Genomic DNA, 56,775 nt, shown 5'->3' with positions numbered 1-56,775 from the left:
GCGCGCGCGCCTGCTGCGCGAGCAGGTCGGCGCGCAGGCCGTCGAGCGCGCGCCGGTCGTCGCGACCGGCAACGCGGCCCTGCAGCGCATCGAGCAGCGGGCCGACCTGGTCCGCACGGCCGGTGTTCTCGTAGAGCATCATCGTGCCGCGCACCGCGGACAAGCTCGGCGTACGGGCGGCCAGCAGTCCGCGCAACAGCGGCTCCGCGTGCGGCCAGTCGCGTTGCGCGAGCAGCGCGTCGGCGAGCAGCAGCTTTGCGTCCGGACTGTCCGGCTGCATCGCAAGCGCGGCGCGCGCCGCGCGTTCGGCGTCCTTCGGCAGCCCCGCGGCGGCCGCCGCGCGGCCCTGCGCGAGCGTGCCCCAGAACTGCGCGGTGCGCGCGAGGCTGTCCCACTTGTCGCGATTGTCGGGCGCGAGCGCCGCCGCGCGGACGAACAGCGCGCGCGCGTCGTCGTGCCGGCCTTCGCGCAGCCGCAGCAGGCCGAGCCCGCCGACCGCGTCGGCGTCGCTAGCTCGCGCGCGGGCGGCCTGCGTCAGCAGCGGGTCGGCCGCCGCGAGATCGCCGCGCGCGAGCGCCTGCAGGCCGCGCTGCTGCGCGAGGTAGTTCGGGTCGTGTTCGAGCCTGCGCTGCGCGTCGCGCTTGCGGACCATCACGGCGATCTTGTCCTGGAACTCGGTGTCGTCCGGCACGAGCTCGAGGTACGCATGCATCGCGTCGAAGTAGGCCGGATCCGTGCCGGCCGCCTGCAGCACGCGCCGCCACGCGTCCATCGCCGCCGCGCGGTCGACGTCCGTGCGCCGCGCGAGCGCCCACGCGAGCCGGTTCGCTTCCGGGCGCGACTCGCTGCGCTGGTTCAGGAGCCGCGCGAGCGCCAGCGCCGCGTCGGCATCGTCCGGATCGGCCGCGACCGCGCGGCGCAGCGCCAGCATCGCCGGCTCGCGCCCGCCGGGCGCATTCGCGACGATCTGGTAGTACTCGGCGCCGAGCGCGCCCGACGGCGCGCCGTTCGGAAACAGCGCGACAATTCGCCGGGCCGCCTCGTCCGGCTGGCCGCTGCGCGCGAGCAGGCGAATCTGCGCCATCTCTTCGCGCCCGCTCGTCGCGACCCGGTATTCATCGTCCGCGCGCCGCGTGTCGGGCGCGCCGGGCGCCTGCGCCTTCAGGCGCGCGAGCGCGGCCTGCGCGCCCTTCGCATCGCCGAGACGCAGCAGCACGCGCACCTGTTCGGCCAGCAGCGCGGGATCGCCGGGCGCGATCAACAGCCCCTTGCGGAGCGCGTCGCGCGCGAGGTCGTCGCGATGCTTGAGCCCCCACATGCGCGCGGTGGCGAGCAGACGCTGCGCGTCGGTCAGATCGCGCGTGGCTGGCATGGGTGCGGCCAGCGGCGACGCTGCCGGTGAAGGTGCTGTCGATGAAAGCACGGCGGGCACGCCTGTGGCCGGCACCGGCGCGGCCGTTTTCTGCGCGGACGGTTTCTGCGGGGGCCCGGACGCCGGCGCCGCCGCGCAGACCGACGACGCGAGCCATGCGAGCCCGGCCACGTGCGGCGCGGTGCGCATCAGCGGGCGGCGCATGGCTGCTCCTGCCAGTGCACGTCGAGCGTGCCGTCCGCGGCAAACCGGTAGCGCCCGTCGCGCCAGCCGAAGCCGAACAGCGTCAGCACGCTCGTGTAGTAGCCGGGCGGCGACTGGCGCGCGAGCGTATCGACGCGCGCTGCCTGCGCATCCGCGAGCGCATGCTGGCCGCGCGCGTCGAGGAACGGCACGGCTGCCGCCGAAAAGCCGCCGTTGCCGTCGTTCGGCCCGGCGACGCCCGTCGTCGTGTCGACCTTCTCCGGCGGCGCGCCGTGCGCGGCGATGTGATCGGCAAACGGCGCGAAGCGCGCGAGCAGCGGCGCGGCGAGCGGATCCGCCGGATCGAGCATGCCGGCCCACAGGTACACGCGGATCGCGTTGTACGCGCTCTCCGCGTGCGTCGACGGATCGGGCGCGAAGCCCGCGCCCGCGCGGTACAGCGCCCAGTCGGGCGAGAAGCCCTTCGGCGCGGTGTCGAGCAGCACACGTCCGGTGCTCGCCGCGAGCGCCGCCCAGCGGCGGTCGTCCGGCAACCGCGCGCCGAGCCCGCGGATCACCTGCGGCGGCGAATAGCTCGGATTGACGCGCCACAGTTCGTTCCCGAGCCGGAAGCCGACCGGCCCCGGCAGCAGCGTGACGCCGAGCCCCGGCACCATGGCCGTCTCGTCGTCGAGCACGCGCTTCGCGAGCAGCGCGCCGCGCGCCGTATAGCTGCGCTCGCGCCACAGGCGGCCCGCTTCGACGAGCGCATACGCGATCCACAGATCGGCGTCCGATGCGGCGTTCGCATCGAGCACCCGCCACGCGCCGTCCGCCGCGCGGCCCCACAGCCACGCGGGCAGGTGCGCGCTCAGGTCGCCCTGCGCGAGATGGCTCTCGGTCCACGCGAGCATCCTGTCGAACGCGGGCCGGTCGTTCGCGACGAGCGCGAAGAAGAGTCCGTATGCCTGCCCCTCCGACACCGTGCGCGCATCGGCCGAGCCGACGTCGATCACGCGGCCGTCGGCCGACACGAAGTCGCGCTTGAATGCGTCCCAGCGCGGCCAGGCGGCCGCTCTGGCCGCGCAGGCTGCGCCCGCGTCACGTGTGGCCGGGGCAGCGGCCGGCGCGCCGCCGGCCGCGAGCGCCGCCGACGCCGACAGCGTCAGCGCGAGCGCCATGGCGGCGCGGCGCGCCGGCCCGCCTGCCCGTCGCGTAGCCCTTGCATGCGCCATCCGTCACATCCCCCGTCGCCGCGCGGCAATCCTTTGCAGCACGCTGAACGCGCCGAGCGCGAGCAGCAGCCCGGCGACGACGCCGATCACGCCGAGCGCGACCGGATGCCGCGCCGCGTGCGTCCAGACCCGCGCGTACCACGGCACGAAACCGACCACATAGGGTTCGCCGACACGCATGCTGTCGACCGTGCCCGGCCGCACCAGCGCGAGGTCGCCCTGCAGCTGCGACACGAGCCCGGCGTTCTCGAACACGTCGAGGAGATCGTTCAGGTGCGGCGCATCGGTCGCCGTCATCGCGACCACGCTGCGGCCGCGGCTGCCCGGCAGCTCGAAGCCGAGCAGCGCCGCGAGCGAGCCGGCCTGCTCGATGTGCGCGCCGCCTTCGGCCATCCCGACGCCATTGCGCCAGCGCTCCTTCACCGTGAACGCGACACGCGTGCCGCGCCCGCCGCCTGCCTCGCCGAGCGACAGCGGCAGCGCCGCGCGCCAACGCTCGATCAGCGGGAACGACGGCGCGCCGTCGATCACGAGCAGATCCTTGTCGGTGAGCGCGGCGACGCCGCCGGAGCGCGCGACCTGCACGCGCAACGCCGGGAAGCCGGTCCATCCGCCCATGTGGCCGAGCATCGTCAGGTACGCCTCGAGCTCCTGCGGCGACGGCTTGTCCGCGATCACGACCGCCGTCTGCGACAGGTCCGCGAAGCGCGTGAACGGGAAGCCGCTGTTCGCGAAATACGCGAGGTTCGGCAACTGCGCGTAGTGGACGAAGTGCGAGAAGTCGATCGTCGAATCGGGGTCGATCGCCGCGCGCTGCGGCTCCGTCGCGGTGCTCGAGCAGAGCCCCGTCTTCTGCGAATCGAGCGTGAAGCGGAACTGCAGCTGGTTGCCGCTGCCGACGCGGAACGCGGGGATGTCGACGTCGCTCGTCACGCGGCCTTCGGGCACCGACAGCAGCGGCAGCTGCATGCGGCCGCGCGCGTCCTCGGCGTGGGCCGGGCCGAGCCGGTACGACTTCACGAGCTGCTCGTTGATCTCGACCGCGAGCGTCGAATTGTCCTGCACGGTCGGTGCCGTGTAGCGGTAGCGCAGCGTGATCGGCACGCCCGCGCCGTTCCACGAATGCAGGTCGGCCGGCACGCGCAGGTTCAGACGGATCGCGTCCGGCGACGTGCCGCGCACTTCGAGTTCGCGCGGATCCGCCACCAGTTCGCGGAACGCGATCGGGCGATCGACCGGCAGCCAGCGCGGCGCGTCGTACGGCTTGCGCGGCGCGCCGAGGTCGACGTGCGCGACCGTCGCCGACGGCCCGGACAGCGCCACGCGGCCGAGCACCAGCGTCGCGACCGCATCGTCGACTTCCGCCGCGGTACGGCCGGTGACGACGAGCAGCTTCCGGTCGGGTGCGGCCGGGTTGTCCGCGACCGCGAGCAGCGGGCCGTTGACGGACGGCAGCGCAAGGCCCGGCGGCAACGTTGCGGCCGGGCCGACCAGCACCGCGTTGTCGTTCGCCGGCAGCGTCGACGACACCGGGAAGCGCGCGTGACGATAATCGGCGAGCGCGCCGAACCACGACGCGAGCACGCCCGCGCTGCGCAGCGTCGCCGTGTCGGGCACCGCCGGCAGCACGAACGGCAGGCGCACGCGCCCGTTGTCGCGACGATCGAAGAACGGCGCGGGCAGCAGCGCGAGATCGTTCGGCAGGCGCACCGGCGTCTCGTCGAGGATCAGCTCGCTCGTCGGGCTCACGTCGGCCCACAGCGCCGAATTCGTCGGATCCTCGCAATGGTCGAGCGTGTAGTGCGCAATCAGGCGCAGCCCGATCAGGTTGAAGTCGGAGAAGTAACGCGGATCGATCGGGATATCCTGCGTGACCATCCGGCCCGCGCGCGGCGGGTCGAACGGCACGGTCGCGACCACTTCGCCGTTGACCGAGACCTTCAGGTGCGACATCGGGAACACGAGCGACGGCGAATACGCGTAGGTCAGCCGCAGCCGCGCGCCGGTGACCACGCGGTCGAGCCGCACGCCGGCGTTGATCGTGCGCGCGTCGTCGGCGCCGCGCAGGCGCAGCGGCTCGAACGCGCCGAGCGTCGCGAACGGCATGCGCACGGTGGCCGCGGGTCCGGTCGCGGACAGCCCGCCGGGCGCCGCCACGGGCGACACGGCAACCGCAGTCGCGGCGATGGCGGCAGCGTCCGGCGCCGAGACCGGCACCGGCGCAGCGGCGGATGCCGCCGGCGTGGCAGCCGGCGTGGCAGCCGGCAGGCAAGCGGCGTAGAACGCGCCGGCCGCCGCCGTGATCGAGACGAACAACGAAACGGCCGGCTTCATGCACGGCTCCGTTTCGTCGGCTTGCCGACGATGTCGACGGCGACGCGCGCAGCGCAGCCGGTCAGGCGAATGCACATCCCCAATGCTTCCCCTTGGTACGAATTTTGATGGTCTTGATCGAAACGGCGTGACCGGTCACGACGGCGCCCCCGCGCCGTTTCGCGGCCTGCCTGACACCAGCACGCGCGCGAATCCGATGATTCGTCACACTATCTCAAAAATAGATGAAAACGTACCCCAATTCGAAACAACGAGGCAAAAAAGCCTCAACCTCGGTCAGAAATGCTGCGTCACGCGCGCAGGAGGTACGAATTGCGCCACTGCCACTGAAATCGCCGAACGGCACAATGCCGGACGGCATTCTGCCGGTGCGGAAAATCCCGGGCACCGGCCCGACAGACAGTCCGTCGGCGGCGGCCCGTTGCAGGCCGCCAGGCGCGCGTCCGCTTGGGCGGCGCGTATGCTAGCGCATTCCGGCGCCGTTCTTCGCACTTTCGATGCGGAAGCATTGACTTGAATCAATCCATCGCCATCGCCCCCTACCCCGGATACGCAGCTGAGCATCATTGCCGCGCAATCCGAGATCGCCAAGTTCGGGCTCGACCTCGGCAGCGTGATGGCCTACGTCGCCGAGCAGGTGCCGCGCCTGACGGGTGCAGCCGGCGCGGCGGCGACGAATTCGGCGTAATCCTGCCGAACCGGCTCGACCGGGCCGACACGCAGACGCAAAGCGAGCGCCTCGCCCGCCTTTGCACCGATAAACCCCTAGAACCCCGACATCGCGATCGCGGCCCCGACGACGAGCCACTGCGCAACCGCGATCAACATCGCCGTCCGGCACAGCCCGACCGCGCCGCGCACGCGCGCATCGAGCGAGCGCCCCGCCTTCGTATCGTCGATCCAGCCGAGGTCGGCAAGCGCGCGGTCGAGCGCGGCCAGCGCATCGCCGGCGCTGTCCGGCGCCGCCGTGCGCGCGAGCGCCGCGAACAGCCGCCGGTCGATCGCGATCCGCACCGCGTACCACAACGCGCCGATGCCCGACGCCGTGCTGACGGTCGCGAGCAGCACGCGCGCAAGCGGCGCCGCAGCCCACCCGGCGGCAACCCACCCGCCGGCGAGCGCCGCGGCAAAGGCCGCTGCGATCGCCCAGACGCCGGCATCGAGCGCGCCGCGGGCCGCGGCAATCCGGAACGGAGCGGACGGGTCGCACATCACGCGTGCCCCGCCGCCGCACGGCGGTCGATCCAGTCCTGCAGCACCGCGACGCCCTGTTCCGACCACACCGCGCGCGGCCGGGCCGCCCGCACCGCCGCGAGCGCGTCGCGCGCATCGTGCAGTCCGCGCCGCATCGCAAGCCACGCGGCCGCGCACAGCACGCTGCGGCCGTAGCCGAGCGCGCAGCAGACGAGCACGTCGCGGCCCTCGCCGTGCAGCCGCTCGAGCGCTGTGACCGCGTGCTGCAACTGCCGCGCGGTCGGCACGACGAGATCGAGCTGCGGCACGGCCGCATACGCGAGCGACGCATCGGCGGCGGCCCAGCGCGGCATTTCGGCGGTCAGGTCGACGAGGCCGGTGAAGCCGTGCCGGCGCAGTTCGCGCGTCGTCGGCGCGCGGCCGATCGACACGCGCTCGTCGATCCGCGCGGGCGCCGGATGGCGGAACGTCCATGCGCGCGAGTTGACGAATGCGCCGGCGATCGTCGGCGCAAGCAGCCACTGCACGAACGGCGGGAACCGGCCGTCGGCGCCCTTCAGGAACGCGCCCGGCGCGCCGCGCCGGTAGATCCACGCGACGCACGCGAGCGCCAGCGCGGCCCACCCCGCCGCGAGCGCCCAGCCGGCCGCGCGCGGCACGCAAGCGAGCGCGACCAGCGCGACGACGCCCGCGCCGAGCGCATAGCGGCGCGCCAGCGCGCGGCTTGCCGCGGACGGCGCCGCCTCCGCGCCCGGCAGCCGGCCGGCGGCATCGCGCAACGGGAACAGGAACAACGCGAGACAGCCGACCGCCGCGCCGGTCGGCACGTCGATCACGTGATGCTGGTAGGTGGTCAGCACGGACACACCGATCGCCGCGAACCACAGATGCAGCACGGCGCGCGCAAACGGGCTGCGCAGATGCCTCGCATAGACGGCCCATAGCACGACGAGCAGCCCGATATGCAGCGACGGCGCCTGGTTGAACGGCTTGTCGAAGCCCATCAGCAGCGTGAACAGTGCGCCGGCCATGCCGCCCGCGTCGGGCCGCTCGAAGCCGAAGCGCAGCGGCCACGCGATGAAGCACGCGACGGATATCAGCTGCACGGTCAGCAGGCGCTTCACGTGATCGAGCAGGTCGGCGCGGCGCGTCCAGAAGAGGAACGACAGCGCGTACAGCAGGTCGATCGACCAGTACGGCATGATCGTCCACGGCACGAACGGAATCGCGTGCTCCCAGCCGAACGCGAAGGTCGGCACCGACGGCCGCCGCGCGGCGAGCCAGTTCGCGAAGCCGTAAGTCGAGAAGAACACCGCGCCCATCACGGCGAGCCAGCCGACGCGCAGCGCGAACGACGCGTCGCGCGTGCCGGCTGCCGCCTGCGCGGCCAGGCCGCGCGCATCGCCGCCGAGCTCGCTCATCACGCGTCGGCCCGCTGATCGACCTGCGGATCGACCCGCTGCGCTAGGCTGACCGAAAAGATGCCCATCTCGTCGATCCGCTGGTCGAGCTTGCGGAACCCCGCGCGCGCGACGAGTTCGTCCATCTCGGCCTGCGAGCGGCGCCGCATCACCCAGGTCGCGTCGCCGCGGTGGTTGTTCAGCGCGCGTGCGATGAACTCGAGCTGCGGGTGCCACGGCTGCCCCGTGTAGACGAGATAGCCGCCCGGCGGCACTGCCTGCGCGAGCCCGCGCAGCGAGCGCTCGATCAGCGCATTCTCGCCGAACAGCTCGTAGAGGCCCGACACGATCGCGAGCGTCGGCTGCGGCTCGAGCGTCGCGAGGGATGCCTCATCGAACGCGTCGCCGCGCTCGAAGCGCGCGATCGGCTCGAGGCCGCGCTGCGCGATCAGCACGCGCCCCGCTTCGACGTTCGGCGGGCTGTAGTCGCGCAGCGTGATGTCGTCGGGCGCGGCGCCGTCGCGCTCGGCCGCCGACGCGATCGCGTCGAGCACGTAGCGGCCGTGCCCGGCCGCGATGTCGACGATCCGCACCGGCGCGCTCGCGCCGCGCAGCCTTGCGATCGCCGCACCGATCAGTTCCTGCAGATGCACCTTGCGCTGGCGGATGCCGACCCAGCCCGGCGAGTCGAGATACGTGCGGTCGATCAGCCTGCCGACGCCGAAGCGCCCCTGCGCGTGATTGCGGTACACGTAATCGAGCGTCGACCCCGAATCGAAGCCGAGCTTCAGCCCGAGCGCGATCCCGTCGGACAGCGCGCCGCCCGCCTTCAGCCCCGCCCGCGTGATCGCCCAGTACGCGCGTGCGAGCGGATTCGCCGGGGGCCGCTGGAGTGCCGCGTATTCGTCGTGGAACGCGCCGCGGCGGTCGGCGTCCGCGAGTGACACGCGGGGGCTGCGCGCGTCGAATTCGCGCAGCACGAACGCGCGCAGCGGCGCGAGCGCCTGCGCGCGGTCGCGCTCGCCGAGCGTGTCGTGATAGAAGCCCGGCAGCACGATGCGCTCCTTGCGCGCCGCGCCGAGCCGTTCGTAGAAGCGGTCCTGCGGGCCGCGATGGACGACCCAGTCGGCGCCGGAGATCAGCAGTTGCGTCGGCACGGTGATCGCCGCCGCGTCGGCGACGATCCGCTTCGCGGTGTCGTGCAGGTCGAGCAGCATGTTGACCGCGATCGGCCGCGTGATCAGCGGATCGGCCGCGTAGCTCGCGATGCGCTCGGGGTCGTGCGTGAGGAACTTCGGCTTCACGTAGCTGTTCACGTAGAACAGCCCGCGCAGCTTGTGCATCAGCCGCAGGCCGGGCCGCGCGAACGGCACGTACAGCTTGATGTGGAACGCCGGCGACGCGACAACGAGGCAGCGGATCGGCGGCGCGTAGTCGTGCGCCCAGGCCGCCGCGAGCACCGCGCCGACGCTCTGGCCGACGACGGCCATGTCCTCGATCGCGATGCCGTGCGTGTCGCGGATGTGTTCGACGAAGGTCTGCAGGTCGCGCACCGACGCGGCCGCGCTCGGGCTGTAGCCGCGTGCGCCGGGCGAACGGCCGTGGCCGCGCGCGTCCCACGCGAAGAACGCGAATTCGGGCAGGTCGAGCTCGTCGACGAGGTGCGCGACGCGCGCCGAATGCTCGTGGCCGCGATGCAGCAGCACGATCGCGCCGCGGCAGCGTGCGCCGGTAGCGGGCCAGTGGCGATAGAAGAGCGTCTCGCCGTCGTGGGTGATGAAGTCCGCCTCGCGGACGTTGCGTGCGCTCATGTGATTTCTCTCGGTTCGTTATTGTTTCGTTATTTGAATGCATTCGGGCATGCATTCGGCGCCGCCCTCCGGCGCCGCGGGTGTCAGCCGCCCGCTTCGCGGATGCCGGCCTGCACGCGGCGTGCCACGGTCACCATCGACAGCACGATCAGCAGCCGCCACAGCCATGCGGCGACGCTCCCCGTCGGCATCCCGACGCCGATCCACAGCGCGAACGCGCCGAGCGCGAGCGCCCGGTCGCTCTTGCCGAACGGGCCGTCGTAGCGGCGGCTTGCACCGACGAGCGGCCCGATCAGCCCCGCGCATTCGACGATGACCGCGAACAGCGCGAACAGCCAGACGTCCGCCTGCGTGAACGCCGGCACCGCGAGAAACGGCAGCACGAGCGCGATGTCCGACACGACGTCGCCGAGCTCGTTCAGGTACGCGCCGAGCGTGCTCTTCTGCCCGTGCTCGCGCGCGAGCATCCCGTCGATCGCGTTGAGCGCCATCCGGGCGAACAGCCACAGCGGAATCAAAAGGAACAGCGCCCTTGCAAACACACCGAGCCCGGCGAGCGCGCCGACGACGATCGAGCCGCCGGCCGCGAACAACGTGACCTGGTTCGCGGTGACGCCGCGCTCGGCGAGCAAATTGGCTAACGGGCGCAGGCGGTCCTGGAATTTGGGTTTGAGTGCGTAGAGGCTCATCGTTTTATTCGCACGAATGGCTGGTGCGTTTCCGCGGGCCGTGCCCCGCCGGCGGAATGCGGGTTGTCATTGAACGGCCATCATCGTCGCCGAGCGGCATGGAAGCGTCAAGCGTGCCACTGAATGCCCGCCGGGCGGGCGCCGCGCGGCAATCTGGCGTTTTACCCGGAAACTCGCGATAATCCGCTGGCCCGAATGCAATAAGGAATCTTTTCGAATTGTTATTCGTGCGCTCGTGCAATAGCGGCAATTCACACCGGTCATCGCGAAACCCGCCGATTATTCGGCCGATTATCGCGGACCAGCGACAGGCATTCACGAATTTGAAAAATTCTAACCATTGGCCGTCCGACGCGCAGCATGCCGCGCCGGCATTCCGGGACCCCGTCCGCTGCGCACGCGCGGCACAGCGGGCATGCGAACAGGAGGCGTGCCGCCGATGAACATCCTGCATGTGTGGCAGCGCGATTTCCTGCTGACGATCGTGCGGCTCGTCGCGGGCGCGTATCCGGTCTGGCATCAGGCGCCGCCGTCCCCGACGCAAAAGATCTATTTCTCGAACCATACGAGCCACATCGACACGCTTGCGATCCTCGCCGCGCTGCCGCGCAACGTGCGCGCGGTGGTACGGCCCGTCGCCGCGCGCGACTACTGGGACAGCAGCAACGCGAAGCGCCACATCGCGCAGAAGCTGCTGAACGTCGTGCTGATCGACCGGCACCGCGAAAGCGGCGGCGACCCGCGGGGCGGCCATCCGCGGGGCGGCCACCCGCTTGACCCCGTGCGCGACGCGCTCAAGGAAGGCCACTCGATCATCATCTTCCCTGAAGGCACGCGCGGCGCGGACGCGCTGCCGCAGCCGTTCAAGAGCGGGCTCTTCCATCTCGCGAGCGAATTCCCGAACGTCGCGCTCGCGCCCGTCTATCTCGAGAACCTGCAGCGCATCATGCCGAAAGGTGCGATCTGGCCGGTGCCGCTGATCTGCAAGGTGCACTTCGGCGCGAACGAGGCGCGCGGCGAGCAGGAAGACAAGGCGTCGTTCCTCGCCCGCATGCGCGACGCGATCGTCGCGCTCGCGCCGCACCGCCCGGCAGGCTGAGCGCGGCGCCTCCCTCCTCATCCGGATATCGACATGCGAACTCTTTTCTGGGAACTGGTCGGGGGCGTCACGGCGCTGCTGACCGTCGCGACCGTGATCGGCGCGATCCTCGGCGCACGCAGTGGCGGCACCAGCGCGACGATCGTCAACCTGAACCAGCGCATCCGCGCATGGTGGGCGATGATCGCGGTGATGGTGATCGCGATCGGCCTCGGCAACAACGTCACCTATCTCGTGTTCGCGGTGCTGTCGTACCTGACGCTGCGCGAGTTCATCACGCTCACGCCGACCACCGCGAGCGACCACACGACGCTCTTCATCGCGTTCTTCGTTGCGATTCCGGTGCAATACCTGCTGCTCGGGATCAACTGGTACGGGATGTATTCGATCTTCGTGCCCGTGCACCTGTTCTTCGCGATGTCGCTCGTGTCGGCGCTCACGCAGGACACGCGCGAATTCCTGAGCCGCAACGCGAAGATCAACTGGGCGCTGATGGTGTGCGTGTACGGGCTGAGCCACGCGCCCGCGGTGCTGATCCTCGACATTCCGCACTACGCGGGGCAAAACGCGCTGCTGCTGTTCTTCTTCCTCGTCGTCGTGCAGATCAGCGACGTGCTGCAGTACGTGGTCGGCAAACTGTTCGGACGCCGCAAGATCGCGCCGCGCCTGTCGCCGTCGAAGACGGTCGAAGGCTTCGTCGGCGGCGGCCTGCTTGCGACGCTGTGCGGCGCGTCGCTGTATCGCGTGACGCCGTTCAGCTTCGGCGCGGCGTTCGGGATCTCGCTTGCGATCGTGATCGCGGGCTTCGTCGGCGGGCTCGTGCTGTCGGCCGTCAAGCGCTCGCTCGGCACGAAGGACTGGGGCTCGATGATCGCGGGCCACGGCGGGATGCTCGATCGCGTCGATTCGATCTGTTTCGCGGCGCCGGTGTTCTTTCACCTCGTTCGGTATCTGTACGTGTGATGCGCGCGGCGCTGATTTCGGTCGCAGGATCGGCGCTGCATGACGGATCGAAGCTCGCGGCACGCGACACGCCGATGCCGGAGGCGATGGGCATCGAGGCCGCTCTCAGGGAATGAAATGGTCCGAGGAAATCAGGCGAGTCACGTCGGCGCCGCAAGCCCGCCCGATTGTCATGCTTGGCCAATCGATCTCGGGGGGACAGGGCTGCGTTCCGCGCACCGCTTTGAATTGACAATCGTTTGCATTGCTCCGCCGGTTGCATCGATATGCTCGTTGGACAGGTCGGTTGATGTTGCATCGCGGCGCATCGCTCCCCGTTTGCTACGGGCCGATCTCGCGCCGGTTGAACCGGCATAGCGTGCAACGCATCGACCGGAGCGGTAGCGATGAGGCTCAACAACTGGATTGTGGTGCTGGCCAGCGCCTACATGGAATACACCACGTGGCAGGGACGCGAGGTCTATCGGCGTACGGTTTCCTATGACCACGTCGTCTGGTGCTAGCGTTCCGTCCCCGAACCGATTCCTGCAGCCATTCATGGTTGACTGACGCAACGCCGCAACCGGCGCGTGCCGTCACGCGCCGGACGGGCCGGCGGATATCGCGACGCCGGCGGGATCGGCTCGAAACCCGGCGCTGCGCTTTCGGAGGCCCGTCATGCGCAGCGCCGCTGCGCTCAAGGAAACGCCGGAATCGTCGGATCGTGCCCTTCGACGTCCGCTTCCGGATGGTGCTTCTTGATCAGCGCCTCGATTTCGTCGACGCGATCGGTCTTCACGTCCACCATCATCAGCAGCTCGCCCTTCTCGACCGCCTGTTCGAAGCGCTTGAGCCGCGTGTTCGGCACGTTGACGCCGATCATCGTCGCGGTCCATGCGCCGAATCCGGCACTGACCAGCGTGATCGCCACGACGGCGCCCGCCGCGATCTTGAGCCCCTCGGGATGGAACACGAGCGCGAGCAGCCCGACCACCATCCCCGTGAACCAGCCGACCGCGGTGCCGCGCGCCAGCGCCGGCAGCAGGTCGCTGCGCTGCGTGAGCGTCGCTTGCGGCAGGTCTTCGGTCTGGATGCCCGGCGCCGCCAGCACGTGGACGTGCCGCCATTCGACTCGTCTGAGCAATAATTCGTTGATGATGTGCGTCGCGCTCTTCGCATTGGGCAACAGCACGTAGATTCGCCGCATTTCCCGCCCCTCCTTCCGGCGTTCTCGGGCATCCGCGACGAAGGCGCCGCGGCGCGCCGCACCGCGCCGTACCGTGCGCGGCTGCTCGCCGATGTCTTGAATATTAGTCGCTATCCCGGGGGACAACCGGCCTTCATGCTCCGCCGGTAGCGGCGCGCCTCGCCAGCCCGGCCGGGCGGCGGTACGATCTCGAGCTTCAATTCCGCCCAACCCGCAAACACGCATACCCGACACGGCAATCCGCATGAACCTCACGCTGCAGGACGTCGCATGGCACCGATCGATTGGCCGGCTCGTCGAGTCGCTCGACCAGCCGGGCTTCTGGCTCGCACTGACCCGGCAAATCGACGAGTACGTGCCGGTCGACAGCTGGGTCGTGCTGCTGTTCAGCGACGACCGCCCGCAAGTATTCGCCGAATGCCCGTACGAAGGCGGCGGGCCCGACCCGCTCTTTCGCGACTACGTGCAGGGGCTGTACCTGCTGGACCCGTTCTACATTGCGAACCGCGAAGCGCCGCAAAGCGGGCTGTTCCGGCTCTCCGACGTCGCGCCCGAGTGCTTTCGCGACACCGACTACTACACGCTGTACTTCACGCACAACGTCGTCGAAGACGAAGTCCAGTACAACGTCCGGCTCGACGACACGCGCACGCTGTGCATGTCGCTCGGCAGCAAGCGGCGCTTCAGCCCCGAGCACGTCGCGCTGCTCGACCTGATGCGCCCATGGGTGTCCGCGCTGATGCGCCAGCGCCTCACGTTCGAACGCGCGCCGGCCGAGCACGCGCCGGGGCGCGCGTCCGGCGCCCGGGGCGGCTTCGAACAGGCGATGGAACGGCTCGGCACGCCGCTCACCGCGCGCGAGCTCGACGTCGTGCGGCTGATCCTCAGCGGCCGCTCCAACAAGGAAGTGGCCGGCAAGCTGGCGATCTCCGCGGAAACGGTCAAGGTCCATCGCCGGAACATCTACGGAAAACTGAACATCAACTCGCAGTCGGAGCTGTTTTCGCTGTTCCTGAACGCGCAGATCGACGCGTGACGCGCATGGTGAGCCGCGTGCCGTCACCGTTCGACGTTCGCCGTTCGACGTTCGCCGGCAGGTTCGGCCACCGCCGCGCCCGGGGACACGATTCGCGCCAGCCGCGTATCCGGCTCTTTCCGGGCTGACAGCCACGCGCGGCCGACGGCCGATCAATACCCCCAACGGGTTAACGCATCGGCGGGATGGGAATTCCCGCCGGTCAGCGCATACTAGGGCCTGTTTGCAATCCGTCCCCTGCGCCTGTTCCGGCCGGCTCATCTACCCGTATCCCGCCCATGAAACTGAAAGTCGACATCAACCAGCTCGCAGGTCGCGACGGCGACACGCGCTACAACCTCGAGCGCACGCTCGACGCCATTGCCACCTGCGCGCCCGGCACCGACATCGTGATGTTTCCCGAGGCGCAGCTCACCGGCTTCCTCGATCCCGGCAACCTTGCCGCCGTGGCCGAGCCGCTCGACGGCCCGAGCGTCAGCGCAGTCGTGGCCGCCGCGCGGGCGCGCGACGTCGCGGTGGTCGTCGGCCTGATCGAAAACGACGGCGGCCGCTTCTACAACACGACGGTGTTCGTCACGCCGGATGGCATCGCGCTGCGCTATCGCAAGACTCATCTGTGGGTCAGCGAGCATGGCGTCGTGCTGCCCGGCGACCGCTACGCGACCGTCGCATGGCGCGGCGTGCGTATCGGCCTGCTGATCTGCTACGACAGCGAATTCCCGGAAAGCGGGCGCGCGCTCGCCGAGCTCGGCGCCGAGCTGATCCTCGTGACCGACGGCAACATGGAGCCGTACCGCCACGTACATCGCACGTCCGTCGCCGCGCGCGCGATGGAGAACCAGGTGTTCGCGGTCGTCGCCAACCGCGTCGGCGACAGCGTGCACGACGTCGTGTTCGCCGGCGGCAGCCTCGCCGCCGATCCGTTCGGACACCTGCTGTTCGAAGCCGCCAACAGCGAATCTCGTCATACGGTCGAACTCGATTTCGCGCAGCTCGCCGCGTCGCGCGCGGTCTACGATTACCGCGCGGATCAGCGCCTGCGCATGTCGGGCGAACGCATCGAGCATCCGGACGGACGCCGCGAGCTGTTGATTCCGTGACCCGCGCCGGCGCGCTGCGTCATTGCGCGTCGGTCTTGCCGGCGTCGACCGACAACGGCTCGCCTATCGCATAGAAATTGCCGCCTGCGATGTAGTGCAGGCTGCGCAATGCCGGATCGGCCCCTTCGAAATGCCAGTGGCCGTCGTTGAACACGCGCGTGTCGGACCATGCGCCGACGACCTCGCCGATGAACAGGTCGTAGGTCTGCTGGTTGTGCGGCTCCGGAATCAGCCTGCACGCGAGCCAGCCCGAGCAGCCAGCGACGAACGGCAGGTCGTGGCCGTCGATGCCGAACAGCGTGACACCGGCCTCGCGCAGCTTCTCAGGCCGGTCGGCGAGGCTGTGGCTGCCGACCGCATGCGTGAGCGTCAACTGTGCGGCAGTCGGAACCTGGATCACGAACATGCCGCTGCGCTCGACGAGTTCGCGGGTCTTCGCGCTCTTGTCGAGCACGACCGTCAGCTTCGGCGGCATGAAGTCGAGCGCACAGGCCCACGCGGCGGCCATCACGTTGTCGGTGCCGCCGTGACGCGCCGACACGAGCACGGTCGGGCCGTGATTGAGGAGGCGGTAGGCTTTCTTCAGCTCCACCGCAGCGATGTGACTGTCCATTCAGATTCTCTCGAAGCGATGCGCAGGGGCCGGCGTGCGCCCGCAGACGGTTGCATGACGGGGCAAGCGCCCGCATTCTCGCACCCAATACGCATCGACGGATCGAATCCACCTGCTGGCTTCGCGTGTATTCGCCACGCCATTCATCCCCTTGGCACCAATCGCCCGGCGACTGCAACGGCGGCGCGATGGCCGCACCGGCGTCGATCGGTTCGTACGGCTACGCGGGCACGAGCTCGCAGACGATGGTCAACCTCGGCCTGCGTCACCGCTTCTGATGCACATCGGCCGGCTGCGCGGCGCGCAAATGCAAAGGAAAGTTCGACACGAGCCATTTGCATGCGCGCTATGGCACACTTCGCGTCTGCGTAAATTCCTTGCACCGGGCGGCCGGATTCCGCCCCATCCTGCCATGCCGTGTCAGACCGCCCGTTCGATCAGCCGCTCCACGCTGACCCTCGCCTCGACGATTGCGATGTCGTTCGCGCTCCATGGCATCGCGCGCGCCGACTGCCTCGACGACGCGGCCGCGTTCCAGCATGTGAGCGTCAGCCTGATGCGCGGAATCGCGCAGGTCGAATCGGGGATGAATCCGAACGCCGTCAACACCAACACGAACGGTACGATCGACATCGGGCTCATGCAGATCAACAGCACGTGGCTGCCGACGCTCGCGCGCGAGGGCATCACGCAGCAAAGCCTGTTCGATCCGTGCACGAACGCGTATGTGGGCGCATGGATCCTGTCGCAAAACATCCGCCAGCTCGGCCCCAACTGGAACGCGATCGGCGCGTATAACTCCGCATCGCCCGACAAGCGCCTCGCGTATGCGCGCAAGGTCTATGATGCGATCCGGACCATGCCGGATTCGCCGGATACTCCCATGCCTATCCTTCCGCCCTCTTTCACGCCGCCGCAACAGGCGTACAACCCGTTCGCCGCCCTGAACGTTGCGACGCCGCAAGTCACGCGCCCGCGCACCGTGGCGATGGCCGCGCCGCCGCCCGGCGGGCCTGCCGGTCCTGCCGGCGCATACAACTTCGGGTGGACGGTCACAGGTGCGGACCAGGCGAAGCCGACCCAGGTATTCGACGACGGCTCCCGGATCTACGTGCAGTTCAGCGACATGAAGCACGTGCCGGCGATCTTCACCGAAACGCCCGCCGGCCGCGTGCTGATGTCGTGGGAGCTGCAGTTTCCGTATGCCGTGCTGACGCGTCCCGCGCAAACGTTAATCTTCCAGCTCGGGCCGTTCGAGGCACGCGCGCAGCGCGACCTCGCCGGCGCGAACGCCCAGGCCGGCGCGACGGCGCAGCGGCCAGCGGCGGCGGCCACGACGGCAACGGCCGCCGCGCCCGCATCGCCGACGAAGCCCGCCGACACTCAGGCAAAACGCGCGGCATCGACCGATGCACTGTGGTATCTGAATACGCCGTCGACGTCGGCATCCGCATCGACGGCAAACGCAGCCGCCACGCTGCCGACGGCTGTGACGTCCGCTGCCCCGCCGCCCGCCGCGCCGGCTCAGCCGCCGGCCGCGACGTCGTCACCGTCGCGCGTCAGCACGGACGCGCTCTGGTATATCTCGAAGTAATCCGCTCGCGCACGTTCCGCCCCTTCCGCGTGCATCGATCGCGCGACGCGCTCGCGCATCGTCAAGCCCGCGCAGCGGCGAACCTCGCCGGCGTGCCGGATGCTAGCGGACTGCCGCCGCAGCGCCGGACGTTGCGCTGCCGGACGGAAACAGCGAATGGTACGCATCGGCGACACGATCGAGAAACGTCTTGTCCGGCGCCGTCGCGATTTTCTGCATCGCGCGCGTGTTCATGTAGTTCTTGATCGCGACGAGGTGGCTGTATACGGCTTCGATATCGCTCTCGGCCATGCTGTCGTGCATGTGCTTGACGAATATCGGATACATGGCCTCGACTTGCGGCAAGCGTGCGCCCGGATTGTTCCACAGCCAGAACAGCGCCTGCGCCTGCGGATCGAGGTTGAACATCGACGCCGGCACGTCGCCGCCGAGTTGCTTCAACGCCTGCTTCTGGTCGAAGCCCGGCATCGGCCGCGTGCCGTGCTGCTTCAGATAGTCGATCTCGCGCATCAGCTTGTCGTAGCGACCGTATGCCAGCGGATCCGCCGCGCCGCCGAGCCAGCCCGCTTTGCGCTGGTCTGCGGCCGTCTTGTTCCGCGGCTGGTCGTACCACATGCGCAGCCACTGGATGTACACGACCATGTGTCCCTTCAACTCACCCTGGATGTCCTTCGGCAGGTCGGTGACCACGATCGGACGCGGCGGCGCCGCGTCCTGCGGACGGCATCCGTCCATCGGATCGGACGCAGCCTTGGGATTGAGAAAATCCAGCGGGCCGCCCGACGGCTTCTGCATGCCGGGCATGCCGGGCCGGTTGCCGTAACCGATGCCGTTGCCGATCCCCTTGCCGAGGCCGAGGCCCGACAGGTTGGGAATCTCCCGCGTCGTCGTCACGAGTTTCTTGACGGCCAGGCGATAGTCGAGATGGAAACGCTCGACGTCGGGCGGCGCAACGATCTGCTGATAAAGCGCGCCGTCCTCGTTGGCGAGCGCGTTGAGGCTTGGCATCGGGATGCCGGCGCCGTACGCACGGTAATACATCATCTCGAGCGGCACGCGCGCGAGCTTGTCGGAAATGCCGTCTTCCCCGTCGATCGCGCCGCCGCCCACATCCACCTGCGAACCGGGAAACAGGCGCTCCTGGCGGCGCCCGCGCCCATCGGCCGGATCGGCGCCGAGCATCGTCAGCGGCTTGTAGACGCGCAATTCGTGCGCGGCCGCGTAATGCACGCACTTCTCGATGTCCGGCGACAGGATCAGATCCGACGACACGGCATTGCTCAGCGGGATGTAACCCGTCAGCAGGTTGTCGTCGAAGCGGTTCGTCACGCAGTCGAACAGCCCCATGAACTTGATCTTGATCGGCACGCCGTCGTATTTCCCGCCTTTGCAGGTTTCCTCGAGCAGGCGCTTGGCAAACGCGAGCGCCAGACCACCGCCCATGTCGTAGCCGAAGATCGCGATATGGATCCTGTTCAGCGTGCCCGCTTTCTTCGCGCCCGCGACCGCCGCCTTGAAGTCTTCTTCCGCCGCTTTCAGCCGCGTATCCACGCCCGTGTTGAACAGCGCGGCGCCGAGTCTGGTATCGCGTGTCAAACGGAACGACTCCACGCCGGCGCCGAGCGTTTCCTTGCCGATTTCCTTGACGATGGTCTTCGGTATCCGGTACGGATACCGAACGACATCGCGCCAGAAGCCTCGCCATTCGCGGCGCAGGTATCGCAGCGCGCGGTTCTTTTCCGACGACGGCCGGGCGATCGCGCGCTCGATCCGCTTCTTCGCGTCGCTCACGCCGCCCTTCGCCTGCCCGAGCAACGTGTCGAACGTGTCGCCCACGCGGTTGCCCAGCGTCGGATTCCTGATCTCGCCACTTTTCGTCCACGCGTCGCCCGCCCGCTTCAGCGCTTCCTCCTTGGCTTTGCCGACGGTCATCTCCTTCGCCTTGTCCTTGAACTTCTCGCCCAGCGTGTCGGTCGCCTTGTCCTTCAGGACCGCGCCCAGCACCCCGGATTCGGGATCGAAGTTGGCGCCGAGGCCCGGATAGTAGAAGCGCCGCATGTTCTTGTTCTTCTTGTCATACGCGGCGTTGAACAGTTTCAGGATGTTGGTCCGCGGCCCGTCCTTTTCGCCGAAGCCGAAGCCGTCGAAATAGAAGCTGACCCACAACATATGCTCGCAGGCCGGACACATCTGCTCGGCTTCCGCCTTCACGCGATCCATCTCGGCGGATGCGGCATCCTTCTTCAGGTTGATTTCGGCCATCGCGCTCACTTCTCCTGCGTCGGTTTCAGCTCGGGCGCGTTCATGTCGTCCACCCATTGCAACTCGGCGGTACCGTTCTTGCGGAAATACACGCGCAGGTAGCGCGACGTGGGCGACTCCGGCTGCGGTATCGTCACGTCGATCGTCTTGCGTTCCGGCGGCACGCCGCGCTGGATCTCGGCCAGCGGCTGCGCGAATTCCCAGAACAGTTTCACCTTCTGGCCCGGCGTCACCGTGCAGCCGCAAGCGAATCCGCCGCCGCCGCCGAACGCTTCGCCTGCCTCCCGTGCCGACGGATTGCCGAAGCACCCCGACTTGTGCTCGTTATCGAGCCAGAACTCGTGGAGCTTGCGGTCGTACTCGTTGTATCCCGTGACGCATACGGCATGCGGATCCGCCGCTGCTTCCGCGCCGCCGTGCCTGCCGCACGCCGCCAGCACACCGAGCCCCGCCAGCGCCAATACGCGCACTCCCTGACTGAATTTCATCGATACCCTCACAGACTTGCCCCCTTGTCCTGCTGCCCCGGCGACGGCGAATCGTAGCGATTCCGGCCGGCCTCGCCCGCGACGAACCCATTCGCCGCGATCGCGATGAATGCGCCGACGACGGGAATCGCGTGGACGAGCGTCCACCATCCCGACCTCCCGATGTCATGCCAGCGCCGGGCCGAAACCGCCGCGAGCATCCAGACCATGACGACCGCGAACGCCCAGCCCGCGACGTCGACAGCCGCCGGCGAACGCTGCAGCGCCGGCCAAGCGGCGATCGCATCAACGACCGAGCCGGCGCCCAGCAGCGCTGCCGTCACGCACCACCATTGCATCCGCCCTGCGCGGCCGCGGAACGAAAAAGGCGTCCGCGCGATCATCGTTGCGCCTCCGGTTCCGCCGCAGGCGGCGACGCATCAACGTGACGCCCGAACACGTGGTCGTGCACGGCGTCGCACAATGCGTCGGGGTCGTCGCGATGGGCGGCGATGCAATCGGCGACCGCCGCATCGTCGGGCGAAGTGCCCGGATACATCGCCAGGATCGCGCCGATCCGGTAAGCCAGCCCGTCGTCCTGCAGCCCGTGCGCATCGAGCAGCGCGACCACGCTTCGAATGTTCGCGTAGGTCGCGAACGGATCGGCGTCGACCGGAATCCGTCCGTTGCGCGTCAGCTCGGCGACGATGGCGTCCGGCCGACTTCCGTGCCGCAACGCTTCGAGCTCCTGCGTATCGACGCGCGGATAGAAGATGCGTTCGTGCCGGCGCGGATGCTGCGCGACGCCGACGCTGCCGTCACGGCGCACGTAGGTCCACGACACGCACGGCGACAACAGCGCCTGGTAGCGCGCTTCCGACAATGCGCCCGCCAGCGTCTGAAACACTGCCGCGTCGTAGAACCGCAGCAATCCGTCCCGATCGTCGGGCAGCTTCACCTTCGTCCTCACGTTGAGCTTCTGCGCCAGCACATCCGGCGGATACACGCTGACCAGCGCGAGAAACGCGAACGGCCGTCGCGCGAGATGGCGCGCCAGCAGCGCGGCCACAGGCGGGGCCGTGTATTCGCACAGCAGCGCGCACACTTCCGGATGGCTCGCTTCGGGTTGATCGGCAAGCAGGTTGCGCACGCTTCCGTCCGCGATCAGTTCGCGCCAGGCCAATGCATTGATCGGCAGCTGCGACGCGTCGACCAGCAGGTAGCGGTGCGTGCCGGAAAACGCCGCATGCTCCTGCTGCGCAACCCTGTCCCAATCGTGCATCAACGACGTCATTGCGATCATCCACGGGTAGCGATCGCCTCGTGGCGATGCGCGAGATTCCGCATGCACTCGACGCACGCGGGCTTGTTCATCGACGGAAGCTGGACGTTCGCGGAACGCGGGCCGGTCAGCGTATGCTGCGCGGCATGGAACGTCGCCTTGCCCGGCGCGCCGATCACGATGTCGTTTCCTTCCATTTTCAGGAACGCGCTGGCGGCCGTCAGCAGCAGGCGCTTCGGCGTCTGCACCGCCACGCTGGCCTGCGCGCTCGACACCGTCACCGCGCGCTGCGCGTTCGCATCGAGCGTGCCGGCGTTCTGCGCCTGCACCGTGACGGCACCCGTCGCTGCATGCAGCGCGATACCTTGTCCGGCCACCGGGCGATCGCTGCCCGACACACCGTGCGTATAGAGCGCAATGCCCTCCTTCGCCACGACGCTCGTCTTGCCCTGCGTCGCGATCTGTACATCCCGCCCCGCGCTCAGCACCGTCTCGGCGCCCGACGCCCAGACGTGGCTCTGCGCCGTCAGAGCGGCTATGCCGGCGGCACCGTGCACGACGAGATGCGGTTGCCGCCATGCGACCGCGCTGCCGCTGCCGCCGCCCGCCGCATCGCCCCCACCGCTGCCTTCGCGCGTTGCGCCGATCGACGCCTCGGTCTGCTGCAGGCCTTCGATCGCCGCCAGTTGCGATGGCCCGCCTGCTGCGGCGGCCGGCAGCGCGCCGCCCGCCTCCGCCGTGCCGTACGGCGCGCTGCCGCCGGGCTCCGCGCGCTGGTGGCGGGCCGAATCCGCGAGACTTCGCAGCAGGCCGCGATTCTGCGCGAGCACCTGATTCGCCGCGCTCGCGTCCATCTGGTTCACGCCCGGCGCCGTGCTGACGAGGAGCCCCGCGCCGCCGCGCAGTGCGCCGGCCGCCTGGGTCGACAGCTCGGCGCCGTAGCCGCGGTCGGCGAGACGCCGGTTGTCCTGCACCTGCTTGAGATGCCCGAGCATCAGGCCGCTGTCGCGATCCGTCGTGTACAGCCGCGCGCCCGGTTGGCCCGCCGTGTCGTCGAGCATGAACTGCCGATAGCCGCCCGTGCCGTGCTGGCTGACGCTCAGGTCCTGCGTCTTGAAGCCCGTCAGCACGGCCGCGTGGTCGTTGCCGGCGAACCACGCCGCCGCATTGCCCGTGCTGCTGCTCGGGCCGCCCGCCAGCGCGTTGTGCTGCGCGTTCGCCTTGCCCCGCCCGTTATAGAGTGCCGCCACCGCGACCGGCCGGTCGGGCTGGCCTTCCAGCCACTCCGTCCACACCTCCTGGCCGACGCGGGGCACGCTCACCCCACCCCAGTTGTCGCCGCCGATCGGCGTCAGCATCCGCGTCCACGTGCCCGCGCCGCGATCGGCCGGCGCATTCGCGGCGCGCGGGTGTGCCTCGCGGCTGGCCGCGTTCTGCCCACGCTGCGCGTGATGCTGAATCCGGATCCGGTGATCGCGATCGGTATGGATCGGATCGCCCGCGCCGACGACGATGGCCGTCTGCGCGCCCGGCGTCACCGCGACCGGGTGCACGCGCGCACCGTGTCCGTGCTGCGCGAGCGGACGATAAGTCTGATCGACCGGCAACGCGGCGAAGCGGTTCCGGTAGACGGCATCGCCGTCTGCCAGCGAACCGCCGTGATGCGTGGCCGCGCCGAGTGCAGCATGCAGCGCGCTTGCCGCGCCGTGCGCGTCATGGTCCACAACCCGCATCGCGGGAACGCTGCCGAGACGCTGTTCAAGCGCGCCGCGCACGTCGGCGCCGACGTTCGCTCGTGCCTCGTGCCGCACGTGCAGGCAGACGAATGCATCGGACGCGCGCAGCACCGGATGATGGGCGATCGCGAACCGCAGCCCGGGGCGCAAATCGCGGCGCGTGCCGCGGCCTTCGCTCTGCTGCGCGGCCACGCGTTGCGCATCGAGCTGCTGCTGCGCGCGCCGGTCGCCCAGCGCGGCGGTCTGGAACGCATAGGGGCCTGCGACGTCTCGATCCTCGCCCGGCACGACGGCGCCGGACGCGCGTGCGCCAGTCGGACGCGTCGACAGGCTGCGATGATCCCAGCTCGCGCGCGCGACGCTACCGATACGCCAGCGCCGCGCATTCATCCAGTGCTGGACGCAGCCTTGCGGATCGCCGTCGCTCGTCTGGTGAAAGCCGACGATCTCGGGCTGGTCGGGTGCAAAGCGCTGGTTTGAATCGGCGAGCACGAGCGTGTGCTTGCCGAGGGTCGTCGAATGCGCGTCGCCCTCGTGCTCGAACCAGTAGAAGATCCCTTCTTCCGCCCACAGCCGTTCGAGGAATGCGAAATCGGATTCGCCCGCCTGCGCGGTGAGGCTGCGTTGCGCGTATTTCGCCGGATCGGCGAGCGCCCAGCGCCATGCCGGCGCAATCGCGCCGCACGCGTAGTGCGCGAAGATCTGTTCGCTGATCTCGATGACGCTCGCATTCTGGAAGTTGTAGCTGTCGACGCGCTGGCGCAGCAGCGTCAGCCACGGCTCGACGACGAGCCGCACGCGTGCGAGGCCGCCGTTGAAGCCGATCAGCTCCGCGGCGACGACGTGGCCGTGGAACGGGCGACGGGTGTCGCCGCCCTCCGCCGCCTGCCACTCGACGAGGATCGGCGCGCCGATCAGCCGCGCGAGCGGCAGGTCGGGGTTCCGCGTCAGCGCGGTGAGCTCGAAGCGGAAGCCGCCCTGATCGAGCGCCTCCCACCCCTGCAGGCTCTCGGCGACGAGCTTGTCCGCGCCGAGCGGCGTGGTCAGCCACAGGAACCGGTCGTGCTGCGACCAGCCGCCGAGGAATGCGTGGATGAGGTCAGATTGGATCGACATGGTGTGTTCGTCTGGTTGGCGCGACGCTCGGTGTTGTCAATGTGCGCGCATGCGGCGGCGTAGAGTTCACGTCATGGCTCCGTCAATTCGACCGCAGGAAGCTTATCCATCGGCGTAAATATCCTGCCCTTCATTTCGGATGGCGAACGGATATCGACACTCACGGTCCCCGACATCCGGTACTTGCCCGACTGGATTCGTTGGGCCGATGAGTTTGCACCGAAGGTCAGCGCGGCATAGGGCACGACAAATTCGACTTTGGCGGCCTGGCCGGGCTGGATCCCGATCGTCTGCGCATAGCGACGCGACGCATCATTCAGATACCTGTCGATCAATCTGACCTTGAAGGCGACACCCGATTCACCGAGTGCGCCGATCTGGACATATTGCAATGCCAGACCTCGGAGCTCGGGGGACCACTTCTCCGGACCATCGATCGTCACTTCCTGCGTCCCGTCGTTCCTGAAGACGAGATCGACCATCAGGCCGCCCGCCACAGGACGTACTGCGAAATCCGGATGCAGATTGATTTCCGCTTTGCCGTGCGCAAGCAGATCCTGCGCAAGTTCATAAAAGACGGGAAGCTTGTAATTGAACTCGTCGGCGACCCGATACTGGTGGGATCCCTCGTAGTGTTGCCCGTTCAGATCGAACGCGTATTTGAGCACGGAGCCGACATTGGCCGCTCGCACCGACGGAATTTCATGATTGGCCAGAACACGCTTGATCTCATCGATCGCGGGTCGATATCGTTCGTCCAGTTCCGCCGTGTATTTGCCGATACCCATGTACCGCGATTGCGGCGTGATATCGAGGTCTCGTCCGCGCGAATAATATGCAACGCGCCCGTTCTCGATCACGAAGACCATAGGCGGTGTGGGCCTCAACTGCCCCGCGCTGCTCCTGATCTCGAAGTAGTCCGAGTTATTCTCGCCAAACGCCATTTCCGTCACCCCGAATAGAAGCATCGATACCAGAACGAACGAGGCGCGCCGCGTCATTCCCGCACCTCCCATTCGATCCGGGTTTTCCTTTTAAACCAATCCCGAAATCCGTAAAAATAGAATCGCGGCACCTCCGACACCGTCTTGACGGCCCCCTCTCCCATCAGGTTCGTCGGAGTCGTCCGCTGCCAGTTGTCTACGAGCTGCTTCATCTTCACATCAACGAGCTTGTGCGAGTTGATGTATTTCCCGTACACAGCACCGCTGTTCTCGAAGTACTCGTCCGGCCAGCCGAACAAGTGCCCGGTTTCGTGTGCCATGACGTTCGGCGCATCCAGCGTGACGTATGCGTCTGCGTCTTCGTCCCACTCGACCGATACCTCGCCCCAGTTCTCGGAATCCGCCCTGGCCTCCTTGGGAAACAGATTCACGCTGGCGTGGAATCGTCCGTCATCGACGAACTCCACTTCCGCTTTCAATTTGACCTTGCACGTACACGCATTGCCGAGAGGGCATTGCTTCGGCTGCATGTAGTAATTGTGCTGATTCAGGCAAGCCTCGATCCGTTTCTTGAAACCCGATGCATCGGCCAATCCCCCCGGCCGATCGACGATTCTCCGGACGACTCCCGGCGGAAGCGTTGCCGTACTGTCATATGGAATGGAAATCATCTTGCCCGTTGCCTTGTCCCGTACGTCCGCGCCATATTTGACATCGTGTTGATCCTTGAGGTGAATCTTGACGCGAACCGTCGCCGTCAACGTGGACGTCGCCGGAGAATATTCGATGTCGTACTTTCCGGTACTGCCGGACAACGCATTGAGGTGCATTTCCTTGTGATCGTCGAGGACCGGCTTGCCGTTCGCGTCGGTCTCGTAATAGTCGACGCAACCCATATCGACGACGTAGTCAAGCTCCTTCACGGCCGGCACGTGAAGGCTGCATGGCGCGCCGTGCTCGCCACCGCTCTTCCCGGACGCGTGTTGTTGCTGGCCGGCAGCCGTGCCCGAAGGCAGCGGACCGGCCGGCGAATCGGATGCGGCCGGTGTCGACGCCGATGCCGCGAACTGGCTTGGGGCCTTGACAGGCGCCCTCGCCACATGCGACGACACGCCGACGCCCGGCGCCACGTCGCCGGCTGCCGCTTCAGCACCCGCCGACACGGCCGCCGCGCCTGCCGAGGCAGACGCCCCGCCCCCCGCCGGACTGCTCGCCAGCGCCCGCACCAGAAAATCGCACGGATCCCCCTGCGGCAACACCGGCAACGCCGGCAGCTTCACACTCGCCGCCCGCGGCCCCGGGAACGGATGCCCGCCCGACTTCACCATGAACTGCCCCGGCGTCTCGACAACAATGTCGCCGCCCTTCAGCGTGATCCGGTTCGGCCCCTGCTGCAGCACGATCGCGTCCTGCGCGAGCACGTCGACGCGCTCGTCGGTCGACGTGATGCGCACCGTCTGGTCCGCGAGAATCTCCATCGTCGACGCATGCGCCTCGACGCTCACGGGCCCGTCGCCGGCAATCGCCTTGAGCCCGCCCGCGACGCTGTACAGGCTCACCGCATCGCCCGCCGCGGCGGCCACCGTCGCGCCCGCGCCCACGTGCGCATCGCCGTGCGACGTCACGTGCACATGCTGCGCCGCATACGACACCGCGCTGTCCGGCGTCGTGATCGCAATGTTCTCGGGCGATTCCATCAGCACTGCGGGCGTCGCGAACCGCTCGACCGGATCGCCGCCATCGCGCTGCGTTCCGTTCGGCTTGGTCGCGCTCTGGCCGTTCACGGCCCCCGTGTACTTGCCGTCCTGCGCCGGATCGATCGCCTTCAGGAAATCGGCCTGCGCCGTGTTCGCGGTCAGGCCGACTGCCTGCGCGCCCGTTGCCGCCGCATCGAGTTCGTGCGCGACCTTGATCGCGTCCTTGAGCTGCTCGACGCGCTCGGCGACATCCATCTGCGTCGATGCACCGAGATGTCGCGCGGTGCTCGACACGAGCACGCCTTCGCCGGCCCGCACGACGCCCCATCCCTGCGTCGACAGCTCGAAGCCTTCGCCGCGGTACGCACCGCGCATCGTGCCCTGCTGGTCGATCAGATAGCCTTGCGCGAGACGGCTGCTCGCGGTCGCGTTGCTCAACTCGTGGCGCAGCTGGCCGGCCGCATCGTCCATCACCCAGCGGCTGCCAGGTTGCCCGTCGAGCGTTTGCGTCTGCAGGCCGGTCAGCGTGCCCGGATGGTTCGCGTCGCTGCCTTCGCCCGCCGCGAACGGCGGCCGCACCCGTCCGCCATACACCTGGCCGAGCACGACCGGCATGTCGATGTTCCCCGATTCGAAACCGACCACGACCTCGGCGCCCACGCGCGGCATGAACGCATGCCCGAAGTTCGGGCCGGCCGCCTGCTCGGCGATGCGCACCGGCACACCGGCACGGTGATCGCCGGGCGCGTGGCCCGCCGGGTTGGATCGGCTCGCCGTATCGGTCAGCCCGCCCGGCAGCGGCGCAACGCCGCGCATCCACGGAAACTGGATGCGCACCTGGTGATCGCGCGTGCTGCTGACGCGGCTGCCCGGCTCGCCGACGACGATCGCCGTCTGCACGCCATGGACGATCGGACGGTCACGGAACGGCGGCACGATCGCGGCCCCTTCCGGCACCGCGACGAAGCGGTTGCGGTACAGCCCCTTGTCGAGTTCGCCACATTCCAGCAACTGCCCGATCTGCGCGCCCAGGTTGTTGACCGCCTCGTGCTCGATCGACAGCGGGACGAACATGACGGTGCGGTCGCGGTATCCGGTCAGCGCATGGATCTTGCCGACCTCGAGCGTGCGCGACGAACCCGCGCCATAGTGGATCCGTTTCGGCAGTTGCAGCGCGTCGAGACGCTGCTCCGCGTAATGCTGCGCGTCCCCGCTCGTGTCGAAGCGGCCGGCCCGCTGACCGTCGTAGATTTCCCGCACCGGCAGCACGGGCGCGTCGGCATCGGCCGGCTGCTCCGCCTGCCCCGCGAGTGCATGCAGCTCGCTCGCCTTCCAGCTCGTCGCGACCACCCGGTCCGGCACGAGCTGATGGCGCTCCGAAAACTGCGTGATCACACCATCCGGATCGCCGACGTCCTGCAGGTTGAACGGGATCGTGCTGCCGTTCGGCAGCGCGGCACGGCGGTCGAACACGACCACCGCATGATCGCCGGACGGGTCGTCGTGCCCGTCCTGCGCGTGCTCGATGCGAAACGACAGGCCGGCCTCCGACAATTGCCGCAGCACGAAGTCCAGGTCGGTTTCGCGATACTGGCCGCGCAGCGCGAACGTACGCCCCGCCTCCGTCAGCCCGAAGCGCCAGCGGGCTTCCGGATAGTCGCCGAACACGCGGGCGCAGAGGCCTTCGGTGTCGAGATCGACGAAGTACAGGCAGTTGCGGCGCAACTTCAGCAGCGCGAGCCACGATTCCAGCGTGAGCCGGTAGCGCGTGATCTCGCCGTCGCTATCCGCGTAGGCCGCCTGCGTGACATAGCCGTTCCAGCATCGTTCGCCGGCGCCTGTCGCGACGCGCAGCCGCGCAGCGCTGCCGATCAGCGGCGTCAGATCGAGGAACGGCTCGTTCGACAGCACGTCGATCTCGAACCGGAAAGATTCGTTGATGCCTTCACGACCGTGAAAGCGCTCGACCACGAATGCGCCGGGCATCGCGGTATCGATCTGGATATGGCGGGTCGCTTGTCCGTAACCTGTCAATGCGGCAACAAGATCCATGTCGTTTCTCGGCAATCGTGCGCGAATCCGCTTCGCGTCGGCTGGTTGGTATCAATTCGGTTCACCGGCATCGCGGCAATCGGCGCGCCCGGTCGGCAGGAGAAGGCTCCCTCAGATCGCCTTGCCGGCCGGCGTGCCGCCCGGCTGCATCGCGTGCGGCAGGCATTCGGCGCCGCCGGCTTTCTCGGGAAACTGCGGCAGCGGCATATCGAGCTGATCGGGGCCGACGAATGCGTGCTGCCCCGCGTACACGACGAACTTGCCCGGACATCCGAACGTGACGTTGCCACCTTCGATCGTCACGTGCGCGCCACCACTGACCGCAAGATGCACGGCCTGCTTCGCCGCGATCTCGACATCGGCGCTCGCCGACGCGACTTTCAGGTCGTCCCGCGCGCGCAGGCCGAGCACGTCGCGCTGGGCCTGCAGCGTCAGGCCGTCCTTGCCCGCGATCACGCTCATGCCGACGCCGCTCGCGTGGCTCGCGCCGGCCAGCCAGCCGATCGCCTGCCCGCTGTGAATACGCAGCAGCTGCCCGACCGCGACGCTCGCGTCGTGGCCGCTGCCGACGGTCAGCGTTTCGCCTGCCGCCCATTGCAACGCCTGTCCGGCGATCAGCCCGTGACTGCCCTTTGCGTCGATTCCGAGCACCGCGTCGCCGCTATGCGGCAGCGCGTTGCCGGCCGCACGGCGCGACGCATCGGCCGCCGCCTGCTCGTAGCCGCGCGCGCCGACCGTCGTGCCGAAGCTCTGCGCGAGCGCATCGAGCGGCGCGGCCTGGCCGTTCAGCGCCGACTGCCCGGCCGCGTCCACGCCGCGCTCTGCAGCGAACGGCAGCGTCCGGTGCGTATCGGCGGTCTTGCCGAAGCGCCGTGCGAGGTCCGCCTGTTGCGCGAGCAGCGACTGCAGCGCCGATACGTCGCCTGCCGGCTGGGCCGTGCCCGCCGGCGCATAGCTCGAAATCAGCAGGCCGCGCGCGGCGCGCACCGCGCCGTATGCATCGGTGCGCAACTCGACGCCCTGGCCGCGGAAACTCCCGAGATAGTTGTCGGCCTGGTGGCGCAAATGGCCGATGTTGAGCTGCGTCGCCGCCTGCGTCGTCGCCATCTGCATGCGACCCATGCCGTCACTGTCGTCCGCGACCAGCTGGTTGTGGCCTTGTCCGTCGAATCCCTGGCTCTTGAAGCCCGACAGCGCGCCGGCGTGATGGTGGCGATTCGCGCCGCCGCCCGCGCCGTGCCACGCGGGGCCATGGCCGCCCGCGGCATTGCCTTGCGCGCTCGCCGCGTGGTCCGCCGCCTGCGTGTACACCGACTCGTCGAGCGGCTGTCCGGCCGCGCCGCCCGGCGATGGCGATTCGCCGCCCTCGCCACGGCCGTTGAACAGCCCGCCGAGCACGATCGGCCGGTGAATCAGGCCGTTGTGGAACTGCACGAGCACCTCTTGGCCGATGCGCGGCGTCTGTTGCAGGCCGTGCCCTTCGCTCGCAAGCCGCTGGATCGCGCGCGTCGGATACGTGCCGGTGTCGTCGTCCGCCTGCCAGTGGAAGCGCACGCGCAACCGGCCTTGCGCGTCGGTATGCACCGGCCCCGTCGCGCCCGGTTGCGACTCGCCCCGCGGGCCGACCACGATGGCGGTTTGCGCACCGAGCGCCGTAGGCGACGGATTGAGCCGCTGCCCGGTGCCGTCGTCGAGTGTCGGCCGCCACGCCTGCACGCGCGCCGCTGCGGAGAACCGGTTCGCGTAGCCGCCCGCCTTCGCCAGCCTCAGCACGCGCGGATCGAGCGCCGTCAGCGGCAATGGGCCGAGCGTGCGTTCGACGGCCTCGATCACGGCCGCCGGCAGATTGTTGACTCCGGCATGCTCGACGCCGGTCACGAGAAGCGCGTCCGGCGGCTGCGCGCCGCCGCGCGACACCGGCCACGCGGCGTCGGCAATCCGCAGCGCGCGTCCGGCCCGCGCGGTACGCAACGTGCTGTAGCCCGTCCAGAAACGCGCCTGGGAAACGACTGCATCGGCATGCCGCCGCGCGACAGCCTCCGCGTCGCGCAGGCTGTCGAATGCCTCCGGCCCGACGTCGTCGTACAGCTCGCGCGCGCCGTTCGGTCTGCCGACGGTCGCGCCGGCCGTCGTCGACTGGTTGCTGCGATAGTCGCTGCTGATCAGCGTGATGCGGTCCGCGGTCAGCGACAGCGACTGCCCGATGCCCACGATCATGTCGTCGGCTTCCGTCGCCATGCCGCTCAGCCGCCGCGGCACGCCCCCCAGCCGCGCGGACGTGTCGTCCTCGGGCAGTTGCGTGCTATCGTCGAATATCAGCATCGTATGGCCGGCCGGCGCATCGGCATCCTCGACGAAACAGAAGCCGAGCCCTGCATCGGCGAGCAGGTGACAGACGAAATCGAAGTGGGTGTAGGTACGGTACTGCACGCGATATGCGCAGGCGCCCAGCGCATCGATGCGCCGGCTCGCATCCGCCGTGAAGCGCCAGCGCGCGATCGCGCCGTACGGCGCGAACACCGCGTCGAGCACCTCCGCGATATTCCGGTTCATGAAAGTGCGCTCGTCGCGCGCGTGCGTCAGCGCGGCCAGCCAGGGCACCAGTTGCAGGACGTACCGCGCGAGGCCCCCGTCATAACCCACGCACGCCGCCTCCGCGACGAGCCCGCTGCGCAGCACGGCCGTGCCGTCCGACAGCGTCGTCCGGATCGCCGCGCGCTGCCCGAGCATGGCCTCGAGATCCAGCCCGGGATCCGTCGCGAGCGCGTGAACGTCCCATTGAAAATTCCCGGAAAGCGCTTCACGGCCTGCCCAGCGTTCGATCTGCAACGACGACAGCTGCTCCGCGCCCTCCAGCGAATACAGGCGATTGAAGGCGCCGAAAAACGACGCGAATTCCGCGATGATGCTCATGCGAGTCCCGCTCTCTCAGGATCCAACCGTTTTTAAATTCGTTTCATCGTGACGAAAACGGGACGACACACCAACTGCCGACGGCACGACCGAAACCTGCAGGCGACCGGCGCGCGTGGCCGTCCCGGCTCGCGCGCGCATCACGCCGGCCGATGCGCCCGTATTTTAAGCTTTCTATTGTAATTTACGATGGCATGTGTCGCCACTAGAAACATGCTGCCGATTTCAATCACATAGCGCCAATTAATCGACAACTGGTAATCAAATACGCTCCACGCAAGCCAATAATCAACATTTAATGTAAATCGGCAAATATTCCCTGAAAGGCAATATTTGCCGATATGTGCACTCACACCTTTTCTGATTGCTTTCATCCAGTAGAATCGAGCCCGCATGCTGGCGCCGGCCGCCAGCCCGATTCACGCCAGCAGGGCGTCCGGCAAGGAACCCCACACACATGACAAAACCGTTCATCGTTCTCGGCGACAGGCACACTCACGGCGGCACCGTCACCAGTGCCGCGACCGCGTCGTCGGTTGACGGCCGCGGCATCGCGCGCCGCAACGACAAGGTCACGTGTCCGATTCATGGCCCGAACCGCATCGTCGACGGCGACGACACGATGATCGTGCAAGGCGAAGGCGTGGCCCGCGACGGCTACAAGACCGCCTGCGGCGCGACCCTGATCGCGAGCACGACGACCGGCAGCGACGGCACCTGACGCGGGGATCCGACGGGAATGGTCAAGCTGTTGCGCAAGACGGCGTTCGTGGCCGCGGTGTTCGCACTGGTATGGGGCGCGGTATTCGCGTGGTGGAAGGCGAGCTATCACCCGCCGACCGGCACCGAACTGATGCTGTTCGGCATTGCCCTGCCGGCCGCGCTCGCCGCGGCCATCGCGTGGGGACGCCGGGCGCTCGACCGGGCACGCGCGTCACGCGTTCCGGTACGACCGCAGGCCGCCGGCACGTCGCCTTCGTCCGGGCCCGCGGCGCCGGCACCGGCGCAAGGCGATGCGTCGCGACCGTGGACGATCGCGCTGCTCGACAGCAGCGTGCGGCTGCCGACCGGCACGACGACAGCCGAAGTCGAGGCGGCCGCGCGCGACGAACGTGTCGTCGGCCTGCATCCGGACCTGCAGCGGACCGATGGCACGAGCGTGTTTGCCGCCCGTGTCGATACCGTCTCGCTCGACCGCTTCGACAAGGACCTGTTGCCGCCCGGCATTCGCGACACGCTGAAAGACGAACATTGGCGCGGACTCATGCTCACCGCTGACGCGCTCGACGAACTCCTCGAACGCCATGCGGCGCTGGCGGACACCTCCCCGGGCGCCGAACGGCTCAAGCTGCACCTGCTGCTGCCCGAGCGCTGGCAGCCGGTCGCGGCGACGCTTGCCGCGTGGCTCGACGCGCACATCGCCCGCGAGCGTCTGGCGCCCGGCATCGAGCGCGTGCAGACGCGCACTGTCGCCAATCCCGTGCAGGCGTGGGCCGTCGTCGATGAACTGATTCAATCCGTGCACCTGCAGCCATCGGCCGACAGCCATGTCGTGCTCGCTTGCGACTCGCTGTCGAGCCAGGAGTCGATCGATGCACTGGACCGCGGCGGCCGGCTCTACGGTCAGAACTGCCCGAACGGGCGCACGCCCGGGGAAGGCGCCTGCGCGCTGCTGCTCGGACATCCCGACACCGCGCGCGCGATGCCGGCGCCGCAGATACACCGCCTCGCCGCAGCGCATCGTGCGACCTCCGCGGATCATCCCGGCAATGCGAAACCGGGCACGCTCGAACACCTGCTCGATGCAGCCCGCGCGCGCCTGTCGACAGCCTGCATCGGCGTGCCCGCCGGCGGGCTCGTCAGCGACGCCGATCAGCGAAGCAGCCGGCGCACGGAAATCGTCGGCGCAACCGCGCGGGCTTGGCCCGACGATGCCGCCGCACGCTGCCGGCACCTCGGCCTCGCCAACGGTGAAAGCGGCGCGGCGCTCGCCTTGAGCGTGCTCGCAATCGCCGGCGATCGCGCAAGCGACGAACAGCAGGCCATCCTGGCAGTGTCGACCAGCGACCCGGTCGCGCGTGGCGTGATGCCGGTCGCCCCGGCCGCTACCGCGCCGGCCACGTCGCAGCCGCTTGCCGCGGCAGCGTGACGGGACACCCCGGCCGAGCCTGGCGCCGCGCCGCTCAAAGCAGCATTCCGCTGCCCGCCCGACGCGCGCAGCGGCACAGTTCGCCGCCATCCCGGCTCGACACCAGCACCAGCTGGCTAAACGCAGTCGGCGGCGCATATTGGCCGAGGAGGCCATCCATCAACTGCGCGAACGTATTGATGCCGGTGCCCGCGAACTGATCTTCGTCGACGACGACGCGGATTTCCAGGCCACGCATGACGCTCGCGAACGGCTTGCGGGCCACCCAGGCCGTCACCGTCTTGTGCGACACATCGACGACGCCGTCGATTTGCCGCACGGTCGCCGGCGAGCCCGCCCGATCGTGAAGCCTCAGCACGTCCCGCACGGATTCCGCTCCCCCTGACAGCAGCACCGAATTGACCGACAGCAGCGAGACCAGCCGCCACATCGCGCCGCGCTCGTCGCGGAACGGCAACGGCCGCGTGGGTCGATGCAGCAGGTTGACGCGTCTCGCCAGCGTGCCCCCCTCCATCATCAGGTCGCCGCCCGGCGCCCCGTGCGACAGTTGCTCAGGCAGATCGCGATTGGTACACGTGAGCGACAGGTTCAGGACCGGCGGCGGCGAAGCAGGCTCGAGCGCGCGGTCGATGAAGCCGAGCGACATCTCGTGGCCGGGCGGGCTCTTCGCGGCCAGCGCGTCCCGGTGCGTGCGCCAGTACAGCGCCGCGTGCGTCGGCTCTGCGCCGTGGTACAGCGCATGCAACGGCCGGATCGCGACGGTCCGCTCGCCCTCCGGCGCCGACTCGACCTGCGTCACCGCATCGACCGAATGAATCTCGCACGCAAAGGCGTTCTGCTCGTCGACGACGAGCGGATACATTTGCGCCACCGGCGACGATGCGTCCGGTTGCCGGCCGAGCTTGCCGGTGGCTTCGAACAGGTTGACGACCGGCGTGCAGCCGAGCATCACGTGCGTGGCGTCCAGCCCTTCCAGCGCGCGTGCCGCGGCGGAATCGGCCGCGACGTCCTTCAGCAGCAGATGCAGCGTAAATTGCCGCCCGCCCACACGGCCCGCCTGACGCAGGTCGCAGTCGAAGAAACCGAACTTCTCCGGATACGCGAAGTATTCCATCAGCAACGGATAGGCCGGATGCCCGGTTGCGGGACGCGGGATCAGGCTGTGCTCCGGCGCCGTGCCGACGGCCGAGAACGGCACGTGGTCGAGCGCGACCCAGCGGCCGCCGTCCGCCGGTTCGACGAACGCTTGCAGCGCGCGAATCGACAGCGCATCGCGCAGCGCCCCGCTGACGAGCGGCGCCCCGCAGACGTAAAGCCGCACGCTGTCCTGCTTCAGTTCGGCGATCGACGCATGCGGCGACCGGATCGTGAATGTCAGCGCAATCTGCGCGCTCGCATCGGGCGATAGGCGCAGCGATCGAGGCGCCTGCGCGACGCCATGAAAGCGCACGTCCGTCAGTTGCAGCGGCGACAGTGTCACGTCATACGCGGTCCGGAAGAACATCTTGGCGCCCTTCACCGGCCGGCTGTACAGTTCGGTGCCTCGCGGAACGACGACCGCCGCCGACATCTGCGCGGCGCGGCTCGCGTCGACGTCGAAGCAGGCAATCGAACACGACGGAAACGAACGCAGATAATGCGGATACAGCGCCTCGACCAGCGCCTTCGTGAATTCCGGGTAGTCGTCGTCGATGGCGCACGACGCGCGCGCGCTCAACAATGCGAACGATTCGAACAGCCGCTCGACATGGGGATCGTCGCTGCCGCCGTCCGCCCCGCTCGTGAGCCGCATGCGGGCCGCGGCCTTCGGGTATCGGTCGGCAAACTCGCGCGCCCGATGACGCAGCAAGGCCAGTTCCCGTTCGTAGAATGACAGCAGATCGTCCATCAGCGATTTTCGAAAGTACCGCGCACGACGATCAACCGCGACGCACCCAGATCACCTTGCCTGCCTTGACGCCCAGGTTTCGGCGGTCTTCGCGGTAATCCATCGTTCCCGGCAACGACTGGCCGTCGCGTTCGCCGACACGCCACGCGCATCCGCCGAGCATCGCGGCCGCTTGCGCTTCGGACTTGCCGATCAGTGCGTCGTCAGTGGCCGCATCGGCGTTGCAGGAGGTGGCTGCTTCGGAAGTTCCGGCGCTCGGCATTGCGGTCCCTGTCGTGTTCCGGCCGGGGTTGGCACATCCTGCGATCGATGCGCATGCAACCATCGCGACGATAATCGATGTCAGGTCTTTCAAGGGTGTCTCCGTTTCCGGTGGTCGCGCGAGCGATCACGGCCCGGCTCGCGCGTAAGGAAAATCGAATCTTACAGTAATCCAGGACGCGCCCGATGTGGCGAGCGATATCCTGCTACGCACTGGCCGCCGTGCGCCGAAGGCGCAAGTGAACCGACGCGAAACTGTGCGCAATTGTGTTCGATTGTCGTGACAGCGCGTCGGCCGCCGGCACGCATGTCTGCGATCCGAAGCTCGTCGCGCGCGCTGCCGAACCTGATCCGCAACGGCGCGCGTTATGCGGCGAGCACGGTGACGCTTGTCGCAAAGGGAGGAAACGACGGCGCGCTGGCGCTTGTGCATGGCGGCAACGTGCGGCTCGAGGATTCGCCGCTTGGCGGGGCGCGGTTCGTGATGACGTTGCCGGTGCGCAAGGTGACGGATGGGGTTGCGGCGCCGGGCAATGAAAGGATCAGCGTCGGCGCGGCCTCGACCCGAGGCCGTGACACGCCGGGTGTGGACGCGAATCGGCGATGCCTACAGACCGGTATCGCCTTTCGACGCCCGAAACCTCGCATAGGCTTTCGCGTTCTCCATCGCTTCATGATGGGTCGCAAATTTCTCATCGATCTTGTGAGTCATGCCCGGGATGTGCGCCTTCATCGCCGTGTGGTCGCTCTTGCGTTCGAACCTGACCAGCGCATGCCAGACGCCCAGCGGTTCTTCGTATGCTTCGCAGAAACACAGATAGCCGCTTTCGTCGACAACGATGCGTTCCGACATACCAGCCTCCGTCATGAAACACGCGCCCCCGGCGCCGGGCATGATCGCTCGCGCGGCACAAACTTCACGCGCTTGAAGCGAGGTCAGATCTGAGATGTGCATCGCCCCGCCATTGCCCGATTGCGAGTCCAGGCGTGATCGTTACTGGGGATCGCTCCAGCTTAGGTCACGTGGACCGGCTTGGCCACTCTTCCGAAAAGTCCACCGAAAAATGCGTAGCCGGCGGATGCTTCGGGTCGCCGCGCCGCGGCGCGACGCGTGCACGGCATCACGCGTCGTCCATCGCATGAATCGCTCAGTCGTGGTGCCCCGACTCGACGGTTGCACCGGTGTCGCTACCATAGCCCGGCTTCGCGGCTTGTGCAGCGAGTTTGGCTTCGGCTGCGTGCAAGTTCTCGGGGTAGTGGAACATGTCGTTGGGGTCGTAGCCGGCCTTCTCGAGCGCCGCGAGTTCCGCGCGGAGCTGGCGGGCGCTGGCCGGCGGGCTGGACTGCGCGAACGATTCGACCGGTGCCGCAAGAGCCGCGGCAAGCGCGGCGGCGATGATCAGAGGTTTCATGACAATGGATTCCTGATTATTGATCGAGGTGCGACGGCGAATCCGCCTGCTACCTTGAGGGGGAGTGTACGAATAGAACAATGTACTGGTAAGCCCGTTCTTTCGAATGCATCGTTGCTCGAGGAACAACGATGAAGTGTCCATCACATCGCCCGGCAGCGCGCGCGCCCTGCTCCGGCACGGAAGCTTGTCCGGCACGGTTCGATTTTGGTGTTATCCGTCAGATGATAAAGTGCGACGTCCACGCGGCCGTCGTGGGACAAGAACAACGCTTTGAGAGGGCGACAGATGGCAAACGAAAACATGCGCTTGAGCCAGGCCGGCTGGACCGCGCTGCGCGTCCGCGAGCATGCGGTCATGGCCTACTACAACGATCAGCGGTGTGGTCTCCCACATGAACCAGCGCGTCTACATCCACCCGCGCGACGCTAACGGTCGGCGCTTGGCTCCCGTGCGCTCGAATGGGCTCATGAATCGTCGACGCCTCGAAACTGCGCCGTTCCGCCGCCAACAGGGTGGCCAATGAGAAAGATCGCTTTCGTACTGATCCTGGTAGCGTCAGCCAACGTCTTCGCCGAGCAGTCCCCGGCCGACGAAATCTCCGCACGGAGCGGGTTGCCGGCCAGCGAGGTCAATGCGCTGCTCGCTGACTGTGACTCGAACCAGACGAGCATGAACTTCTGCGCATGGCGCGACCGAATCATTGCTGAGCGTGCGCTGCAGCAGGTTGTCGACAAGCAGGTGAGCGAGCATCCGGAGCAGAAGGCAGCGCTCGAAGCCAGGATTGCAAAATGGAAGAAGGCGCGCGATGCGTCCTGCGAGAAGTCTGCGCGCAAAGAATGGGGCGACGGTTCCATGCGTCCGGCTGCTCAGGCGACCTGCCAGACGGAATCGACGAAGAAGATGACAAAGAAGCTGTTGGCGAGAGCCGCGCACAGGCCGTCTTGAAAGCCGCGCAGTTGACGAGCGTAGTGTTACCGCGTCGCGGTTTATCGGAACAGATTCGTCGGCGGCATCTCTGATGGTCGAGCGAGGAGCATTGAAAGCCCGCGATGCTCCTCGTCAAATTTGAGCAGTTCACCCACGGCAAGCTGTTCGTGCGACTTCAATTCGAGTGGGACACCGAGGGCATCGCCGACCAGCAGGCAAACCAGCCCACCGATCGTTGCCCCCATTCGCAGTCGCACGGCGACCTGTTGACCGAGGTCGCGGCTTTCCGAAGCTAACGTAGGTAGGCGGCATCCCGAACGCGGTCTTGATGCCGGCCATGAACAAGAAAAAGCGTCGTAGCTCTTTGATTTGGCTGGCCCGCCCTACACGATTCGAACGTGTGACCTACGGCTTAGAAGGCCGTTGCTCTATCCAACTGAGCTAAGGGCGGTCGAGGAGAAAAGACACGGTCCTGACGCGGGCCGAAATTGCGAGCAGACACGACACGCAAGCAACACAAACAAAGCGGGCCCGGCGTGAACCGAGCCCGAAATTATACCCGATCACGGCGCCGAATCATCCAGAATCGGCGCGCCGGGCATCACACCGGCTGCGGATGGATCATGAACCAGCCGAGGCAGAACACCCCTGCAACCGCACAATACAGACCGAACGACGCCAGCCGCCCGCGCCCTTCGAAATAGCGCATCAGGAACCGCACGCTCAAATAAGCCGCAATCGCAGTCAGCACGCCGCCGAGCATCGCGTCGACGAGCTGGTCACGCGCATGGAACAGCTTCGGCAGCTCGAGCACGCCCGCCGCGAAGATGATCGGCGTACCGAGCAGGAACGAGAATTCCGCCGCCTTTTCCGCGGTCAGCCCCGCCGCATTGCCGGCGATCATCGTCAGGCCGCTGCGCGAAAAACCGGGAATCAACGCGCCCACCTGCGCAAGCCCCACGAAAAACGCCTGCTTGAACGTCAGCTTCTCGGGCGCCTGGTGCGCGCGGCTGCGCTGGATGCGATCGCCGATCCACAGCAGCAAGCCGTTGACGATCAGCGCGATCGCGACGATGCGCAGATCGTGAAACACGCGCTCGATGCGCTTCTCGAGCAGCAGGCCGACGATCCCCGTCGGGATCGTGCCGATGATGAGCGCCCACATCAGGTGCCCGTCGTCGTTCTTGCGGCCACCGAGCGACGCGAAGAAACCGCCGATCAGCGCGATCCATCGAGCACGGAAATACCACAGCAGCGCCAGCGCGGTACCGAGGTGCAGCGCGACGAGGAATGGCAGCAGCTGCGGCGCGTGCTTGTCGATATGCATGCCGAGCAACCCCGGCACGAGCAACGTATGGCCGAGACTGCTGACGGGGAAGAGTTCGGTCACGCCCTGCAGGACGCTCAGGAAAAATAGAAACCAGAGACTCACGCGTCGGTCCTCTAAACGGAGATGAAAGCGGAAAGGAATGCCGGACGACGCGGCGGGCCGCCGGCAAGCGCGCCCCGATTATGCCCAGCGCACATTACCGCGCCAAGGCATTTGGCAGGAAATTGCGGCGATGCACACAAACGCTTGCAACCTGTAAGGCCGTAGAAAGCAAAAAGCCCGCCATTTACATGGCGGGCCTTGCCGATTCGGCAGATTTTGCCGTCAGCGGCCGAGCTGGTAGAAAAACAGCACCGTGCTGCCGGTGAACATTCCAAACAGGGCGATTCCCATTGCCATTGCCAGATCCATGTCCGCTCCTCGAAGTGTCATGACCCGGCAACACGACCGGTTTAGTGCATTATCCCGACGCTTGCCCCTCGCCAAAACTCGCGATTTCCCGAGAAGGGTTTTCCCCGACCGTTCCGGGGCCCGATAATGAAGGCGCGCCGCGCCAGCGGCGCCCCGCCCACCCGTTCATTCCCGAATCGCCATGCCGATCTTCCAGCAACACGAGATTCACGAACTCCACGCCGGCCCGTCGCTCGTCCGGGTCGCCCCGCAATGCGGCGGACGTCTGCTGTCGTGGGACATCGACGGCGAGCCCGTCATCTTCTGGCCGGACTCCGCCGACTGGACCCAGCTCGCGCGCGTGCGCGGCGGCAATCCGCTGCTGTTCCCGTTTCTCGGCCGTCATCGCGCCGACGGCGAGCTCGGCCGCTGGCGCGATTCGGCGGGCGTGGTCCGCGACCTGCCGATGCATGGCTTTGCGCGCGACCTGCCGTTCGCGGCGCAGCCGTCGGCCGACGGCATGGCACTCGCGATGACGCTCGACGCGAACGACGCGCTGCACGCGAGCTACCCGTTCGATTTCCGCTTCGAAGCCACCTACCGTCTCGCCGACGCGCACACGCTCGACGTCACGCTGACGACGACCAATCGCGGCACCACGCCGTTGCCCTACTACGCCGGCCACCATTTCTATTTCGCGCTGCCGCACGCGGAACGTGCGCAGACGACGCTCGAACTGCCGCCGACGCACCGCTGCGAGCAGCTCGCCGACGGCACGATCAGCACGCCGGAGCCCGGCGCGGCGCGCTACACGCTCGACGAAGCGCGCATCCACGACCGCTTCCATTGCCTGGACGGCGCGGCGCCGGCGCCGGTGCGGATCGTGATGCCCGGTCGGCGCCGCACGATCGAGATCTCACTCGACGTGCCGGGTTCGATCCCGTGGTATGCGGTCACGACCTGGACGGAAAAGCCGGAATCCGACTTCTATTGCGTCGAGCCGTGGCTCGGCCTGCCCGACGCGATCCACAACGGGCTGGGGCTGCGGATGCTGGCGCCGGGCGCGACCGAAACCGCGGCGTTGCGCATCTGCGTCAGCCCGCTCGCAGGCTGACGCGCGCCGCACCGGGCGGACACGCGGCGCGGCCAATCTGCGGCCTGCGGGTCGAACCCGTTAAAATCTGATGTTTTGTGTCACCTGCCGCGCAACGCGCGGCAGGGCTTTGCGAGGTTCAATGTTCGGAACAACAACGAAGCGATTCATCGCGGCATCGGTCGCCGCCCTGCTCGCCGCGTGCGGCGCCGCACCCGTCGGCCCCGGGTTTTACCGAGTCGAGCGCGGCGACACGCTCTCCAAGATCGCGCGCGACAACCGCCAGTCGGTGCAGAACATCGTGCGCTGGAACCAGATCTCGAACCCCAACGCGATCGAAGTCGGCCAGGTGCTGCGCGTCGAGCCGCCGCCGGGCACGGCGACGTCGAGCGTCGGCACCGGCAGTGCCGGCCGCAGCCGCCCGGCGCCTTCGGCACCGGTCGAATCGGCGGTGAAGCCGCCGTCCAGCATTGCGCTGATCTGGCCTGCGCCCGGCAGCGTGGTTCGCAGCTTCGACGGCTCGAAATCCAAGGGCATCGACATCGCGAATTCCGCAGGCACGCCGGTGGTCGCTGCCGCGCCGGGCGTCGTCGTCTACGCGGGCAACGGGCTGCGCGGCTACGGCAACCTCATCATCCTCAAGCACAACGCCGATTACCTGACCGCGTACGCGCACAATCGCGCGCTGGTCGTGAAGGAAGGCCAGCAGGTGACGCAGGGGCAAACGATCGCCGAGATGGGCGACAGCGACAACGACCGCGTCGCGCTGCATTTCGAGTTGCGCTACGGCGGACGTTCGATCGATCCGTCACGCTACCTGCCGGCCCGCTGAGCGGCGACAGGAACGAGGCGACGGACAACGCGCGACAAGCGGTGCGCGGTGCGCGGTGCATGCACGCACCGCGCACCGTCGTGAATGTGGACGAAGGGAAATCAGTCAGCGCTTGCGCAGACGGCCGGTCAAACGACCGGACAACGGATCGACGTGACGTGCGAACGCGACGAGCGCACCGATCCCGAGCAGGCTGAACCCCGCAGCTATCAGAAGCAAATCCATGGTCATTTCAGATACTTGTCGTGATCTTATGCGTCATTCTGTAATCGTGCATTGAAGCACTCCTATCGGACGAGTCCGAATCTTCCCTAAGATCGATTACATTGTGATTCCCGCCGCATGAACATGCCGTGTAAGCCCGCGGTCCGGCATTCACGCCCACCCTCCGGAGACGCCCGATGCTGCCTGACGCCGAACGCTACGATGAGCTGCTCTCCCGCTTCCGTTGGGCCGTTCCGGCGCGCTACAACATCGCCGTCGACACCTGCGACAAGTGGGCCGACGGCAGCGGCCGGCTCTCGCTGATCCACGAAACCGCGCAAGGCGACGTCACGCGCGTGACGTTCGACGATTTGAAAAATGCTTCTAATCAGCTCGCGAACAGCTTCACGCGCGCCGGTTTGCGACGCGGCGACCGGATCGGCATCTTCCTCGCACAGGGTCCGGAAACCGCCGTCGCGCATCTCGCCGCGTACAAGCTCGGCGCAATTGCCGTGCCCCTCTTCACGCTGTTCGGCGCCGACGCGCTCGAATACCGGCTCGCGAACAGCGAAGCGGCGGCGCTTGTCACCGACGCGGCCGGCTACGCGAAGATCGCGTCGCTGCGCGGCCAGTTGCCGGCGCTGAAGACGGTCTACTGCATCGGCGACGACGCGCCCGACGCCCCGGGCGTGCTGCGCTACGACGCGGCGCTCGCCGCCGAATCCGCCGATTTCGCCCCCGCCGACACGGCAGCCGACGATCCGGCGCTGATCATCTACACGTCAGGCACGACGGGCAAGCCGAAGGGCGCGCTGCATGCGCACCGCGTGCTGCCCGGCCACCTGCCGGGCGTCGAGATGTCGCAGCAGTGCTTCCCGCGCGACGCACGCCTGTTCTGGACACCCGCCGACTGGGCATGGATCGGCGGCCTGCTCGACGTGCTGCTGCCGTCGTGGCATCACGGCGTGCCGGTGCTCGCACGGCGTTTCGAAAAATTCGACGGCGAAGCGGCGTTCGACCTGATGGCCCGACACGGCGTCACGCACACTTTCCTGCCGCCGACCGCGCTGAAGCTGATGCGCACCGTGCCGCGGCCGCGCGAACGCTTCCCCCTTGCGCTGAAATCGGTCGCGAGCGGCGGCGAATCGCTCGGCAGCGAACTGACGTCCTGGGGCCGCGACGCGCTCGGCGTGACGATCAACGAGTTCTACGGGCAGACCGAATGCAACATGGTGCTGTCGTCGTGCGCGGCGCTGTTCGCGCCGCAGCCGGGTGCGATCGGCAAGGCCGTGCCGGGCCATGACGTTGCAATCGTCGATGCGCAGGGCACGCCGCTGCCGCCCGGCGTCGAAGGCCACATCGCGGTGCGCCGGCCCGACCCGGTGATGTTCATCGAATACTGGCGCAACCCGGAAGCGACCCGCGACAAGTTTGCCGGCGACTACCTGCTGACGGGCGACACGGGCGTGCTCGATGCCGACGGCTTCGTGCGTTTCGTCGGCCGCGACGACGACGTGATCACGAGCGCAGGCTACCGGATCGGCCCCGGCCCGATCGAAGACTGCCTGCTCACGCATCCGGCGGTGCGGATGGCCGCCGTCGTCGGCGTGCCCGACGCGACCCGCACCGAGATCGTCAAGGCGTTCGTCGTGCTGAACCCCGGCTATGCCGGCGACGGTGCACTCGTGCGAGCGCTGCAGGATCATGTGAAGACGCGCCTCGCCGCACATGAATATCCGCGCGCGATCGCGTTCGTCGACAGCCTGCCGATGACGGCGACCGGCAAGATCGTGCGGCGCGCGCTGCGCGACGCTTGACCGAAGCACGGCCGGCGCGGCCGGATGGTTTATAGTGGCGCTCAGTTGCAGTCACTACACGAATCCGATGTCCTCCGATCAACACTCCCCCGCGGGCGCGTCGCACAGCCCGCTCTACGCCAAACTCCTCGGTGAAACCGCGAAGATCGACTGGTGCGATCTCGAGCGCTTCTTTGCGCAGGGCAAGCTGCTGTCGGTCGCGCGCGACCTCGATCTGGTGAGCGTCGCCGAGGCGATCGCCGGCGACGACAAGGAACAAGTCACCCGCTGGCTCGCCGCCGGCCATATCGCCCGCATGCAGGCCGACACCGCGCAGGACTACGCGGCGCGCAATCCGGAATTGTGGGCAGTAGTCGTATCGCCGTGGGTCTGCGTGCAGGAACGCGGCTGACGCGCCCGCCATGTCCGATTCCGCCTTATCGCCCGCGGCCGGGCACCAGCCGGCCGCTGCGTCGCACCGGCGCGTGCTGGCGCTCGCCTTCCCGATCGTCCTCGCGAACCTGACCCAGCCGATTCTCGGCGCGGTCGACACAGCCGTCGCCGGCCATCTCGACGGCGCGCAGTATCTCGGCGGCGTCGCACTTGGCGGGCTGTTCTTCAATTTCGTGTTCTGGGGCTTCGGCTTCCTGCGGATGGGCACGACGGGCCTCGTCGCGCAGGCGCACGGCGCGCGCGACGACGACGGAATCCGGCTGAGCGTGCTGCGCGCGCTGGTTGCCGCGTTCGCGCTCGGCGCCGCGGTGCTGGCGCTGCAGACGCCCCTGCTTTCGTTCACGCTGACCGCGCTGGGCGGCAGCGACGCAGTGCGCGCGACCGCGCTCGCCTACGCCCACGCACGGATCTGGGCTGCTCCGTTCGCGCTCGCGAACTACGTCGTGCTCGGCTACCTGCTCGGCGTGCAGCGCGTTCGGCTCGCGCTCGTCGTCCAGGTATTCATCAACGCGGTCAACATCGGCGCGGTGCTGCTGTTCGTCTACGGCTTCGGCTGGGGAATCGCCGGCATCGGCGTGGCGACCGCCACCGCCGACGCGTGCGGCTTCGTGCTCGGCGCGTGGCTGCTGTGGCAACTTCGGCCGCGCGGCTTGCCGCCGCTCGCGGCCCGCATGCTCGCCGACCGCGCAGCGCTCAAGCGTCTGATCGCGCTCAATCGCGACATCTTCGTGCGCACGCTGTGCCTGCTGTCCGCGTTCGGCTGGTTCGCGCACCTCGGCGCGAAACAGGGCGACGCGACGCTCGCCGCAAACGCGCTGCTGCTGAACTTCCAGACGTTCATGGCGTACGGCCTCGACGGCTTCGCGCATGCAGCCGAAGCGCTCGTCGGCGCGGCCGCCGGCGCACGCGACCGTGCCGCGTTCCGGCAGGCGGTGCGCATCACGCTGTTCTGGTCGGCGCTCGGCGCGCTGGCGTTCGCGCTCGTGTACTGGGCGGCTGGCGGCTGGATCGTCGCGCGGCTGACCGACCAGGCCGCGATCCGCGACGTTGCGGTGCGCTACCTGCCGTGGGCGGCGATCTCGCCCGTCGTGTCCGTGTGGGGATTCCTGCTCGACGGCGTATTCATCGGCGCGACGCAGACGCGGTCGCTGATGCGCTCGATGGCGGCGTCGCTCGCCGTGTTCGTCGCGGCAACCTTCGCGCTCGTCGGCACGCTCGGCAACCACGGCCTCTGGCTCGCTCTGCTGCTGTTCATGGCCGCGCGCGGCGCGACGCTCGCGCGCTACCTGCCGGGCCTGTCCGCACGGATCGGCGCCGTCGCACACACGGCGCAGACGCCGGTCGCCTGACGGCCGCCGGACTTACTGCGTAACGGGCGCGGTGGGCGCGGTGGGCGCGGTGGGTGCGCTGGCCGGCGGCTCGGCCAGCATCGACGGCGGCGTCATGTCGGTCGGCACGCCGTGATAGTCGGCCGGGTCCTGCGGTGGGTGGCCGCGGCGCGTCTCACGGGGATCGCCGGCGCAGCCGGCAAGAATCGATGCGGCCAGCACGGCCAGCATGAAGCGGGTCATCAAATCGGGCTCCGGAAAAGACAGCGCGCCTGTCGCGCGCACGGGTCGCGCCGAGTCTAACGGATTTCCGGTTTCGAAGTGGTGCCGCGCATGTCCTACTATGTACTGGATGGCGCTGTGCCGTTGAAAGGAGGCTGCCATGTCGTCTGAGGAAATCGCCGGCCTGATTGGCCTGTTCATCGGCTTGATGGTGCTGGTTGCGCTGTCGTACTTCGAGTCGCGCGAATACAAGCGCTCGCACGATGGCGAAGGCATGATCCATCACTGGATGGCGGAGCACCACCTGCTCGACTGGCGGCGCAGGCACTAAGCCGGCCGCGCCGCCCTTCCCGTTCCGACCCGCGCCGAACCCGGGTCGTCCTCCGGCGTGCCGCTTGTGGCACGCGGGTGGCGCCGCATCGCCCGAATTAATAGGGGGCGGATTTCACCCGTTGCGAATGACCAGATGAAAAAGCGCCGCTGCGCGGGTCGTCACCGTGCAGCGGCGTTTGCTTGCGTGCCCGCTGCGGACCCGTTACAGGCCCGCTTGGCATGCCGATCGGCACTCAGCCGAGGAAATGCCGCGCGTAGCGCGCGTTGATGTCGGACAGGCGGAACAGCGTCAGGAAATCGGCGCAGTTGAAATCGGGATCCCACGCGGGTGCGCCGCAGATCTTCGCGCCGAGACGCAGGTAGCCCTTGATGAGCGGCGGCGGCGCGACGACGGTGCCGGTCTGCAGTTCGTCGACCGGCAATGCCGTGTGCGGGAACGCGCGATATTCGGGCGCCGTCAGCGCGCTTGCCGACAGCGACTGGTACAGGTTGGCGGCATAGTGGCCGCCATCGGCCATCGACACGCTCGCGCAGCCGAGCATCGTTTCATAGCCGTTCTGCATCATGTACGCGCCGAGGCCGCCCCAGAGCGCCATGATGACGGCACCGCTGCGGTAGTCGCTGTGCACGCACGAGCGGCCGACCTCGACCATCTTGCCTCGCAGGTGCGTGAGGCGCGACAGGTCGAATTCGCCTTCCGCGTACAGACGACCGACGCGGGCCGCCTGGTGCGGCGGGAGCACGCGATACGTGCCGACCACCTTCAGGGTGTCGAGATCGCGCACCAGCAGGTGGTCGCAATAGGCATCGAACGGATCCACGTCGAGACCGGCGGGGCCGCTGACCTGCGCCCCCATCTCTTCGGCGAACACGCTGTAGCGCAGGCGCTGGGCCTCGCGCAGTTCGTCTTCGGTGCGCGCCCATGCGGCGCGCAGACGGAATTCCGACGTGACGGTTTCAGCGGCGCGCGGCAGGTGGCGTCGTGCCGAATCGAGCGGAAGCGAGGCAAAGGGGAGCGTAGGCGTCGGCAGTTCTCGCATTAGGCTTTCCTGGTCGTAAGGAATAAGGCGACATGCCCGCCAATGTAGTAACCGGCCGTGACCGTTATGTGGCATGACCGTGTCCGTTCAATGACGTGTCGCCGAATTGACTTTAGCAGAAAGCCTTTGGATACGTCTGACCTATGCCAATCAGGCCAGATCGGGCGACAGCGCCGCGCGCAGTACGGCCTGCCGGTCGCCGTTGCGCGTGCGGCTCGCAAGCCACACGATCCCGCCTTTCTTCACGCTCCAGCTGTCGTCGATGTCGGCAATCAGCCGCGCGGCGACGCTGCCGAGCGTCGGCTGATGCCCGACGATCACGACCGTTGGCGCGATCCCTTCCGGCCAGCCGGCCGCAGTCAGCACGTCGTCGACATCCGCGCCGGGGGCAAGCGCGTCGACGGTGCGGTACTGGTCGGTCAGCGCTTCGACGGTCTGCACGGTGCGGGCCGCCGGACTCGCGAGTATCACGCTGTTCGTTTCCAGCCGGTTGCGCAGCCATTTCGCCATCGCCTGCGCGTCCTTGCGCCCGCGCACGGTCAGCTGACGCGCGAGGTCGCTCGCCGCGTAATCCTCTGCCTCGGCGTGGCGCCACAGGATCAGGTTCATCATGATCGTCTCCGTTGTTCGTGACCGGTCCGTGAGCGCCGTGACGTGCGATGATCATCTGGCGATTGACCGATTGTGTGATTAAAGGATAGAATCTTTGGCTTGTCGGAGCGTAGCGCAGCCTGGTAGCGCATCTGATTTGGGATCAGAGGGTCGTAGGTTCGAATCCTATCGCTCCGACCAAAAACACCCAAGCAGTTCAACGGTTTGCGGATGGTGCAACATACCACCGCAAACCGTCTCCAAATTCAAAAATCCCCCCTTCTCCAAAAAGTACGCTGTCGGCGCATGCCGTGACAGTGCCGGATTCAAGAATGAAGGTGTCGGTGGAGCCGAGGCATTCCGGCTTCTTTCGGGAGCTTATGGAAAGCATCCGGACTGGGAAACGCAGTTGGCTCAGTCGAAGGCGCAGATCGTCCTGCTGGATTTCGGGCTCAATGACTTCTGCTACTGGAAGGCGCCGCAGTCCGGCGTCTACGACGAGTCACCGAGCGACTACGCGAAGATCATCGGATACCTGATCCAGACTGCTCGAGATGCCGGGAAGATCGTAGTATTGCAAGAGCCAGATCCGACTTGCAAGCAGCCGAACCCGCGGACGATCATCCAGTTCGTGAATGCGCTTCGCTCGGAGGCGTCCACTCAACACGCGCCGCTCGTCGCTCAATTCGATTTCGACCAGACGGCCCCTAACCGGCAGAGCATGCTGACCGACTGCGAGCACCCGAATGATCAGTTCTACGGCATCAAGGCAAAGCAAACTTTCGTCGTGCTCGAGCCGATCGTCCAGTCGCCCACGGCCCGATAACAATCAAGCATAGTTACCCAAATGCTCGGAGCACTTCGCACATTTCTGGCCCTGATCGTCATGGCCGCCCATCTAGGGCGATGGACTGACCTCACGGCGACCTACGCCGTATCGACGTTCTTCGTGATCAGCGGCTACCTGATGACCGCGACGCTCCATCGCAACTATGGATTCGGGCCCAGGGGATTCATTCGATTTTTCACGAACCGATTCCTGCGGCTCTATCCAATGTATTGGGCTGCGGCTGCGCTCTCCCTTCTGCTGATCGCTCTTGAACCCACGCTGGCCGCGGCATACCACCGGAATTTCCTCATCCCCGGATCAACTCGCGCATGGGCAGATCTCGCCGTCAACTGGTACTGGCGTCCCGACTTTCCCATGCCGGGCAAGCCGAGCGTTTCGCATGTCGTACCGCCGGCGTGGGCGCTGGCCGTCGAATTTGCGATGTACGTGGTGCTCGCATTGGGCGCGGCGCGCAACATCAAGACCGGCATGCTGTGCCTGCTTGCCGGCGCGTTGTTTCATGTTGCGCTGGCGCATGATGTGAACGAGCGGCTGTATGCGATACCTGCGGCCGCGCTCCCGTACGGCATCGGAATCTGCCTCTATTTCGCAGTCAACGCGTATCGGGCGAGCGTCGCTACATACACCTCGGTTGCCGCCACATGCCTGTACGGCGGATTCATCTGCGTGCTGCATTTCCTTCCGCTCGATGCGGCAGGACTCCCTTACTACCTGAATCTGGCGGGATTCGCCACGGCATTCTTCTTCATCGCGTCCGCGACGGAAGGGCGCCATTTCCGATGGATCGATCGAAACATTGGCGGCCTGTCGTACCCGATCTATCTGGTTCACTATCAGGCGGCTTTTGCCATCCAGCTTCTGCTTGCCACGTCCACGCCCGGATGGACGCTATTCTGGCTCGCGCTTCCCCTGGTCGTGGCATTGTCGACGGCACTTGAATATCTGAACCGACAGATCGTCGATCCATTCAGAAACGCGGTTCGTTCAACAGCACTTCCTACGGACGAGAAAGTAAAAATCGCCGAGCAATCAAGTGCCAGATGAAGCAAACGTGTCCGGCGGAAATTGAGGGCTGTTGGTTTTCCACCGGACGTCGTTGTCAGTGATCTGCTATAGAAACCCTGGACAGAAACGAGTGTTAGTGTTTCGGAGCAATTTTCCCAATGCGAGCGGGAGGTTGGCGATGAAACGCAAACAGTACTCGGTGCAGCAAATCGCTGCGAGGCGATCATCACTCGTCGTCGTACAGACTGTATGTCGCCGTCAGTTGCATCGGGAATCGACCGTCACACTTCAATCGACATGGCCCGCTGCGAAGCAACGAGCGTCGGTGGCGGGTCGCACCGGCAGATGCAAAGATCGTCGTGCAACGCCGCATGTCGGCCATCGGGCGCGGTCATCACCTGACGCGCCCCGGCGCATTTGATTTTGCCGATCGTATTGCATGCGGGGCATTGGACCTCGTCGCCCTCGTGGGCGATATCGCGACCTTCGAACTGGATCGTCGTTGGCGTGGCAATCACCGTTCCGTTCGCGGTGGTCTTGTCGCCGCTGAGTATCAGGTAACGTTGCATCGAATATTGCTCATTCAGCGGAATCTGGAACGGCGGTCCAGGCTACTCCTTGCTGCCGCGGCTTGCAGCAATCGACCGGGACTGCACCAGACATTCCGGACCGACAGCCTCGGCGAGTTGCCGCATGCGTTCATCACGGACCAATCAGGCACACTCCCGGCAGCCATATCACCATGGTCAGCGGATAGCAGATGGCTTATGTCCTGTCGCCTTCAACGCGGCATTGATATCGGCACGCGTGTTCACGATATGACCGCCCACCAGGCAATCCGACTGCACGGGCTTCGCGCCGGCAGCGAATCCCACGCCGCTGAGATCGGTCGCTACCCATTGCGCGTCACGCTTTTCCAGCGCGAACATCATGATCTCGGCCTGGTCATCCGTCATCTCCAGGTTACCGTCCTTATCGGCCAGTGCCACGCACACGAATGCGGCATCATGGTCTTTCACCAGGTCAGCCACAACATAGTGATAGTCCTTCAGGTCCGGTTCCTTGTCGTTCAGCCGGTGGACGGCTGCCAGTATGTGCGCGCGGTCAGGGTCGCTCCTGTCCAGATCACGGGCATACGCCACATTGGCCAAGGCAACAGTGAAAGTTACTGCACATGCGGCAAGTTTGGATAACTTCATCATCAACAATATTCGTGGAAGAAATGAATCGAACGATCTAAACAGTCACTGAGAGGCAGCGCGAAAGACTCGCAGGTCGTCACAACATCCGGTGCCGCTGAACGGCGCATTTATCGGGTAGATGCTGCCGTCATCGAGGTACTTCCATCATCCGGCACGAGCGCCAGATGATAGTCATCATCGGTTGCTTCATAGCCGATCGGCAAGCGATAAGCCACCACCAGGGATGGCGGCAGATGGCTTTTATTCACCTCATGCGCTTTACCCTGATTCCCGCCCAACGTTGCCAAGGATTGCAGATTCTGATGGGCATCAAATCGATGCGCTCCGTTGACAAAAGTAACGTGATACGCATTCTTTCCAAAGCGCACGACGGCAATAGCCCCATACACAGGCTTGTTTCCCTTGGTCGGTTGCCCCCATTTCAAGAAACTGCTTGCCATCGCATTCGTCTTTCCCTTGGTTCCTTCATAGCCGGCACGTTGCAGACACCAATTCACAAACGCCGCGCAATACGCGGCGGAATTCGGATTGGCGTTGGGCTGCGATGTTGCACCGAAGTACTCCTCAATATGCTCGGTGGAAACCTCCCCTCCCTTACGTTTCACACCGACGCGGCGCTCCTCTTCCGCATGAGCCATCCACGGTGCATGGTGAGCAGTTAGCGCCTCGGTTTTTGGCTGGTCGCTCTCATCGCGAGAACGGATAGCATGAACCGCGGGCGCGGGCTTTGGCGCGTTGACGGACCCGGCAGTCCCGCTTTCCGAGTGCGTATTTGCGTGTGCAGGCGCGCTCGCTGCAGACGCAGCCGGCGCCGTATGAACAGCTTGCCCGCTGGCCACTGCAGCCGGGGGCAATGCAGCGGCCGGTACCGGAGGAGCAGCCGCTGCAGATGCACCCGCCGCCACCGGAGCCGCCGCCGCCGCAGATGCACCTGCCGCTACCGGAGCAGCAGCCGGCGCTGCAATTGGTGCCGAAGCCGCCCGTGCATGCGGCTTCGGCACAGTCAAAACCTGGTGCGGATACAGGAAGTACGGCGATGCAATGCCGTTCAAACGTGCCAGCACGCGATAGCTCGTCGCATACTTCTTCGCGATCTTGCTGAGCGTATCCCCTTTCTGGACGATATAAGTCTCCGTACCCGCATGCGGAGAAGCGCTGGCTGCAATGGGGACGGCAGAAACAGCAGCGGGGGCGCATGGATGGCTCGCTGCGGTCTGAGTCTGAGTCTGAGTCTGAGTCTGAGTCTGAGTCGGAGTCGGAGCCGGAGCGGTCGGCGGCTTGTGCAATTCGGTCGCCGACGGGACAACGATCGTCGGCGCGATGACAGTAATGGCCGTGGCGGGCGTCGTCGGCGTCACGGCCTGCTCGATCTGCACCCACTTGTGGTCGTGCTCCGACCAGGCCTGTAATGAAACCGGCCCACCTGATAGCGCGGCCTGCACCTGCACCTGTCCATTCTGGTCCGTGACCAGATCGATCGTTTTGCTGCCCTGGGTTGCCTTGATCTTGGTGTTTGTCAGATGAGCCTTGGCCTGGTCGAGCACGTAGACGTTAACCGTCGGCAAGCAGCCTTTACAGCCCATCTTCTGCGCCCTGGCAATGGCCCGCTTCATCGAAGGCCCCCCGGATACTTCGATGATGTTTTTGGCGTAATTCTTGTCCGTGGCGTAGCCAGCGGCCTGCAGTGCCTTCGCTTCCTTTTCGAGATTGCCCTTTACACCATCGCTATAAAGACCGGCCGCAGCATAGCGAGGATTCGATGCGAGAAATCTCTGGCGATCGCGCATGCTTTCCAGCACGGACGGATAGACGCGGAACGGCGCTGTAACCCAATACTTGCTCCCGTCTTCCCTCTGCTCCTGGACCGTAAAAACGCGGGACTCGCCGTGCCACGACGAATCAGCCTTGATGTTGAAGACGTTGTTCGTCCCATGCAGAACGCGTTCGCCCCAGCCCGTTTCCTGTGCCGCCTGAGCGAGAATCAATTGCCACGAGCAGCCTGTCTCGTCAGCGAGCTGACGGGCCGGGCAATACAGATTCTTGATGAATTCCAGCTCATCGTCGTATGTGTATTTCTTGGTGTCTGTCATGACTTAATTCGCGCCCCGCTGAAATACCGGGCCATGCTCGTCGGTCTTGGCCACGCCGATCCAATTGCTGCCGTCGAACCCTGTCGCGTCCAGCTCGTTGCCGAATGAATGCATTGTGCTGACCGCATGCGAGACCAGATCGACAGACAGAAGCACGGAGTGACTGCCTTTGCATGAGTCACCAATAACGCTCAAGGCGCGGCTATTGAGAGATACCGTATTGACACCGCAGAGCGTGCCGTTCTTCGTCGAGAAAGTGGACGTCACCTTACCCGCGGGATCAAGCGTCGCAACCGTCAACACGCCCGATGGCGTCACCGCGACGTCATACACGCTGCCGTCGGGGGACAAGAACGCGCTTGCAGACGTGACATTGCCGGGCAGCGGGTACGCAGACCACACGTATCGTTTTCTGCCGAGATCGATCTGCGATACCGCGTATCCATCGTGCCCCGCACCGGCATTCGGCAGGAACTTGCCCGCCACCAGCAGATGCTGGCCATCGAACCGGGCCGACGCATCGGTCCAGAATGCCCCGCTCGACAGCTGCGTCAGCGTGGCCTGACCGAGGCCGGCATCGAGGTGAGCGAGGAATGTGCCAAACGGCCCGCCACGCTGCAAAGTCGCGCTCGTGCCGCCCGCCACATTGATGCCTGTGGGGCCGACATCGAGCATATAGAACCATTCATCGAAGCCCGCGTGAATCGGTTGTCGTTTCTCGAGCTTACCCGCCGCTGAAATACGGTTCACTACGACACTTGTCTGGCTGAGGGACTCGCTGCTCTGGGTATGATCTTCGGTCACCGCGTAAATCGAGTGGCCGTCGCTGCCGCAGGCGACCGCCGAATTACTGACATAGCCTGAGCCATATGGAATGGCGGTACGCCACATCACCCGACGGCTGCCGGCATCAATCAGCACAACCATTGCCGATCGGCTCGGTCCAGTGTCGTCGTATACATGCCCGCTTATGCAATAGCGGTCATTGCCAATCGGATCGATGGCGTCGGCACTAAATCCGTCTGGTGTGCCAAGCGGAATATCTACCGCCTGCGCGGATGCAACCGTGATATGAACCAGCATCGCGCTCAACGCGACGCGTATCAAACGCTTAACCTGCACTCCTGCTCTCATCTGCTTTTGCCTCATCTCGTCCGGCAGCGATTGACCGCCATCGCCGATTTCAACTGCTCACCAGTTCCCAATCCTGTGCGTGGCTCATGCCACGGTGCTTTCGGTATCCGCCGAGTCGTCTGCGTCCGTATCGTCGTCGACCGCATTCGCAGCCGCATGGTCCGCATAATCGAACACGCCTGCGTCGGGATGGTCAGCCTCGTTGCCGGACATATAGAACGGCTCCTGATACGTCAGCGTCTTCCACTTGCCCTGGTTCAGATCGAAAATCGCCTTGAGCTGCTGCGGTGTATCGGTGAAGGCACGCAGAGTCTGTCCGTCGCCGTCAAGCATGCCGCTGCCGAGAATCATCCCCGACTCGCTAACGAACTGGTAACCAACCGCCTGCGCAATGCCATCCGGCTTGTGCAGCACTTCGTCGAGCACCAGTTGCTGGCTGTACTGCAAGGATTGCTGGCTTTCGAAGAACGCCTGCTGCGGGGGTGAGGCGCTCGTGCCACCCTGTTTGCTCCACGATGCGCACCGCTCCACGATCTGCCCAGGCGTGCCGTTCTCGATCCCGTTGGTCGATATCTTGATGTACGAATTGCCCGCGCCGATCCAGATTTCCTTCGGGGCCGTCAGAACGATCCTGCCGTCCTTTGTGGAAATCGAGATGTCCTTCAGCGCCGCCAGCGCCATCGCATCGCCCTGCGCCTGAATCTCGACCTTGCCCTTCGCCGCAAACAGCTTCATCCCCGCCTTCTGCACGAACAGGCTGAGTTTCTCCGCAACGCTCGCAACCAGCGACTTGCCTGTCGCGACGTGCGTGTTTTGCCCGCTGACGAGATTGACGTGCTGGTCCGCCGTGATCTGCGTAGATTGCTGCGTCGACAGCGCGATACCCTCCGGACTCGCCATCAGCATGACCGGCTTCGCGAAGCTGTTCGCGCTCCCGGTTCCGCCGCCGGCCGTCCGTCCGCGATGCGACGCGGCGGTGACACTGTGCCGGGTCGCGTCCCGGAATCCGGCAAGCGCGTCGCTGCCGGGTTGCAGGCTTTCCGCCTGGCTCGCCACACTCGCCTGCGACTGCGCGTCGAGTACCCCGTACGCATTGACGAGTTGCTCTGTCGCCGCGCCCGCATCCAGCGGCTGCCCGGCCGTCGCCTGGTGCGTCGACACATACAGCCCCTGACCTGCGCGGATCGCCCCATACGCTGTTGACTTCAGGTCGAAGCCCGTCCCGAGATAGCTTCCTCGCGTGTTGTCCGAATGGTCCACGAGGTGCCCAAGGTGCAGATGCGAGTCCGCACTCGTCGAGTACAGTTGCGCGCGGGTCTGGCCGGTCGAGTCATCCATCACGAGATGGTTATAGCCGCTGCCGCCATATTCCTTCGACCGATAGCCCGACAGGATGCCGTTGCTATGCCATTGCGGCCGGACGTTCCCGTTGTAGACGCGGTGGAGAACGATAGGCCTGTCACAGTCCCCGCCTACGTAACCAACCAGAACTTCTTCACCAACTCTCGGAACGTGAACGCTCCCATAGCCGCCACCTGTATCCGACTGCGCGACTCTCACCCAGCATGAGGCATTCGCGTCCCCCGAGTTCTGTCGGTCCCAGACGAACATGACCTTGACCCGGTTTAGCTCGTCCGTGTACACGTCTTCGCCCCGCGGTCCGACAACGATGGCCGTCTCCAGCTCCATCACCGGCTTCTTGTGCTCGAACGGGCTCCGATACGGGACCGTTACGCGCTGCGCCTCGACTTCGACCAGATAAAAACCGGCTGAGCCGTCCTCATGGATGACAACTTCTCCCGTGTGTCCCGACCTTGCCTGCACCAGTTGGTTCTGCAGGCTATGCGGAAAAATCGCTTCCTGGCTTGATACTGGCAGGTTGTTCTCGATGTACCTCCGCACCTTGATTGCCGCAAATTCACGCTGACTCGCCGGGTCGCGGTCATGTTCCGGATGATCGGTCA

The 56,775-nt window shown here is 66.8% G+C and carries 49 protein-coding genes, 2 tRNA genes and 1 pseudogene (2 of these 52 cut by a window edge); 20 read left to right on the top strand and 32 right to left on the bottom strand.

The annotated features are described in order from the left end of the window. The 3 genes in view from ACV22Z_RS06250 to bcsB are tightly spaced (at most 3 nt apart) and all read right to left on the bottom strand, a layout consistent with a single transcriptional unit that may run on beyond the window. Positions 1–1,576, bottom strand: partial view of a cellulose synthase subunit BcsC-related outer membrane protein gene (locus ACV22Z_RS06250; protein ID WP_448075451.1) — the start only. It extends 2,420 nt beyond the left edge of the window; 1,576 of the gene's 3,996 nt are visible here — the first part of the coding sequence; the start codon lies at positions 1,574–1,576; its stop codon lies off the left edge, out of view. After that, positions 1,561–2,790 (bottom strand): cellulose synthase complex periplasmic endoglucanase BcsZ, encoded by a 1,230-nt coding sequence (bcsZ, locus tag ACV22Z_RS06245; protein WP_448075450.1) that lies wholly within the window; start codon positions 2,788–2,790, stop codon positions 1,561–1,563. Before bcsZ ends, ACV22Z_RS06250 begins: the two co-directional genes overlap by 16 nt. 3 nt (positions 2,791–2,793) lie before the next feature. Further along, positions 2,794–5,124: a cellulose biosynthesis cyclic di-GMP-binding regulatory protein BcsB gene (gene bcsB / locus ACV22Z_RS06240; protein ID WP_448075449.1), complete on the bottom strand. Its 2,331-nt coding sequence runs from the start codon at positions 5,122–5,124 to the stop codon at positions 2,794–2,796. Positions 5,125–5,206: 82 nt separating this feature from the next. On the opposite strand from bcsB, the gene ACV22Z_RS06235 reads away from it, so the two are divergent. Continuing rightward, positions 5,207–5,641: a hypothetical protein gene (locus ACV22Z_RS06235; protein WP_448075448.1), complete on the top strand. Its 435-nt coding sequence runs from the start codon at positions 5,207–5,209 to the stop codon at positions 5,639–5,641. 248 nt (positions 5,642–5,889) lie between these two features. On the opposite strand, the gene ACV22Z_RS06230 is transcribed toward ACV22Z_RS06235, so the two are convergent. From ACV22Z_RS06230 to ACV22Z_RS06215, 4 genes are all read right to left on the bottom strand, one after another. Next, positions 5,890–6,336: a hypothetical protein gene (locus tag ACV22Z_RS06230; protein WP_448075447.1), complete on the bottom strand. Its 447-nt coding sequence runs from the start codon at positions 6,334–6,336 to the stop codon at positions 5,890–5,892. Beyond that, a complete protein-coding gene (locus ACV22Z_RS06225; RefSeq protein WP_448075446.1) occupies positions 6,336–7,739 on the bottom strand; it encodes a phosphatase PAP2/dual specificity phosphatase family protein in 1,404 nt (467 codons plus the stop codon). The genes ACV22Z_RS06230 and ACV22Z_RS06225 overlap by 1 nt, the downstream gene beginning before the upstream one ends. Continuing rightward, positions 7,739–9,529, bottom strand: a complete 1,791-nt coding sequence (locus ACV22Z_RS06220) for a bifunctional alpha/beta hydrolase/class I SAM-dependent methyltransferase (RefSeq protein WP_448075445.1) — start codon at positions 9,527–9,529, stop codon at positions 7,739–7,741. Before ACV22Z_RS06220 ends, ACV22Z_RS06225 begins: the two co-directional genes overlap by 1 nt. 83 nt (positions 9,530–9,612) lie before the next feature. Further along, positions 9,613–10,218 (bottom strand): CDP-alcohol phosphatidyltransferase family protein, encoded by a 606-nt coding sequence (locus ACV22Z_RS06215; RefSeq protein WP_448075444.1) that lies wholly within the window; start codon positions 10,216–10,218, stop codon positions 9,613–9,615. A gap of 439 nt (positions 10,219–10,657) precedes the next feature. Here ACV22Z_RS06215 and ACV22Z_RS06210 point away from each other — a divergent pair, with 439 nt between their 5' ends. Continuing rightward, positions 10,658–11,317: a lysophospholipid acyltransferase family protein gene (locus ACV22Z_RS06210; RefSeq protein ID WP_448075443.1), complete on the top strand. Its 660-nt coding sequence runs from the start codon at positions 10,658–10,660 to the stop codon at positions 11,315–11,317. 33 nt (positions 11,318–11,350) lie between these two features. Continuing rightward, entirely contained in the window at positions 11,351–12,280 is a 930-nt protein-coding gene (locus tag ACV22Z_RS06205; RefSeq protein ID WP_448075442.1) for a phosphatidate cytidylyltransferase, read from the top strand. Between the two features lie 676 nt (positions 12,281–12,956). Here ACV22Z_RS06205 and ACV22Z_RS06200 read toward each other — a convergent pair. After that, positions 12,957–13,466, bottom strand: coding sequence for a DUF1269 domain-containing protein (locus tag ACV22Z_RS06200; protein WP_448075441.1), 510 nt, complete (start codon positions 13,464–13,466; stop codon positions 12,957–12,959). A gap of 244 nt (positions 13,467–13,710) precedes the next feature. On the opposite strand from ACV22Z_RS06200, the gene ACV22Z_RS06195 reads away from it, so the two are divergent. Then, entirely contained in the window at positions 13,711–14,502 is a 792-nt protein-coding gene (locus ACV22Z_RS06195) for a response regulator transcription factor (RefSeq protein ID WP_448075440.1), read from the top strand. Between the two features lie 278 nt (positions 14,503–14,780). After that, positions 14,781–15,602 (top strand): nitrilase-related carbon-nitrogen hydrolase, encoded by an 822-nt coding sequence (locus ACV22Z_RS06190; RefSeq protein WP_448075439.1) that lies wholly within the window; start codon positions 14,781–14,783, stop codon positions 15,600–15,602. Between the two features lie 19 nt (positions 15,603–15,621). Here ACV22Z_RS06190 and ACV22Z_RS06185 read toward each other — a convergent pair whose 3' ends face one another. Then, on the bottom strand, positions 15,622–16,215 hold the full coding sequence (locus ACV22Z_RS06185; protein WP_448075438.1) for a flavin reductase family protein: 594 nt from the start codon (positions 16,213–16,215) through the stop codon (positions 15,622–15,624). 412 nt (positions 16,216–16,627) lie between these two features. Here ACV22Z_RS06185 and ACV22Z_RS06180 point away from each other — a divergent pair, with 412 nt between their 5' ends. Then, positions 16,628–17,809 (top strand): transglycosylase SLT domain-containing protein, encoded by a 1,182-nt coding sequence (locus tag ACV22Z_RS06180; RefSeq protein ID WP_448075437.1) that lies wholly within the window; start codon positions 16,628–16,630, stop codon positions 17,807–17,809. Between the two features lie 102 nt (positions 17,810–17,911). On the opposite strand, the gene ACV22Z_RS06175 is transcribed toward ACV22Z_RS06180, so the two are convergent. The 9 genes from ACV22Z_RS06175 to ACV22Z_RS06135 all read right to left on the bottom strand — a co-directional run bounded on the left by ACV22Z_RS06175 (position 17,912) and on the right by ACV22Z_RS06135 (position 32,652). Then, the gene (locus ACV22Z_RS06175; protein WP_448075436.1) at positions 17,912–20,071 is read right to left on the bottom strand and encodes a phospholipase effector Tle1 domain-containing protein; all 2,160 of its coding nucleotides are present in this window, start codon (positions 20,069–20,071) and stop codon (positions 17,912–17,914) included. A gap of 5 nt (positions 20,072–20,076) precedes the next feature. Then, positions 20,077–20,559: a hypothetical protein gene (locus tag ACV22Z_RS06170; protein WP_448075435.1), complete on the bottom strand. Its 483-nt coding sequence runs from the start codon at positions 20,557–20,559 to the stop codon at positions 20,077–20,079. Between the two features lie 8 nt (positions 20,560–20,567). Beyond that, complete coding sequence (locus ACV22Z_RS06165) at positions 20,568–20,942, bottom strand: DUF805 domain-containing protein (protein WP_448075434.1); 375 nt, start codon at positions 20,940–20,942, stop codon at positions 20,568–20,570. Then, positions 20,939–21,832 (bottom strand): DUF4123 domain-containing protein, encoded by an 894-nt coding sequence (locus tag ACV22Z_RS06160; protein WP_448075433.1) that lies wholly within the window; start codon positions 21,830–21,832, stop codon positions 20,939–20,941. The genes ACV22Z_RS06165 and ACV22Z_RS06160 overlap by 4 nt, the downstream gene beginning before the upstream one ends. A 5-nt stretch (positions 21,833–21,837) precedes the next feature. Then, positions 21,838–24,672, bottom strand: a complete 2,835-nt coding sequence (locus ACV22Z_RS06155) for a type VI secretion system Vgr family protein (RefSeq protein WP_448075432.1) — start codon at positions 24,670–24,672, stop codon at positions 21,838–21,840. 71 nt (positions 24,673–24,743) lie between these two features. Beyond that, complete coding sequence (locus ACV22Z_RS06150; protein WP_448075431.1) at positions 24,744–25,673, bottom strand: hypothetical protein; 930 nt, start codon at positions 25,671–25,673, stop codon at positions 24,744–24,746. Continuing rightward, on the bottom strand, positions 25,670–29,365 hold the full coding sequence (gene tssI / locus ACV22Z_RS06145) for a type VI secretion system tip protein TssI/VgrG (RefSeq protein WP_448075430.1): 3,696 nt from the start codon (positions 29,363–29,365) through the stop codon (positions 25,670–25,672). Before tssI ends, ACV22Z_RS06150 begins: the two co-directional genes overlap by 4 nt. A gap of 111 nt (positions 29,366–29,476) precedes the next feature. Beyond that, positions 29,477–32,278: a type VI secretion system Vgr family protein gene (locus ACV22Z_RS06140; RefSeq protein ID WP_448075429.1), complete on the bottom strand. Its 2,802-nt coding sequence runs from the start codon at positions 32,276–32,278 to the stop codon at positions 29,477–29,479. Between the two features lie 140 nt (positions 32,279–32,418). Beyond that, positions 32,419–32,652 carry a hypothetical protein gene (locus ACV22Z_RS06135; protein WP_448075428.1) on the bottom strand — a complete coding sequence of 78 codons (234 nt, stop codon included), beginning with the start codon at positions 32,650–32,652 and terminating at the stop codon, positions 32,419–32,421. Positions 32,653–32,735: 83 nt separating this feature from the next. Here ACV22Z_RS06135 and ACV22Z_RS06130 point away from each other — a divergent pair, with 83 nt between their 5' ends. Together ACV22Z_RS06130 and ACV22Z_RS06125 are read left to right on the top strand one after the other, a co-directional pair. Further along, positions 32,736–32,999 carry a PAAR domain-containing protein gene (locus tag ACV22Z_RS06130; protein ID WP_448075427.1) on the top strand — a complete coding sequence of 88 codons (264 nt, stop codon included), beginning with the start codon at positions 32,736–32,738 and terminating at the stop codon, positions 32,997–32,999. Between the two features lie 18 nt (positions 33,000–33,017). After that, on the top strand, positions 33,018–34,427 hold the full coding sequence (locus ACV22Z_RS06125; protein WP_448075426.1) for a hypothetical protein: 1,410 nt from the start codon (positions 33,018–33,020) through the stop codon (positions 34,425–34,427). A 34-nt stretch (positions 34,428–34,461) separates the two neighbouring features. Here the strand turns inward: ACV22Z_RS06125 and tssF are convergent, their stop codons facing one another. Together tssF and ACV22Z_RS06115 are read right to left on the bottom strand one after the other, a co-directional pair. Next, a complete protein-coding gene (tssF, locus tag ACV22Z_RS06120) occupies positions 34,462–36,315 on the bottom strand; it encodes a type VI secretion system baseplate subunit TssF (RefSeq protein WP_448075425.1) in 1,854 nt (617 codons plus the stop codon). Positions 36,316–36,346: 31 nt separating this feature from the next. Beyond that, positions 36,347–36,670, bottom strand: a complete 324-nt coding sequence (locus ACV22Z_RS06115) for a hypothetical protein (protein ID WP_448075424.1) — start codon at positions 36,668–36,670, stop codon at positions 36,347–36,349. Positions 36,671–36,870: 200 nt separating this feature from the next. Here ACV22Z_RS06115 and ACV22Z_RS06110 point away from each other — a divergent pair. Further along, positions 36,871–37,102, top strand: a pseudogene (locus ACV22Z_RS06110) (two-component sensor histidine kinase); the annotation flags it as partial. A gap of 622 nt (positions 37,103–37,724) precedes the next feature. Here the strand turns inward: ACV22Z_RS06110 and ACV22Z_RS06105 are convergent. Beyond that, positions 37,725–37,988 carry a DUF4148 domain-containing protein gene (locus ACV22Z_RS06105; RefSeq protein WP_448075423.1) on the bottom strand — a complete coding sequence of 88 codons (264 nt, stop codon included), beginning with the start codon at positions 37,986–37,988 and terminating at the stop codon, positions 37,725–37,727. A 522-nt stretch (positions 37,989–38,510) separates the two neighbouring features. On the opposite strand from ACV22Z_RS06105, the gene ACV22Z_RS06100 reads away from it, so the two are divergent. After that, a complete protein-coding gene (locus ACV22Z_RS06100) occupies positions 38,511–38,936 on the top strand; it encodes a lysozyme inhibitor LprI family protein (protein WP_448075422.1) in 426 nt (141 codons plus the stop codon). A 104-nt stretch (positions 38,937–39,040) separates the two neighbouring features. Further along, complete coding sequence (locus ACV22Z_RS06095) at positions 39,041–39,214, top strand: hypothetical protein (protein WP_448075421.1); 174 nt, start codon at positions 39,041–39,043, stop codon at positions 39,212–39,214. A gap of 78 nt (positions 39,215–39,292) precedes the next feature. Here the strand turns inward: ACV22Z_RS06095 and ACV22Z_RS06090 are convergent. The 3 genes from ACV22Z_RS06090 to ACV22Z_RS06080 all read right to left on the bottom strand — a co-directional run bounded on the left by ACV22Z_RS06090 (position 39,293) and on the right by ACV22Z_RS06080 (position 40,680). Beyond that, positions 39,293–39,369: transfer RNA gene (locus ACV22Z_RS06090), tRNA-Arg, on the bottom strand. A 150-nt stretch (positions 39,370–39,519) separates the two neighbouring features. Then, positions 39,520–40,350 carry an undecaprenyl-diphosphate phosphatase gene (locus ACV22Z_RS06085; RefSeq protein ID WP_448075420.1) on the bottom strand — a complete coding sequence of 277 codons (831 nt, stop codon included), beginning with the start codon at positions 40,348–40,350 and terminating at the stop codon, positions 39,520–39,522. Between the two features lie 222 nt (positions 40,351–40,572). Beyond that, positions 40,573–40,680: a UDP pyrophosphate phosphatase gene (locus ACV22Z_RS06080; RefSeq protein ID WP_221624598.1), complete on the bottom strand. Its 108-nt coding sequence runs from the start codon at positions 40,678–40,680 to the stop codon at positions 40,573–40,575. A 160-nt stretch (positions 40,681–40,840) separates the two neighbouring features. Between ACV22Z_RS06080 and ACV22Z_RS06075 the strand changes: the two genes are divergently transcribed. From ACV22Z_RS06075 to ACV22Z_RS06055, 5 genes are all read left to right on the top strand, one after another. After that, entirely contained in the window at positions 40,841–41,752 is a 912-nt protein-coding gene (locus tag ACV22Z_RS06075) for an aldose epimerase family protein (protein WP_448075419.1), read from the top strand. A 121-nt stretch (positions 41,753–41,873) separates the two neighbouring features. Next, entirely contained in the window at positions 41,874–42,563 is a 690-nt protein-coding gene (locus ACV22Z_RS06070; RefSeq protein ID WP_448075418.1) for a peptidoglycan DD-metalloendopeptidase family protein, read from the top strand. Positions 42,564–42,964: 401 nt separating this feature from the next. Next, entirely contained in the window at positions 42,965–44,584 is a 1,620-nt protein-coding gene (locus ACV22Z_RS06065) for an acyl-CoA synthetase (RefSeq protein ID WP_448075417.1), read from the top strand. Between the two features lie 67 nt (positions 44,585–44,651). Further along, the gene (locus ACV22Z_RS06060) at positions 44,652–44,975 is read left to right on the top strand and encodes a DUF2288 domain-containing protein (RefSeq protein ID WP_448075416.1); all 324 of its coding nucleotides are present in this window, start codon (positions 44,652–44,654) and stop codon (positions 44,973–44,975) included. A 10-nt stretch (positions 44,976–44,985) separates the two neighbouring features. Next, positions 44,986–46,365 carry an MATE family efflux transporter gene (locus ACV22Z_RS06055; protein WP_448075415.1) on the top strand — a complete coding sequence of 460 codons (1,380 nt, stop codon included), beginning with the start codon at positions 44,986–44,988 and terminating at the stop codon, positions 46,363–46,365. 12 nt (positions 46,366–46,377) lie between these two features. Here ACV22Z_RS06055 and ACV22Z_RS06050 read toward each other — a convergent pair whose 3' ends face one another. After that, complete coding sequence (locus ACV22Z_RS06050; RefSeq protein ID WP_448075414.1) at positions 46,378–46,587, bottom strand: hypothetical protein; 210 nt, start codon at positions 46,585–46,587, stop codon at positions 46,378–46,380. A 139-nt stretch (positions 46,588–46,726) separates the two neighbouring features. Between ACV22Z_RS06050 and ACV22Z_RS06045 the strand changes: the two genes are divergently transcribed. Then, the gene (locus ACV22Z_RS06045; RefSeq protein ID WP_448075413.1) at positions 46,727–46,897 is read left to right on the top strand and encodes a hypothetical protein; all 171 of its coding nucleotides are present in this window, start codon (positions 46,727–46,729) and stop codon (positions 46,895–46,897) included. A 235-nt stretch (positions 46,898–47,132) separates the two neighbouring features. Here the strand turns inward: ACV22Z_RS06045 and ACV22Z_RS06040 are convergent, their stop codons facing one another. Both ACV22Z_RS06040 and sixA read right to left on the bottom strand, forming a co-directional pair. Beyond that, positions 47,133–47,939 carry a GNAT family N-acetyltransferase gene (locus ACV22Z_RS06040; RefSeq protein ID WP_448075412.1) on the bottom strand — a complete coding sequence of 269 codons (807 nt, stop codon included), beginning with the start codon at positions 47,937–47,939 and terminating at the stop codon, positions 47,133–47,135. Between the two features lie 150 nt (positions 47,940–48,089). Then, positions 48,090–48,551 carry a phosphohistidine phosphatase SixA gene (gene sixA / locus ACV22Z_RS06035; protein ID WP_448075411.1) on the bottom strand — a complete coding sequence of 154 codons (462 nt, stop codon included), beginning with the start codon at positions 48,549–48,551 and terminating at the stop codon, positions 48,090–48,092. A 103-nt stretch (positions 48,552–48,654) separates the two neighbouring features. Here sixA and ACV22Z_RS06030 point away from each other — a divergent pair. From ACV22Z_RS06030 to ACV22Z_RS06020, 3 genes are all read left to right on the top strand, one after another. Then, positions 48,655–48,731: transfer RNA gene (locus ACV22Z_RS06030), tRNA-Pro, on the top strand. Beyond that, positions 48,688–49,356, top strand: coding sequence for an SGNH/GDSL hydrolase family protein (locus ACV22Z_RS06025; protein WP_448075823.1), 669 nt, complete (start codon positions 48,688–48,690; stop codon positions 49,354–49,356). Before ACV22Z_RS06030 ends, ACV22Z_RS06025 begins: the two co-directional genes overlap by 44 nt. Positions 49,357–49,377: 21 nt before the next feature. Then, entirely contained in the window at positions 49,378–50,424 is a 1,047-nt protein-coding gene (locus ACV22Z_RS06020) for an acyltransferase family protein (RefSeq protein WP_448075410.1), read from the top strand. Positions 50,425–50,666: 242 nt separating this feature from the next. On the opposite strand, the gene ACV22Z_RS06015 is transcribed toward ACV22Z_RS06020, so the two are convergent. The 5 genes from ACV22Z_RS06015 to ACV22Z_RS05995 form a co-directional block, all read right to left on the bottom strand. Then, positions 50,667–50,954, bottom strand: coding sequence for a PAAR domain-containing protein (locus ACV22Z_RS06015; protein ID WP_448075409.1), 288 nt, complete (start codon positions 50,952–50,954; stop codon positions 50,667–50,669). Between the two features lie 177 nt (positions 50,955–51,131). Beyond that, positions 51,132–51,587 (bottom strand): hypothetical protein, encoded by a 456-nt coding sequence (locus ACV22Z_RS06010; RefSeq protein WP_448075408.1) that lies wholly within the window; start codon positions 51,585–51,587, stop codon positions 51,132–51,134. Positions 51,588–51,694: 107 nt separating this feature from the next. Continuing rightward, positions 51,695–53,677, bottom strand: coding sequence for a TIGR02594 family protein (locus ACV22Z_RS06005; protein ID WP_448075407.1), 1,983 nt, complete (start codon positions 53,675–53,677; stop codon positions 51,695–51,697). A gap of 3 nt (positions 53,678–53,680) precedes the next feature. After that, a complete protein-coding gene (locus ACV22Z_RS06000) occupies positions 53,681–54,799 on the bottom strand; it encodes a hypothetical protein (protein ID WP_448075406.1) in 1,119 nt (372 codons plus the stop codon). Between the two features lie 96 nt (positions 54,800–54,895). Beyond that, positions 54,896–56,775: the 3' portion of a type VI secretion system Vgr family protein gene (locus ACV22Z_RS05995; RefSeq protein ID WP_448075405.1), read on the bottom strand. The gene runs 976 nt beyond the window's last position; the window shows 1,880 of its 2,856 coding nt (coding positions 977–2,856); its start codon lies off the right edge, out of view; it ends in the stop codon at positions 54,896–54,898.

It is taken from the genome of Burkholderia sp. PU8-34 (genome assembly GCF_053427725.1).
Note: the sequence above shows the minus strand (reverse complement) of the source record. Positions and strands in the feature narration are given on the sequence as shown.

Bases quoted from the DNA above. Each gene is read 5' to 3' on its own strand.
- ACV22Z_RS06225 (WP_448075446.1), bottom strand. From the start codon at position 7,739: ATGAGCGAGCTCGGCGGCGATGCGCGCGGCCTGGCCGCGCAGGCGGCA.
- ACV22Z_RS06040 (WP_448075412.1), bottom strand. From the start codon at position 47,939: ATGCGAGAACTGCCGACGCCTACGCTCCCCTTTGCCTCGCTTCCGCTC.
- ACV22Z_RS06175 (WP_448075436.1), bottom strand. From the start codon at position 20,071: ATGGCCGAAATCAACCTGAAGAAGGATGCCGCATCCGCCGAGATGGAT.
- ACV22Z_RS06050 (WP_448075414.1), bottom strand. From the start codon at position 46,587: ATGACCCGCTTCATGCTGGCCGTGCTGGCCGCATCGATTCTTGCCGGC.
- ACV22Z_RS06180 (WP_448075437.1), top strand. From the start codon at position 16,628: ATGCCGTGTCAGACCGCCCGTTCGATCAGCCGCTCCACGCTGACCCTC.
- ACV22Z_RS06155 (WP_448075432.1), bottom strand. From the start codon at position 24,672: ATGTCGATCCAATCTGACCTCATCCACGCATTCCTCGGCGGCTGGTCG.
- ACV22Z_RS06205 (WP_448075442.1), top strand. From the start codon at position 11,351: ATGCGAACTCTTTTCTGGGAACTGGTCGGGGGCGTCACGGCGCTGCTG.
- tssI (WP_448075430.1), bottom strand. From the start codon at position 29,365: ATGGATCTTGTTGCCGCATTGACAGGTTACGGACAAGCGACCCGCCAT.
- ACV22Z_RS06070 (WP_448075418.1), top strand. From the start codon at position 41,874: ATGTTCGGAACAACAACGAAGCGATTCATCGCGGCATCGGTCGCCGCC.
- bcsB (WP_448075449.1), bottom strand. From the start codon at position 5,124: ATGAAGCCGGCCGTTTCGTTGTTCGTCTCGATCACGGCGGCGGCCGGC.
- ACV22Z_RS06010 (WP_448075408.1), bottom strand. From the start codon at position 51,587: ATGATGAAGTTATCCAAACTTGCCGCATGTGCAGTAACTTTCACTGTT.
- sixA (WP_448075411.1), bottom strand. From the start codon at position 48,551: ATGATGAACCTGATCCTGTGGCGCCACGCCGAGGCAGAGGATTACGCG.
- ACV22Z_RS06135 (WP_448075428.1), bottom strand. From the start codon at position 32,652: ATGAAAGCAATCAGAAAAGGTGTGAGTGCACATATCGGCAAATATTGC.
- ACV22Z_RS06165 (WP_448075434.1), bottom strand. From the start codon at position 20,942: ATGATCGCGCGGACGCCTTTTTCGTTCCGCGGCCGCGCAGGGCGGATG.
- ACV22Z_RS06100 (WP_448075422.1), top strand. From the start codon at position 38,511: ATGAGAAAGATCGCTTTCGTACTGATCCTGGTAGCGTCAGCCAACGTC.
- ACV22Z_RS06195 (WP_448075440.1), top strand. From the start codon at position 13,711: ATGAACCTCACGCTGCAGGACGTCGCATGGCACCGATCGATTGGCCGG.
- ACV22Z_RS06140 (WP_448075429.1), bottom strand. From the start codon at position 32,278: ATGAGCATCATCGCGGAATTCGCGTCGTTTTTCGGCGCCTTCAATCGC.
- ACV22Z_RS06060 (WP_448075416.1), top strand. From the start codon at position 44,652: ATGTCCTCCGATCAACACTCCCCCGCGGGCGCGTCGCACAGCCCGCTC.
- ACV22Z_RS06105 (WP_448075423.1), bottom strand. From the start codon at position 37,988: ATGAAACCTCTGATCATCGCCGCCGCGCTTGCCGCGGCTCTTGCGGCA.
- ACV22Z_RS06220 (WP_448075445.1), bottom strand. From the start codon at position 9,529: ATGAGCGCACGCAACGTCCGCGAGGCGGACTTCATCACCCACGACGGC.
- ACV22Z_RS06015 (WP_448075409.1), bottom strand. From the start codon at position 50,954: ATGCAACGTTACCTGATACTCAGCGGCGACAAGACCACCGCGAACGGA.
- ACV22Z_RS06210 (WP_448075443.1), top strand. From the start codon at position 10,658: ATGAACATCCTGCATGTGTGGCAGCGCGATTTCCTGCTGACGATCGTG.
- ACV22Z_RS06230 (WP_448075447.1), bottom strand. From the start codon at position 6,336: ATGTGCGACCCGTCCGCTCCGTTCCGGATTGCCGCGGCCCGCGGCGCG.
- ACV22Z_RS06045 (WP_448075413.1), top strand. From the start codon at position 46,727: ATGTCGTCTGAGGAAATCGCCGGCCTGATTGGCCTGTTCATCGGCTTG.
- ACV22Z_RS06065 (WP_448075417.1), top strand. From the start codon at position 42,965: ATGCTGCCTGACGCCGAACGCTACGATGAGCTGCTCTCCCGCTTCCGT.
- ACV22Z_RS06075 (WP_448075419.1), top strand. From the start codon at position 40,841: ATGCCGATCTTCCAGCAACACGAGATTCACGAACTCCACGCCGGCCCG.
- ACV22Z_RS06125 (WP_448075426.1), top strand. From the start codon at position 33,018: ATGGTCAAGCTGTTGCGCAAGACGGCGTTCGTGGCCGCGGTGTTCGCA.
- ACV22Z_RS06200 (WP_448075441.1), bottom strand. From the start codon at position 13,466: ATGCGGCGAATCTACGTGCTGTTGCCCAATGCGAAGAGCGCGACGCAC.
- tssF (WP_448075425.1), bottom strand. From the start codon at position 36,315: ATGGACGATCTGCTGTCATTCTACGAACGGGAACTGGCCTTGCTGCGT.
- ACV22Z_RS06160 (WP_448075433.1), bottom strand. From the start codon at position 21,832: ATGACGTCGTTGATGCACGATTGGGACAGGGTTGCGCAGCAGGAGCAT.
- ACV22Z_RS06215 (WP_448075444.1), bottom strand. From the start codon at position 10,218: ATGAGCCTCTACGCACTCAAACCCAAATTCCAGGACCGCCTGCGCCCG.
- ACV22Z_RS06055 (WP_448075415.1), top strand. From the start codon at position 44,986: ATGTCCGATTCCGCCTTATCGCCCGCGGCCGGGCACCAGCCGGCCGCT.
- ACV22Z_RS06080 (WP_221624598.1), bottom strand. From the start codon at position 40,680: ATGACACTTCGAGGAGCGGACATGGATCTGGCAATGGCAATGGGAATC.
- ACV22Z_RS06005 (WP_448075407.1), bottom strand. From the start codon at position 53,677: ATGACAGACACCAAGAAATACACATACGACGATGAGCTGGAATTCATC.
- ACV22Z_RS06190 (WP_448075439.1), top strand. From the start codon at position 14,781: ATGAAACTGAAAGTCGACATCAACCAGCTCGCAGGTCGCGACGGCGAC.
- ACV22Z_RS06095 (WP_448075421.1), top strand. From the start codon at position 39,041: ATGCTCCTCGTCAAATTTGAGCAGTTCACCCACGGCAAGCTGTTCGTG.
- ACV22Z_RS06235 (WP_448075448.1), top strand. From the start codon at position 5,207: ATGCTTCCCCTTGGTACGAATTTTGATGGTCTTGATCGAAACGGCGTG.
- ACV22Z_RS06150 (WP_448075431.1), bottom strand. From the start codon at position 25,673: ATGACGCGGCGCGCCTCGTTCGTTCTGGTATCGATGCTTCTATTCGGG.
- ACV22Z_RS06170 (WP_448075435.1), bottom strand. From the start codon at position 20,559: ATGAAATTCAGTCAGGGAGTGCGCGTATTGGCGCTGGCGGGGCTCGGT.
- bcsZ (WP_448075450.1), bottom strand. From the start codon at position 2,790: ATGGCGCATGCAAGGGCTACGCGACGGGCAGGCGGGCCGGCGCGCCGC.
- ACV22Z_RS06130 (WP_448075427.1), top strand. From the start codon at position 32,736: ATGACAAAACCGTTCATCGTTCTCGGCGACAGGCACACTCACGGCGGC.
- ACV22Z_RS06020 (WP_448075410.1), top strand. From the start codon at position 49,378: ATGCTCGGAGCACTTCGCACATTTCTGGCCCTGATCGTCATGGCCGCC.
- ACV22Z_RS06185 (WP_448075438.1), bottom strand. From the start codon at position 16,215: ATGGACAGTCACATCGCTGCGGTGGAGCTGAAGAAAGCCTACCGCCTC.